The organism is Collimonas antrihumi (assembly GCF_018304965.1).
Taxonomy (GTDB): domain Bacteria; phylum Pseudomonadota; class Gammaproteobacteria; order Burkholderiales; family Burkholderiaceae_D; genus Collimonas; species Collimonas antrihumi.
In genome coordinates this window covers 1-57,671 of record NZ_JAGQED010000014.1, presented here as the reverse complement: position 1 = coordinate 57,671, position 57,671 = coordinate 1, and the positions used below count along the sequence as shown (strand labels likewise).

General features: G+C 55.8%; 54 protein-coding genes, 1 tRNA gene and 1 pseudogene (1 of these 56 running past the window's edge). 40 read left to right on the top strand and 16 right to left on the bottom strand.

The window, feature by feature from the left end; translation table 11 throughout:
• From KHU29_RS22375 to KHU29_RS13340, 10 genes are all read left to right on the top strand, one after another.
• Nucleotides 1-895, top strand: partial view of a hypothetical protein gene (locus KHU29_RS22375; RefSeq protein ID WP_211453291.1) — the 3' portion only. Its footprint begins 227 nt before the window's first position; the window shows 895 of its 1,122 coding nt (coding positions 228-1,122); its start codon lies beyond the left edge, outside the window; the stop codon is at nucleotides 893-895.
• Between the two features lie 223 nt (nucleotides 896-1,118).
• Nucleotides 1,119-1,643, top strand: a complete 525-nt coding sequence (locus KHU29_RS13380) for a cytochrome b (protein ID WP_211453290.1) — start codon at nucleotides 1,119-1,121, stop codon at nucleotides 1,641-1,643.
• Between the two features lie 28 nt (nucleotides 1,644-1,671).
• The gene (locus KHU29_RS13375; RefSeq protein WP_211453289.1) at nucleotides 1,672-2,259 is read left to right on the top strand and encodes a YceI family protein; all 588 of its coding nucleotides are present in this window, start codon (nucleotides 1,672-1,674) and stop codon (nucleotides 2,257-2,259) included.
• 36 nt (nucleotides 2,260-2,295) lie between these two features.
• Nucleotides 2,296-2,868, top strand: a complete 573-nt coding sequence (locus KHU29_RS13370) for a YceI family protein (RefSeq protein WP_211453288.1) — start codon at nucleotides 2,296-2,298, stop codon at nucleotides 2,866-2,868.
• 266 nt (nucleotides 2,869-3,134) lie between these two features.
• The gene (locus KHU29_RS13365) at nucleotides 3,135-3,503 is read left to right on the top strand and encodes a DUF2946 family protein (protein WP_211453287.1); all 369 of its coding nucleotides are present in this window, start codon (nucleotides 3,135-3,137) and stop codon (nucleotides 3,501-3,503) included.
• 72 nt (nucleotides 3,504-3,575) lie between these two features.
• On the top strand, nucleotides 3,576-4,622 hold the full coding sequence (locus KHU29_RS13360) for a TonB-dependent receptor (RefSeq protein ID WP_211453286.1): 1,047 nt from the start codon (nucleotides 3,576-3,578) through the stop codon (nucleotides 4,620-4,622).
• A 371-nt stretch (nucleotides 4,623-4,993) separates the two neighbouring features.
• Nucleotides 4,994-5,485: a DUF3761 domain-containing protein gene (locus tag KHU29_RS13355; protein WP_211453285.1), complete on the top strand. Its 492-nt coding sequence runs from the start codon at nucleotides 4,994-4,996 to the stop codon at nucleotides 5,483-5,485.
• Nucleotides 5,486-5,739: 254 nt separating this feature from the next.
• Complete coding sequence (locus tag KHU29_RS13350) at nucleotides 5,740-5,985, top strand: GlsB/YeaQ/YmgE family stress response membrane protein (RefSeq protein WP_092417019.1); 246 nt, start codon at nucleotides 5,740-5,742, stop codon at nucleotides 5,983-5,985.
• 292 nt (nucleotides 5,986-6,277) lie between these two features.
• Nucleotides 6,278-8,980: a M1 family metallopeptidase gene (locus KHU29_RS13345; RefSeq protein ID WP_246541978.1), complete on the top strand. Its 2,703-nt coding sequence runs from the start codon at nucleotides 6,278-6,280 to the stop codon at nucleotides 8,978-8,980.
• A gap of 236 nt (nucleotides 8,981-9,216) precedes the next feature.
• Nucleotides 9,217-11,292, top strand: a complete 2,076-nt coding sequence (locus KHU29_RS13340) for a M13 family metallopeptidase (RefSeq protein WP_211453283.1) — start codon at nucleotides 9,217-9,219, stop codon at nucleotides 11,290-11,292.
• A gap of 133 nt (nucleotides 11,293-11,425) precedes the next feature.
• On the opposite strand, the gene KHU29_RS13335 is transcribed toward KHU29_RS13340, so the two are convergent.
• Entirely contained in the window at nucleotides 11,426-11,599 is a 174-nt protein-coding gene (locus KHU29_RS13335) for a hypothetical protein (protein WP_211453282.1), read from the bottom strand.
• Nucleotides 11,600-11,769: 170 nt separating this feature from the next.
• Here KHU29_RS13335 and KHU29_RS13330 point away from each other — a divergent pair, with 170 nt between their 5' ends.
• Both KHU29_RS13330 and KHU29_RS13325 read left to right on the top strand, forming a co-directional pair.
• Nucleotides 11,770-12,378 (top strand): isochorismatase family protein, encoded by a 609-nt coding sequence (locus KHU29_RS13330; RefSeq protein ID WP_211453281.1) that lies wholly within the window; start codon nucleotides 11,770-11,772, stop codon nucleotides 12,376-12,378.
• A gap of 158 nt (nucleotides 12,379-12,536) precedes the next feature.
• On the top strand, nucleotides 12,537-13,715 hold the full coding sequence (locus KHU29_RS13325) for an ABC transporter substrate-binding protein (protein ID WP_211453280.1): 1,179 nt from the start codon (nucleotides 12,537-12,539) through the stop codon (nucleotides 13,713-13,715).
• Between the two features lie 286 nt (nucleotides 13,716-14,001).
• Here KHU29_RS13325 and KHU29_RS13320 read toward each other — a convergent pair whose 3' ends face one another.
• Nucleotides 14,002-14,934: a 2-hydroxyacid dehydrogenase gene (locus tag KHU29_RS13320; protein ID WP_211453279.1), complete on the bottom strand. Its 933-nt coding sequence runs from the start codon at nucleotides 14,932-14,934 to the stop codon at nucleotides 14,002-14,004.
• Between the two features lie 237 nt (nucleotides 14,935-15,171).
• On the opposite strand from KHU29_RS13320, the gene KHU29_RS13315 reads away from it, so the two are divergent.
• Nucleotides 15,172-15,438 (top strand): hypothetical protein, encoded by a 267-nt coding sequence (locus tag KHU29_RS13315; protein WP_211453278.1) that lies wholly within the window; start codon nucleotides 15,172-15,174, stop codon nucleotides 15,436-15,438.
• Nucleotides 15,439-15,603: 165 nt separating this feature from the next.
• Entirely contained in the window at nucleotides 15,604-16,671 is a 1,068-nt protein-coding gene (locus KHU29_RS13310) for a M29 family metallopeptidase (RefSeq protein WP_211453277.1), read from the top strand.
• A 43-nt stretch (nucleotides 16,672-16,714) separates the two neighbouring features.
• Here the strand turns inward: KHU29_RS13310 and KHU29_RS13305 are convergent, their stop codons facing one another.
• Entirely contained in the window at nucleotides 16,715-17,305 is a 591-nt protein-coding gene (locus KHU29_RS13305; RefSeq protein ID WP_211453276.1) for a hemerythrin domain-containing protein, read from the bottom strand.
• A gap of 448 nt (nucleotides 17,306-17,753) precedes the next feature.
• On the opposite strand from KHU29_RS13305, the gene KHU29_RS13300 reads away from it, so the two are divergent.
• A complete protein-coding gene (locus tag KHU29_RS13300) occupies nucleotides 17,754-19,142 on the top strand; it encodes an NCS2 family permease (protein WP_281416123.1) in 1,389 nt (462 codons plus the stop codon).
• 148 nt (nucleotides 19,143-19,290) lie between these two features.
• Here KHU29_RS13300 and KHU29_RS13295 read toward each other — a convergent pair whose 3' ends face one another.
• Nucleotides 19,291-19,788 carry a GNAT family N-acetyltransferase gene (locus tag KHU29_RS13295; RefSeq protein WP_211453275.1) on the bottom strand — a complete coding sequence of 166 codons (498 nt, stop codon included), beginning with the start codon at nucleotides 19,786-19,788 and terminating at the stop codon, nucleotides 19,291-19,293.
• A gap of 92 nt (nucleotides 19,789-19,880) precedes the next feature.
• The gene (locus tag KHU29_RS13290) at nucleotides 19,881-20,519 is read right to left on the bottom strand and encodes a LysE family translocator (RefSeq protein WP_211453274.1); all 639 of its coding nucleotides are present in this window, start codon (nucleotides 20,517-20,519) and stop codon (nucleotides 19,881-19,883) included.
• Nucleotides 20,520-20,758: 239 nt separating this feature from the next.
• Between KHU29_RS13290 and KHU29_RS13285 the strand changes: the two genes are divergently transcribed.
• A complete protein-coding gene (locus KHU29_RS13285; RefSeq protein WP_211453273.1) occupies nucleotides 20,759-21,184 on the top strand; it encodes a styrene oxide isomerase in 426 nt (141 codons plus the stop codon).
• Nucleotides 21,185-21,501: 317 nt separating this feature from the next.
• Here the strand turns inward: KHU29_RS13285 and KHU29_RS13280 are convergent, their stop codons facing one another.
• Nucleotides 21,502-22,392, bottom strand: coding sequence for a LysR family transcriptional regulator (locus KHU29_RS13280; protein ID WP_211453272.1), 891 nt, complete (start codon nucleotides 22,390-22,392; stop codon nucleotides 21,502-21,504).
• 146 nt (nucleotides 22,393-22,538) lie between these two features.
• Here KHU29_RS13280 and scpC point away from each other — a divergent pair, with 146 nt between their 5' ends.
• From scpC to KHU29_RS13225, 10 genes are all read left to right on the top strand, one after another.
• Complete coding sequence (gene scpC / locus KHU29_RS13275) at nucleotides 22,539-24,029, top strand: succinyl-CoA:acetate CoA-transferase ScpC (protein ID WP_211453271.1); 1,491 nt, start codon at nucleotides 22,539-22,541, stop codon at nucleotides 24,027-24,029.
• A gap of 86 nt (nucleotides 24,030-24,115) precedes the next feature.
• Nucleotides 24,116-26,158, top strand: a complete 2,043-nt coding sequence (locus KHU29_RS13270) for an FUSC family protein (protein WP_211453270.1) — start codon at nucleotides 24,116-24,118, stop codon at nucleotides 26,156-26,158.
• 314 nt (nucleotides 26,159-26,472) lie between these two features.
• Nucleotides 26,473-27,240 carry an IclR family transcriptional regulator gene (locus KHU29_RS13265; RefSeq protein ID WP_211453269.1) on the top strand — a complete coding sequence of 256 codons (768 nt, stop codon included), beginning with the start codon at nucleotides 26,473-26,475 and terminating at the stop codon, nucleotides 27,238-27,240.
• A 24-nt stretch (nucleotides 27,241-27,264) separates the two neighbouring features.
• A complete protein-coding gene (locus KHU29_RS13260) occupies nucleotides 27,265-28,014 on the top strand; it encodes a transporter substrate-binding domain-containing protein (RefSeq protein ID WP_211453268.1) in 750 nt (249 codons plus the stop codon).
• 47 nt (nucleotides 28,015-28,061) lie between these two features.
• Complete coding sequence (locus KHU29_RS13255; protein WP_211453267.1) at nucleotides 28,062-28,730, top strand: amino acid ABC transporter permease; 669 nt, start codon at nucleotides 28,062-28,064, stop codon at nucleotides 28,728-28,730.
• Nucleotides 28,727-29,500, top strand: a complete 774-nt coding sequence (locus KHU29_RS13250) for an amino acid ABC transporter ATP-binding protein (RefSeq protein WP_246541974.1) — start codon at nucleotides 28,727-28,729, stop codon at nucleotides 29,498-29,500. The genes KHU29_RS13255 and KHU29_RS13250 overlap by 4 nt, the downstream gene beginning before the upstream one ends.
• The gene (gene hutG, locus KHU29_RS13245) at nucleotides 29,497-30,432 is read left to right on the top strand and encodes a formimidoylglutamase (protein ID WP_211453266.1); all 936 of its coding nucleotides are present in this window, start codon (nucleotides 29,497-29,499) and stop codon (nucleotides 30,430-30,432) included. Before KHU29_RS13250 ends, hutG begins: the two co-directional genes overlap by 4 nt.
• 110 nt (nucleotides 30,433-30,542) lie before the next feature.
• Entirely contained in the window at nucleotides 30,543-31,091 is a 549-nt protein-coding gene (locus tag KHU29_RS13240) for a HutD/Ves family protein (RefSeq protein WP_211453265.1), read from the top strand.
• A 196-nt stretch (nucleotides 31,092-31,287) separates the two neighbouring features.
• Nucleotides 31,288-31,665, top strand: coding sequence for a hypothetical protein (locus KHU29_RS13230; protein WP_343216056.1), 378 nt, complete (start codon nucleotides 31,288-31,290; stop codon nucleotides 31,663-31,665).
• Nucleotides 31,666-31,993: 328 nt separating this feature from the next.
• Nucleotides 31,994-32,950, top strand: a complete 957-nt coding sequence (locus KHU29_RS13225; RefSeq protein WP_211453264.1) for a polysaccharide deacetylase family protein — start codon at nucleotides 31,994-31,996, stop codon at nucleotides 32,948-32,950.
• A gap of 57 nt (nucleotides 32,951-33,007) precedes the next feature.
• Here the strand turns inward: KHU29_RS13225 and KHU29_RS13220 are convergent, their stop codons facing one another.
• From KHU29_RS13220 to KHU29_RS13205, 3 genes and pseudogenes are all read right to left on the bottom strand, one after another.
• Entirely contained in the window at nucleotides 33,008-33,409 is a 402-nt protein-coding gene (locus KHU29_RS13220; protein WP_246541973.1) for a DUF3422 family protein, read from the bottom strand.
• A gap of 53 nt (nucleotides 33,410-33,462) precedes the next feature.
• A pseudogene (locus KHU29_RS22540) lies at nucleotides 33,463-33,755 on the bottom strand (IS66 family transposase); the annotation flags it as partial.
• Between the two features lie 73 nt (nucleotides 33,756-33,828).
• Complete coding sequence (locus KHU29_RS13205) at nucleotides 33,829-34,008, bottom strand: hypothetical protein (RefSeq protein WP_211453262.1); 180 nt, start codon at nucleotides 34,006-34,008, stop codon at nucleotides 33,829-33,831.
• Nucleotides 34,009-34,309: 301 nt separating this feature from the next.
• Between KHU29_RS13205 and KHU29_RS13200 the strand changes: the two genes are divergently transcribed.
• The 8 genes from KHU29_RS13200 to KHU29_RS13165 all read left to right on the top strand — a co-directional run bounded on the left by KHU29_RS13200 (nucleotide 34,310) and on the right by KHU29_RS13165 (nucleotide 39,722).
• On the top strand, nucleotides 34,310-35,251 hold the full coding sequence (locus tag KHU29_RS13200) for a nuclease-related domain-containing protein (protein ID WP_211453261.1): 942 nt from the start codon (nucleotides 34,310-34,312) through the stop codon (nucleotides 35,249-35,251).
• 13 nt (nucleotides 35,252-35,264) lie between these two features.
• Nucleotides 35,265-35,879 (top strand): hypothetical protein, encoded by a 615-nt coding sequence (locus tag KHU29_RS13195; protein WP_211453260.1) that lies wholly within the window; start codon nucleotides 35,265-35,267, stop codon nucleotides 35,877-35,879.
• 143 nt (nucleotides 35,880-36,022) lie between these two features.
• Nucleotides 36,023-36,096 (top strand) — tRNA-Gly (locus tag KHU29_RS13190).
• Between the two features lie 128 nt (nucleotides 36,097-36,224).
• Nucleotides 36,225-36,932 carry a tRNA (guanosine(46)-N7)-methyltransferase TrmB gene (gene trmB / locus KHU29_RS13185; RefSeq protein WP_211453259.1) on the top strand — a complete coding sequence of 236 codons (708 nt, stop codon included), beginning with the start codon at nucleotides 36,225-36,227 and terminating at the stop codon, nucleotides 36,930-36,932.
• Nucleotides 36,933-37,063: 131 nt separating this feature from the next.
• Nucleotides 37,064-37,492: a hypothetical protein gene (locus KHU29_RS13180; RefSeq protein ID WP_211453258.1), complete on the top strand. Its 429-nt coding sequence runs from the start codon at nucleotides 37,064-37,066 to the stop codon at nucleotides 37,490-37,492.
• 83 nt (nucleotides 37,493-37,575) lie between these two features.
• The gene (gene thiL, locus KHU29_RS13175) at nucleotides 37,576-38,559 is read left to right on the top strand and encodes a thiamine-phosphate kinase (RefSeq protein WP_211453257.1); all 984 of its coding nucleotides are present in this window, start codon (nucleotides 37,576-37,578) and stop codon (nucleotides 38,557-38,559) included.
• A gap of 52 nt (nucleotides 38,560-38,611) precedes the next feature.
• Nucleotides 38,612-39,130, top strand: a complete 519-nt coding sequence (locus KHU29_RS13170; protein WP_211453256.1) for a phosphatidylglycerophosphatase A family protein — start codon at nucleotides 38,612-38,614, stop codon at nucleotides 39,128-39,130.
• An 88-nt stretch (nucleotides 39,131-39,218) separates the two neighbouring features.
• The gene (locus tag KHU29_RS13165; protein WP_211453255.1) at nucleotides 39,219-39,722 is read left to right on the top strand and encodes a CinA family protein; all 504 of its coding nucleotides are present in this window, start codon (nucleotides 39,219-39,221) and stop codon (nucleotides 39,720-39,722) included.
• 2 nt (nucleotides 39,723-39,724) lie between these two features.
• Here KHU29_RS13165 and pyrF read toward each other — a convergent pair whose 3' ends face one another.
• Complete coding sequence (pyrF, locus tag KHU29_RS13160) at nucleotides 39,725-40,552, bottom strand: orotidine-5'-phosphate decarboxylase (protein ID WP_211453254.1); 828 nt, start codon at nucleotides 40,550-40,552, stop codon at nucleotides 39,725-39,727.
• 140 nt (nucleotides 40,553-40,692) lie between these two features.
• Between pyrF and KHU29_RS13155 the strand changes: the two genes are divergently transcribed.
• Genes KHU29_RS13155 through KHU29_RS13145 form a run of 3 tightly spaced genes read left to right on the top strand, consistent with a single transcriptional unit; the run spans nucleotide 40,693 to nucleotide 42,682 of the window.
• Complete coding sequence (locus tag KHU29_RS13155) at nucleotides 40,693-41,292, top strand: LemA family protein (RefSeq protein WP_211453253.1); 600 nt, start codon at nucleotides 40,693-40,695, stop codon at nucleotides 41,290-41,292.
• Nucleotides 41,292-42,179 (top strand): TPM domain-containing protein, encoded by an 888-nt coding sequence (locus tag KHU29_RS13150; protein ID WP_211453252.1) that lies wholly within the window; start codon nucleotides 41,292-41,294, stop codon nucleotides 42,177-42,179. Before KHU29_RS13155 ends, KHU29_RS13150 begins: the two co-directional genes overlap by 1 nt.
• Nucleotides 42,179-42,682, top strand: coding sequence for a TPM domain-containing protein (locus tag KHU29_RS13145; protein WP_211453251.1), 504 nt, complete (start codon nucleotides 42,179-42,181; stop codon nucleotides 42,680-42,682). The genes KHU29_RS13150 and KHU29_RS13145 overlap by 1 nt, the downstream gene beginning before the upstream one ends.
• Nucleotides 42,683-42,728: 46 nt before the next feature.
• Here KHU29_RS13145 and dacB read toward each other — a convergent pair whose 3' ends face one another.
• Both dacB and KHU29_RS13135 read right to left on the bottom strand, forming a co-directional pair.
• Entirely contained in the window at nucleotides 42,729-44,156 is a 1,428-nt protein-coding gene (gene dacB, locus KHU29_RS13140) for a D-alanyl-D-alanine carboxypeptidase/D-alanyl-D-alanine endopeptidase (protein ID WP_425514474.1), read from the bottom strand.
• 166 nt (nucleotides 44,157-44,322) lie between these two features.
• Nucleotides 44,323-44,505 carry a hypothetical protein gene (locus tag KHU29_RS13135; protein ID WP_211453250.1) on the bottom strand — a complete coding sequence of 61 codons (183 nt, stop codon included), beginning with the start codon at nucleotides 44,503-44,505 and terminating at the stop codon, nucleotides 44,323-44,325.
• Nucleotides 44,506-45,239: 734 nt separating this feature from the next.
• Here KHU29_RS13135 and mgtA point away from each other — a divergent pair.
• Nucleotides 45,240-48,002, top strand: a complete 2,763-nt coding sequence (mgtA, locus tag KHU29_RS13130; RefSeq protein ID WP_211453249.1) for a magnesium-translocating P-type ATPase — start codon at nucleotides 45,240-45,242, stop codon at nucleotides 48,000-48,002.
• Between the two features lie 126 nt (nucleotides 48,003-48,128).
• Here the strand turns inward: mgtA and KHU29_RS13125 are convergent, their stop codons facing one another.
• The 4 genes from KHU29_RS13125 to KHU29_RS13110 form a co-directional block, all read right to left on the bottom strand.
• A complete protein-coding gene (locus KHU29_RS13125) occupies nucleotides 48,129-48,779 on the bottom strand; it encodes a DUF1345 domain-containing protein (protein ID WP_211453248.1) in 651 nt (216 codons plus the stop codon).
• Between the two features lie 155 nt (nucleotides 48,780-48,934).
• Nucleotides 48,935-52,003, bottom strand: a complete 3,069-nt coding sequence (locus KHU29_RS13120) for an efflux RND transporter permease subunit (RefSeq protein ID WP_211453247.1) — start codon at nucleotides 52,001-52,003, stop codon at nucleotides 48,935-48,937.
• A gap of 13 nt (nucleotides 52,004-52,016) precedes the next feature.
• On the bottom strand, nucleotides 52,017-53,201 hold the full coding sequence (locus KHU29_RS13115; protein WP_211453246.1) for an efflux RND transporter periplasmic adaptor subunit: 1,185 nt from the start codon (nucleotides 53,199-53,201) through the stop codon (nucleotides 52,017-52,019).
• A gap of 23 nt (nucleotides 53,202-53,224) precedes the next feature.
• A complete protein-coding gene (locus KHU29_RS13110; RefSeq protein WP_211453245.1) occupies nucleotides 53,225-54,703 on the bottom strand; it encodes an efflux transporter outer membrane subunit in 1,479 nt (492 codons plus the stop codon).
• A 598-nt stretch (nucleotides 54,704-55,301) separates the two neighbouring features.
• Here KHU29_RS13110 and groES point away from each other — a divergent pair.
• Both groES and groL read left to right on the top strand, forming a co-directional pair.
• Nucleotides 55,302-55,595: a co-chaperone GroES gene (gene groES / locus KHU29_RS13105; protein WP_092360168.1), complete on the top strand. Its 294-nt coding sequence runs from the start codon at nucleotides 55,302-55,304 to the stop codon at nucleotides 55,593-55,595.
• Nucleotides 55,596-55,713: 118 nt separating this feature from the next.
• Nucleotides 55,714-57,366 carry a chaperonin GroEL gene (gene groL, locus KHU29_RS13100; protein ID WP_211453244.1) on the top strand — a complete coding sequence of 551 codons (1,653 nt, stop codon included), beginning with the start codon at nucleotides 55,714-55,716 and terminating at the stop codon, nucleotides 57,364-57,366.
• Nucleotides 57,367-57,671 lie beyond the last annotated feature (305 nt).

Below are 57,671 nucleotides of genomic sequence, written 5' to 3'. Positions count from 1 at the left end.
GGATCTGACGGTGATCATCAATGGCAAGGCGGTCAGTACGTCGCGCGTCAAAAGTGTCCTCGATAATCCGCAATTGGAGATTTCCATGTCGAGGCAAGCCGCCACGGAACTGTTGCCGGTCTTGCTTGGCGTGAATCCCGCTGCAAACTCGTCAACGGCCTCGCAAGCTGCGCCTGTTGTGGCGGCAGTACCGGTTGCCATGGCAGCATCAACGGCGCCAGCAGCGGCCGGCAATCAGCTAGCCTTGCTTGCCGCTGCGCCAGTCGCGGTCGAAACGCGGCAAGTAACGCCGCCCTCGGTGGCGGCATCAATTGTAGAGCCCCCGGTGATGCCGGCACCGGTGGCACAAGTGCCTACCCCGGTGCCTACCCCGGTGCCTACCCCGGTGCCTACCCCGGAACCTGCCTCGGTGCCAGCCCAGTCAGCCGAAGCCGAACTAGCCGCGATGCTTGCAACGGGTAAGATGCCACTGGCAGCGACGGCAGAAACGGCTATTGCGTCGACGGATGTGGCGCCGCCTGTCCCTCCGGCACCTCCTGCACCTCCCGCCCCACCGCCGGCAGTACCCGGCTGGGCGATGGGCGCATGGCTGCCGACCAGCGCCACGCCATCGCCTTATGCCGAAATCAATGCGGGTGACCCGGTGACTATATTTGCCAATGCAGCTGATGCCATCGCCTGCAATAAAGCCAGGTTCTCAGTATTGGAGAGTCGTGATACAAGGGTGCGGCTGCAACTCGCCTCTAACAGCCAGTGCGTGATTTCCGGCGTGCAAATCGACCGTCTGCAAATTTCTTCCACACAAATGCCCGGCAGGATAGCGATCTCGCTCTATACGCGACAGGACGATTTTGATGGCCCGCCTTCCAAAAAGGGCATTTATCGCCGCAAGTAAGCCGGCAAGTAGGCCGGCAAGCAAGCACGAAAGTACGCGGGCATGGCAGACCGGCGCGAGCAACTGATTGCCCGTTGCAAACAGTGTTTAAGAATTTCCGATACTATAGTATATCAGCCGATAAGTTGACAAAAAAATATCGATCATATGAAACTCGCACAAGTTTCATGTGTCTCAACCTCTCTGACCAACCCACTTACGTCCATCTTTCACACCCATATTTATGCAACGCTATACAACTCCTGCCATTGTGCTGCACTGGCTGGTCGCCATTCTTATCGTCGCGACCTTTGCCCTGGGCCTGACCATGGTCGATATTCCGGGCTTGACGCCAACCAAGCTGAAATATTTTTCCTGGCATAAATGGCTTGGCGTGACGGTGCTGGGTTTGGCCTGCCTGCGCTTGATCTGGCGTAAAACACAGGGGGCGCCGCCCTACCCGGACAGCATGCAACCATGGCAGCAGCGCGCCGCGCATGCCTTGCATATTCTTTTGTATGTCCTGATTTTTGCGGTGCCGGTCTCCGGCTATTTTTACAGCCTGGCGGCGGGCGTACCGGTAAGTTATCTCGGCATCATTCCGTTACCGGTGCTGATAGCGCCGAATCCTGACCTGAAACCAATATTGAAACTGGTTCATTACACGCTCAACATGATCATGCTGGGCGCGGTTTCGGTGCACGTACTGGCGGCACTCAAGCATCACTTCATCGATCGCGACGGCGTGCTGAAACGCATGCTGCCCTAAATACACTTTTCCGCAAAAGGAACATTTCATGACATCTACGCATTTCCTGTCGCATACATTACGTACTACCGCATTCGGCCTGATCACCCTCGGCGCCAGCTGGTCGGCCATCGCTGCTCCCCTGAAACCCGATCTGGCCAAGAGCAATGTCACCATCGTGTTCAAGCAGATGAACGTGCCGGTGGAAGCCAAGTTCAAGCAATTCACGCCGCTGATCGATTTCAACAGTGCGCAGCCGGAAACCTCGAAAGCCAGCGTCGACATCGCCATCCCGAGTTTCGACCTGGGCGACCCTGAATACAATAAAGAAGTGCTGAAGAAAGAATGGTTCAACGCCCAGCAATTTCCCAAGGCCAGTTTTGTCACCAGCTCGATCAAGGCCAGCGCTGGCGCACCTGCCGGCAGCAAATACGACGTTGCCGGCAAGCTGACCATCAAAGGCAAAACCACCGATGTGAGTTTCCCCCTGACCGTCAAGAAAGAAGGCGGCGCCCAGGTCTTCAACGGCAGTTTGCCGATCAAGCGCCTGACCTACAATATCGGTGAAGGCGATTGGAAAGACACCAGCATGGTGGCGGACGAAATCATCATCAAGTTTCACCTTGTAGCGAATTAAGTAAGAACACCACCTCCACTGAAAGGATTATCTCCAATGAAATTCAAGCTCATCGTCGCCTCCCTGCTGGCTGCCAGCGCAGTTAGCGCTTTCGCAGCGGTAGACACTTACACCATCGACCCGACTCATACCTATCCAAGCTTTGCAGCTGATCATTTGGGTATTTCCGTCTGGCGCGGAAAATTCGAAAAAACCAGCGGTTCGGTAACCCTGGACCGCACTGCCAAGACCGGTTCCATCGATATCCATATCGATCCAAGCACCATCGACTTCGGCATGTCCAAGTTGAACGAACATGCCACCGGCCCGGACATGTTCGACGTCAAGAAATTCCCTGACGTTACCTACAAAAGCACTGCGATAAAATTCGACGGCGACAAGCCGGTTTCGGTGGATGGCGAATTGACCATCCGCGGCATCACCAAGCCGGTGAAGCTGACCATCAATTCCTTCAAATGCATCCAGCATCCGATGCTCAAACGTGAAGTCTGCGGCGCCGATGCGACCGCTGAATTCAATCGCACCGATTTCGGCATCAGTTATGGCGTACCGAAATTTGCACCGGACGTGAAGCTGGCGATCCAGGTCGAAGCGCTCAAGACCAATTAAATCTGGCTCTGGCAGCGACAAAGCCGGTCAGCCTAGCGCTGGCCGGCTTTTTTTTTTGACGCCAAGAGCAAGGTAATGATCATCTCCTTGCACAATATCGACGACAAGGATTGGTGCAAGGTCGATCTGCACCCAGAGGCTTGGCAACTCACCCGATTACCCAAGGCGTCAATAGGGTTTACCCAACTTGCTCGCGTCCTGGCGACGCGCTACCATACGGCTGAATTTGCCATATCGGCGAACAGTTAACCAGTAACGCTACGCCCATGCTCCACTTGCCCCGCTCATTGCGTCAGCTTGCCGTCTGCCTGGCCATGTTTGCAGCATTGTTGCCAAGCGTGGTGCAGTTGCTGCCTGTCGCCCATGGGCAACCGCTGGGACTAGGCGAACTGTGCAGCACTGCCGGACATGTAAAAGCACCTGACTCCGGCAACCCCGGGGCGCCGGACCAGGATCACCAAGGCCACTGCCTGCTGTGCTTCATCCATGCAGCAGATATCGGCTTACCACCCAGCTTGAATCAATGGCAGGTTCCTGCCAGCGAAGGCGTCGACCTGGCGCCAGCCGTATCAACCCTCCACACCAGCGTAGCCTGGCTCAAACCGCAATCGCGCGGCCCACCGGTCTTTTCTTGATTTTGTCAGCTAGCGCCAACTCTCATGCATGAGAGTTGGCCTTCACGCCTTACAATTTAACCAAGGAACATCATGGCCACGCCATCACACCTCCGCATCCGGCCGGCAGTACCGCCGCGTTCTGCGTTTTCTGCGCTTTCAGCTGCACTCGCTCTTAGCGCACTATTTCCTCATGCGGCACTGGCTTGCGCCAGTTGCGGCTGCACCCTCAGTTCCGACTGGGACAACCTCGGCATCAGCAGTTCTTCCGGGCTGAAGATGGACATCCGCTACGATTACCTGAACCAGGATCAACTGCGTAGCGGCACCGGCAAGATTTCGCCTGGCGCCGCCAGCCGGATTTCCAATAACGGCAATCCGCAAGAAGTCGAAAAGTACACCCGCAACAATTATTTGACGCTAGGGCTCGATTACAATTTCAATCCTGACTGGGGCATCAATCTGCAACTGCCCTACATCATGCGCCGCCATAGCACGTTGGGTACGGCGTCGGACGGCGTCACGCCTGGAGATGGCGGCGGCCAGTACGATTCGCGCACTTCCAGCATCGGCGACATCAAACTTGTCGGCCGCTACCAGGGCTTCACGCCCGAACATAATTTCGGTGTCTTGTTCGGTCTGAAACTGCCCACCGGCAGCCATACCGGTACCGGCACCTCGACCGATCCCACCGCGCCCGGCCCGGTGCCTATCGATCGCGGCCTGCAACCCGGCACCGGCACCACCGATGCCATTCTCGGCGTCTACTATATGGATACGCTCAACAAGGATTGGGATTACTTCGTCCAGGGGATAGTGCAGAAGGCGCTGAATTCCAGCGATCAATATCGCCCTGGCGACGGCGCCAATCTGAATCTCGGCCTGCGCTATATGGGCAGCGCCGATTTCATCCCGCAAATCCAGCTGAACGTGCGGCGCGTATTGCATGATGTCGGCGCCAATGCCGACACGGTCAGCACCGGTGGCACCCTGGCCTATCTCAGCCCTGGCATAACGGTGCCGGTCAGCCCCCAGATCTCGCTGTACGGCTTTGTGCAATTACCGGTTTACCAAAAAGTCAATGGTGTGCAGCTCGCCCCACGCTACACGGCAACCATAGGCGCGCGCTACGCGTTTTAACCATGAATGTGCAAGCCGGTGCAAATTGACGCCTGGTATCGGCTTGCGTCACTTTCTCAAAATAAGTAACTTTTTAACAATATCGGCCGATGCATACCTTGCAAGCAAAATGTTTCCCGATATACATCAAAAAGTCATAAATCAAGGGCTTACAGCAGAAATATCACAATTGTTTTCAATTGTATCGATAGTTATGTCAGCCATATTCAATCCGGCCGCGTTGATTACCTACCTCGGTCATATTGCCAGGTACGGCTCACAACACATTGCTTATTGGTGCTGCGGGTAGACAGATTGAAGTAGACATATCGAAACAAAGAGTGCGCCAGCTCAACGGCCACACAAGCATCACTTACTCCATGGAGAAAAAAATGAAAGCATTGTTTATTTCAGCAGCAATTGCAGCAGCCTTACTGACTTCCGTCGCCAGCTATGCCCAGGCACCCGCTGCGGCGCCAGCCGGCACCACCGGCCTGTGCAAGGACGGCAGCTACTCCTCCAACGCTACCAAGAAAGGCGCTTGCGCTGGTCACAAAGGCGTAAAAGACTGGTATGCCACTGCTGCCGCTGCACCAGCAGCAGCTGCTGCCGCTCCTGCAGCCGCAGCACCGGCCGCGGCTCCTGCCGCCATGGCTAAAACCGCTCCGGCAGCAACCCCTGCTGCTCCCGCCAAACCAGCTGCTGCAGCAACTGCTCCGGCAGCCGGCGGCGGCCCTGGCCAAGTCTGGGTCAACACCAGCAGCAAGGTATACCACTGCCAAGGCAGCAAATACTATGGCAAAACCAAGGTCGGCTCCTATATGACAGAAGCCGCTGCCAAAGCAGCAGGCGCACATGCCGACCATGGCAAAGCTTGTAGCTAATAGCTGGCAACATAGCTAACGGCAACGGGGCTCAGGGTCACTAATGATCCTGAGCCCCGTTGCCGTTTCTGGTTGACGATTGTGACGGCCGGCAGCGTGGGATCCGATAAAACGCACTCCAACTCACTTTCCAACCCACTTTCAAATTTTATCTATCTTTAACAATTGGACGATTATCTTTGATGCTGTTTCAAGGCTGTTTACGCTACTCTTGGCTGGTAGTCTAAAGATAATCAACTCTGAAAGGAAATATCATGGGCTTTATCGCTTGGTTGATAATTGGCGCGATTGCTGGATGGCTAGCCGGTGTTCTGGTCAAAGGCGGCGGCTTCGGCGTGTTGGTTGACATCATCGTTGGTATCGTCGGCGCCTTCATCGGCGGCTGGCTGGCCGGCGTCCTGGGCATCCATGTTGGCGGCGGCTGGATTGCATCAATTGTGACAGCCACCGTGGGCGCTGTGATCTTGCTGTTCATTCTGCGGCTTATTAAGCGTGCCTGAATACACGCACCCGAATAAACTTAAAACTCCGCGTAAATCAGACTGCATAGTAGTTTGAATAGAAGCCGCCTCAATTTTCGAGGCGGCTTTTTGTTTTCCCTCTATCACCTTTACTTATTCCAGATAAGACAAGCTGACAGCCGCGCCGGCATTGGCGCGCACTAAACAAGCGCAATCACGGTGCACGCATCGCGAAAAACATTTTTGCTTTTTATATTCATACTATTTCCTAGCGAATCGGCGTAGTGCAGGCTAGAATCCCAAGACCAAATTTGGGAGGATTTCATCTGTGATGTGTACTACCCGTCGTTTCACATTAGCCGCTCTCGCTATCAGCATCGCATCATTCAACGCCGCAGCGGCGACCCCGGATGATGCTGCACCACTGGGAAAATTACCGCGCTGGGTTCAACCGCTGGCTTATCAGCTCGACTTTCGGGTCGATCCGCATCAGCTTGAATACACCGGCAACGCCACCATAGACATCGAACTGAAACAAGCTGCCGATCACCTGTGGCTGCACGGCCATGATTTGAGCGTCAGCAAAGTCACGCTCACCGATAGCAGTAAGAAAATTCACACAGCCGAATACAAGGTAGCGGCGAAAAAGGAAGGCGTCGCAACACTCGAATTTGGCCAGACGCTGCCAGCCGGACGTTATAGCGTGATGCTGGAGTACAGCGCGCCGTTCAATCAGCAGCTGGAAGGTGTGTACAAGGTCAACAGTCAAGGCGAGCCGTATGTCATCACGCAGATGGAGGCGATCAGCGCACGCTATGCCTTCCCCGGTTTCGACGAACCGGCATTCAAGACGCCCTTCACGCTCAGCCTGACCGTACCTGAAAACCAGGTTGCCGTCGCCAACACCCGGCAAGTCTCAGAACGGAAACTGGGCGACGGTTGGCGCAAGCTCAGCTTTGCCACTACCAAGCCGCTGCCGACTTATCTGGTGGCGTTTGCCGTCGGTCCATGGGATGTCGTGAATGGCCCGAAAATCCCGGCGACGCAATGGCGTTCTCACGCAATACCGCTGCGCGGCATCACACCCAAAGGTGAAGGCCAGCGCATCAAGCCGGCGTTGGCGGAGACGCCAGCCATCATCACTGCGCTGGAAGATTATTTCGGTTTCGGCTACCCGTTCGACAAGCTGGATTTGCTGGCAGCGCCTGACTTTGCCGCCGGCGCCATGGAGAATCCGGGACTGGTGACTTTCCGCGATTACCTGATGCTGCTCGATGCCAATTCGCCGGCGCACAATGTGCGCAGCTCGTTCAATGTCAATGCCCACGAACTGGCGCATCAATGGTTCGGCGATACGGTCACCATGCCATGGTGGGACGATCTGTGGCTGAACGAAGCCTTTGCCACCTGGATGCAAAGCAAGATCACGCGGCAGCTGCATCCGGAATACCGTGCCGACCTGGAGCTGATCGGCGGCGCCAACTACGCCATGCAAAACGATAGCCTGGTCAGCGTGCGCCGCATCCGCCAGCCGATCACCGGCAACGGCGATATCGAAACAGCGTTCGATGGCATCACCTACCAAAAGGGCGCGGCCGTACTGAATATGTTCGAGCGCTACCTGGGCGCGGATACTTTCCGCAAGGGCGTGCGGGCGTATATCAAGCAACATCAGTTTTCCAGCGCCACCGCAGACGACCTGATCGCCGCGCTGACCAAGGCGTCCGGGAAAGACCAGCGTCTTGCCAAAGCAATGCAAAGTTTCCTCGATCAAGCCGGCGTGCCGCTGGTAGACACCACCCTCAGCTGGGAAAACGGCAAGGCGGTACTGCATCTGAAACAGCAGCGTTACCTGCCGCTGGGTTCGACCGGCGAAGCCAAGCGGCTGTGGGGCATTCCAGTGTGCGTACGCTATAGCATCACCAACGGCGCTGCCGCCGGCGAGACAAAAACACAATGTGAATTGCTGGACCAGAAACAAGGCCAGATGGTGCTGCAAGGTGCGTCTGCCAGCAGCTGGTATATGCCCAATGCCGACGCTGCAGGCTACTATCGCTTTAACATGGCGCACGACGATCTGGCACGTCTGACCGGCAATCTCGAAAAGCTGCCCGACACCGAACAGCTGGCATACGCTGACGCCATCAACGCCGGCTTTGGCCGCGGCGATCTGGATGCAGCGGCAGTATTGGCAGCGGCGCCGCGCCTGGCCAAATCGGACACGCGCGAAGTGGCGACAGCGCTGATTCCGACACTCCAGTGGTTATCCAGGTACGAAGCGCGCAGCGATGCTCAACGCACCCGTCTGACTGAGCTGGCACGCAAGCTGTATCTGCCGCGGCTGCAGCAACTCGGCTATCAGCGGCGCGCCAATGAAAGCCAGGACGATGCCTTGTTACGCGCTTCTCTGGCAGACTTTCTTGCGCTCGACATGAAATTGCCAGAAGTGCGGCAGGCTCTGCTGGCACAAGGCAAACAGGCGTTGCAACCGAATGCCGATGGTCAGCTCAATCTGGAAGCAGCCAACCCCGACCTGTTGCGTTCGGTGCTGGCAGTCAGCACGCAAGATAGCGGCAGCACCGCCATCGACGCGTTAATCAAGGCGCTTGGCACCGCCAGCGAACCGGCGCAACGCATGGCGATGCTGGCCGGCCTGGGCTCTGCCACTACCGCCGGCAGCGCTGAACGTGCCCGCAACCTGGCGCTGGATCCACGCGTCAAAATCGGCGAGATGAGTACCTTGTTGCGTGCCAGCCGGGAAGATGGCGAAGGCCGCGAAGCAATGTGGAAGTGGTTTACCGCCAACCATGTGCAACTGATCAAGCGCAGCGGTGAAATGTCCGGCAGCAGATTGCCCGGGCTGGTTGCCGGCGACAGCTGCTCGCAACGCGAAGCAGATCGCCTGGCAGCTTTTTTCCAGCCTTTGCTCGAACATTTGCCTGGCGCCGAACGCGGCCTGGCGCAAACCCGTGAACAGACTTTGTTATGCACTGCGTTGCGCGATAAGCAAGATCCGGAGGCCATTCTGCGCTGATGGCAGAACAATGGAACAATGGGGCTATGTTCGTCTTGGCGTATCAGCGGGCTTAAGTCCAGGGCTTAAGTGGCTTCAAGTAGTTTCAGATAGTTTGAAACTGATTTCAAACTGATTTCAAACTGATTTCAAACTGATTTCAAACTGATTTCAAACTGATTTCAAATTTCAATAGTTTTATAGAATGCCTTACAAGGCTGTTTTTTCCGATGACTTCTCATAAGGATTATTTACTCGTGAAACGCTCTCTAATTTGTGCAGCAGTGCTGACCCTGGTTGCCGGCTACACCGTCTCCACCGCCAGCTTCGCTCAAACTCCCCGCACCGCCGCCGCTGCTGTCGTCGCCTCGAAGCAGGTCAGCGGTATCGACATGCAGAATGCCGACCTGACGGTACGCCCTCAGGATGACTTCTATAGCTACGTCAACGGTAGCTGGCTCAAGAAAACCGAAATCCCTGCCGACAAATCGTCATGGGGCGCGTTCTATGAGTTGCGTGAAAACTCGTTGAACCAGCTGCATACGATCGTCGACGCCGTCAGCGCCGAAAAGAACATCACGCCCGGCTCCAACCAGCAAAAAATCGCCGATCTGTATGCCAGCTACATGGATGAGCCGGCGTTGGAAGCACTGGGCGTCAAGCCGTTGAGCGAAGAATTCGCCCGCGTCGATGCATTGAAAGACAAGAAACAGATCCCGAGCCTGATCGCCCATCTGAACAGCATCGGCGTCAGCGCGCCTTACGATCTGGGCATTCATCAAGACGCTAAAGACTCAAGCAAAGTCATTGCCGATCTCGGCCAAAGCGGCCTCGGCCTGCCGGACCGCGATTATTACCTGAAAGCCGACGACGCCAAGCTGAAAGACACGCTGGCCAAATACCGGGCACATGTGGAAGCCATGCTGACTTTGTCCGGCGACAAGGCGGCCCGCAAAAACGCCGCCAGCATCGTCGCTCTGGAAACCGAGCTGGCCAAGGTGCAATGGACCAAAGTTCAGAATCGCGACCCGGTCAAGACCTACAATCGGGTTGAACTGGCGCAGTTGCACACGCTGGCTCCGCATTTCGAATGGGACGGCTATCTGGCCGGCGCCGGTTTGAAGGACAAGGTGTCGTATCTGGTGATCAGCCAGCCTAGCTATATCAAAGGTCTCGACAAGATTCTGGAAAAGACTCCGCTGCCGGTCTGGAAAGCGTATTTCAAATGGCATGTGCTGAGCAGCTATGCCTCTGACCTGTCCAAGGAATACGTCGATCAGAATTTTGCATTCAAAGGCACCGTGCTGCGTGGCGTACCGCAAAACGAACCACGCTGGAAGCGCGGCATCAATGTGGTCGAAGCCAGCATCGGCGAAGGTTTGGGCCAACTCTATGTGGAGCAATTTTTCCCGCCTGAAAACAAAGCCCGCATGGAAAAATTGGTGGCCAACCTGATCGCCGCCTACCACCAAAGCATCGACGGCCTGGACTGGATGGGCGCCGATACCAAGAAGCAGGCGCAAAAGAAATTGTCTACGCTGATGCTGAAGATCGGTTATCCGGACAAATGGCGCGACTACTCCAGCCTGGTCATCAAACGCGACGACCTGGTCGGCAATGTGATGCGCGCCAACCAGTTTGAATTCAAGCGCAATATCGATAAGCTCGGCAAGCCGGTCGACCGCACCGAATGGGGCATGACGCCGCAAACCGTGAACGCTTATTACAACCCTGAGTTCAACGAAATCGTGTTCCCGGCTGCGATTCTGCAACCGCCGTTCTTCAACGCCAACGCTGACGACGCCGTCAATTACGGCGGCATCGGCGCAGTGATCGGCCATGAAATCAGCCATGGCTTCGACGACCAGGGCAGCCAGTACGATGAGATCGGCAATTTGCGCGACTGGTGGACCAAGGAAGATCACGAGAAGTTCGCGGTCAAGACCAAGGCCCTGGTAGCGCAATACGGCGCTTACAGCCCGGTTCCCGGCTACAAGGTTAACGGTGAACTTACCTTGGGTGAAAACATTGCGGACAACTCCGGCCTGACCATCGCCTACAAGGCTTATCACCTGTCCCTGGCTGGCAAGACGCCGGCGGTAATCGACGGCCTCACCGGCGATCAGCGCTTGTACCTGGGCTGGGCTCAGGTATGGCGCGGCAAGGTGCGCGATGCACAGGCTATCGTTTATGTGAAGACCGATCCGCACTCGCCGCCACGCTTCCGCGGCAACGGCACGCTGAGCAACCAGCCTGGTTTCTACAGTGCATTTGACGTCAAGCCGGGCGACAAGATGTATCTGTCGCCGGAGCAACGCGTCCTGATGTGGTAACGGCAGCCATCGCTATAACCAAAAAGCCACCGACATTGTCGGTGGCTTTTTTATTTGATCGTAGGGAGGGCGGGTTTTATTGCCCATACTGTGCCGATCCGAACACCGCGTGGGCACAAGTACGTGCCCACCCCTACACCAGATAATTTTGCTGGATTCGTTCGACATCGATATCGAGTACCTGACGCAAATAGCAATCCATGCCTTCATACTCTTCTTCGATCATTGCCATATTCTGGATTGCCTCAAAGCTGATATGGCTGTCGTCTCGCGCACCATTCGCTTGCTCATCTGAAGAGTTCAGCATGAGCCTGATTTTTCGCTAGTGGGCACTGAGATATTCAACATTCCTGTTCCTTATGTAAATTTAACGATGCATGTTCATGCTTGATTTTATGCCAGATTCAGCCCCAAATTCCGATAGGCGGCCACAAGGGTAAAATAACGCAAAGACAACCTCACATAGGAACATTGCACATGGTTACCCCGCTCAACAACCTCAACGTTCCGCTTGCGATTGACCCCAAAACCACGGCGCTGGTGCAGATTGATCTGCAGCACAGCAATCTTGGCCGCCCGCTGGCGCCGCATTCCGGCTCTCAGGTTGTGGAGAATTCAGTGAGGCTGGCAAGTGCATTCCGTCAACTCGGCGGCACGGTCATATTCGTGCGGGTGGATGTCACGCAGTTACTGCGGCTTAGCGCCGATGCGCCGCTGATGCGCCCGCTGGATGCGCCACCGCTACCTCCAAATGCTTGCGACCTGGTGCCGGAAGCGATGGTTCAGGATGGCGATCTGACCGTCACCAAGAAACAATGGGGCGCGTTTCACGGCACCGACCTGGAGCAACAATTGCGCCGTCGACATATCCGCACCATTGTGCTCACCGGGATCGCCACCAATATCGGCGTTGAATCCACCGCCAGAGCCGCCTACGACCTGGGCTATGAATTGCTCTTTGTGGAAGATGCAATGAGCGGCATCAGCGCCGAGGAACATCGCTTCGCCATCGAGCATATGTTCGTCCGCATGGGACATGTGCGCCGTACCGCTACGGTATTGCACAGTTTGGGTTCGCTTGAATAGGTATGAATACTGATAAAAACGCCAATTCCCGTCAAAACCACTTCTTCTTTTGTTTTCCTACGGCAATAAATCTATAATATGCAAGGTTGCAGTGCGGTAACGCTGATTTGATGCCCAATCCGGTATTGCAACGCCTGATCAACATGAGAAAGTGGCACATGCGACTCCGACGTCATCTTTTGTCTTCCGTACGATCCTTCGTATTTTCCTTCGCACTACCGCTGGCAATTGGCGTCTGCAGCCCGCTATCCGCCAGTTTTGCGGAATCCGGCGTCACCGACCAGAAAATCGTGCTGGGACAATCGGCCGCATTCTCCGGCCCCGCTGCACAGTTGGGGATTCAGATGAATGCCGGCGCCAAAGCCTATTTCGACTCTGTCAATGAGCAAGGCGGCGTCTACGGACGGCGTATTGAAATCATCAAGGCCGACGACAAATACGAAGCCGACCTGGCAGCAGCCAATACCAAGCGCCTGATTGAAAAGGACGATGTGTTTGCCTTGTTCGGCTATGTCGGCACACCGACCAGCAATGCCGCATTGCCGATTTTCACACAAGCCGGCGTACCGTTCTTTGCACCCGTGACCGGCGCCCAATCGCTGCGCGAACCGCTGAACCACCAGGTCTTCAATATCCGCGCCGGCTACTTCGATGAAACCGAGCACCTGGTGGAAAAACTGGTTAACGTCGGCATCAGGAATATTGCCGTGTTCTACCAGAACGACGCCTATGGCCGCGCCGGACTGGAAGGCGTGCAGCGTGCCTTGAAGAAGATGAATGTGGAACTGGTCGAGTCCGCCACGGTGGAACGTAACAGCAGCGACGTCAAGCTGGCCGTCAGCAAGATCTTGCCGAAACGCCCTGCCGCGATCATCCAGATCAGCGCCTACACCTCGTGCGCCGCTTACATTAAGGAAATGCGCAAAGCCGGCTATACCGGCCAGTTCTACAACGTATCGTTCGTCGGTAGCCAGGCATTGTCGGATGCGCTCGGCAAGGAGGGTGAAGGCGTCGTCATTTCCCAGGTGGTGCCATTCCCCTGGAGCTCGTCAATCCCGGTGGTTGCTGAATATAACAAGCTGATGGAAAAAAACGGTGTCAAAGAACCTAACTTCTCCAGCCTGGAGGGTTTCATTGCGGCCAAGGTATTCGTCGAAGGCTTGAAACGCGCGGGCAAGGATCTGACACGGGCAAAACTGCTCAAGGCGCTGGAAACGATCAATGTGAAAAATTATAACGGCGGCGGCTTCGATGTCACTTTCACGGGCAGCAACCACAGCGGCTCGAAATTCGTCGAGATGACCATGATTACCAAGGATAAGAAATTCTTGAATTGACCGGTTGAATTGACCGTTTGAATCGGACATGCATCCGACTAAAAAAAATCCGGCTCGATGCCCAATGCCGTTCAGTTAAGACGCCAGAGATATCTCCGTCATGCGTCGTTCCCGCGAACGCGGGAATCCATTTTCATTGTTTCACTCGGTAATTTGGATCCCCGCGTTCGCGGGGATGACGGAGCCGCCGCGGCGGCTGGCCACGTCATATCACTTAACTGAACGGCATTGGGCATCGAGCCGGATTTTTTTCGCGCATCATTCGATGACAATACCAGTCATCGTCTCAAATCGGCGTCAGTACCGCCTGCCCCGAAAAATGCAGCTTGGCATTCTGCAGAAACAATCGGACCGTCTCCGCCACCGATTCGGGCGACCATCCTGCCACATGCGGCGTCAGAACCGCATTCGGCAAATTCAGCAATTCAGCCGGCGGCAACGGTTCGCTCTCGTAGACATCGAGGCCGGCGCCGGCCACCCGACCATCCCGCAAGGCTTGCGCCAATGCCGCAGTATCAATCACGCTGCCACGTGCAATATTGACGACAAACCCCTGCGGCCCCAAAGCATCCAGCACCGGGCGATTGATCATGTGGCGGGTGGTGGCGCCGCCCGGCGTGGCGACCACCAGGAAATCGGCCCATTGCGCCAACTCCAGCGGCGAAGCGAAATACGCGAACGGCACATCATCGCGCGCCGAACGGTTGTGATAGCCGATCGTCATGTCGAAACCTGCGGCGCGGCGTGCAATCTGCTTGCCGATCGTGCCGAGTCCGATAATCCCGAGACGCTTGCCGGATACGCTCGGCGGCAAAGGCAAGGCGTCGCGCCAGATGCCTTGATGCAGCGCCACGCCCAGTTGCGGAATGCCGCGTACCGTCGCCAGCAACAAACCCATGGCGTGATCGGCGACACAAGCGTCGTTGGTGCCGGCGCCGTTGGACACCGTAATGCCACGCTCACGCGCAGCGGCAACATCGATGTTTTCAAAACCGGCGCCCAGCGCGCAAATCAGTTCCAGCTTCGGCAAGACGGCGATTTCCTCGGCGCGCAATCCGATTGAGCCAATCGTCAGTACTGCCCGTATCGCGTCAGCGTGGCTGGCGATAGCGGCGCTGCGTTGTTCAGCTGTGGGGGCATAGACGATCTGAAAGTCTTGCGCGATGCGTTGCAGACTTTGATCGGACATAGGATTGAGAATCAGGAGAGTAGAAAGCATCGGTCGTGGGTGCTAGAAGGGTTGAATGCAGGACGATTTGGGTCAGTCTGCGCCGGAGGCGCAATGCCGCAATGCTCATTATGATAATCTCGAAAGCACATGTTCTGCTTGGCCTTGGCGATTTGGATCAATACCAGTCGCTTCCTGATTTGACCGATCCGCCCAATCCCCGTTACTTTGGCTGGAGTGAGCCTATACTGCGTCCAACAATACCGTTTATCAACAAGGACATGCATAGTGAAAAAGACAGGAATGGCAAAGAGCGACGCCAAGAAGCTCATGGGAAAAATGACTGCACCCGGCGCAGGTGGTTTTGGCAACAGCGACACCGCTGTGGTCGACAGGCGCGAGCAGCGCAAGCGCGATCAGGCGCTGGGGCTGGTGCCGTTTGCAGTCAAACTGAACGGCGACCTGGTGCAACAGCTGCAAACCCTGGCGAAAGAGCGCGAACTGGATCTCAATCAATTGGTGGCCGAGCTGTTGACCAAGGGCCTCTCGGCCTGATGGTCGGTAGTCAACCCAAATCCGCCCAAAATCACCCCGTAATCCGCCAAAAACCAGCCCCGACGCCGGTTGTCGATTAAAATACCGATCCGGCAGGAGTTGCCTGACCACTAAGACTTGCTCTTATGGCACGGCATTTCTCCTGCTTCCCGATACGGTAAATTGATGAACACTCCAACAGCAAACGAAGAAGACGTCGGCACGGTAAGCGAAGAAACGATAGCCGAGGAAGCGATTGACGCAGCGGAAAAGCATCTGCGCGACATCCTTTCCATGGCAATCCAGCACGCGCCGTCGCGTGCCGCCGTGGTCGTATCGGACACGCGCTGCGAGCTCGCCACCACGCTTACCGAAGCCTACCGGCGCTGCCTGCCGAATGCGACATTCATCGACTTCGATGCAGTCACGCCGGATGCCGTACTCGCCGCTTTTGCGGGACTTGAGGCGAACGACCTGGTAGTCCTGATTCAATCGACCAACTTCCGCCTGGAGGCGTTTCGCATCCGGGTCGAACTGTTCAAGCGTGCGCTCAAGGTGATAGAGCATCCGCATCTGTCGCGCATGCCAGGAGCGCAAGCGCTCTGTTATATCGACTCGCTGGCATATGACCCCGGCTACTACCGCGGCGTCGGCTATGCACTGAAAGCACGGATTGACAGCGCCCGCATGGGTGTCGTCGACAGCGGCGGTGAACGCCTGGTGTTTGCGTCGCCGTTCGAGCCGGCCAAACTGAACATCGGCGACTACCGCGAGATGAACAACGTCGGTGGCCAATTTCCCATCGGCGAAGTGTTCACCGAAGCGCAAGACCTGGAAGCGGTGAACGGACGCGTGCGTATCTTTGTTTTTGGCGATACCTCGTTCCGGGTCAACCGGCCGGCACACCCCATCACTTTGGTGATCACCAAAGGCCGCGTCAGCGACGTGTTGAACTCCACACCGGATTTCGACCAGGTACTAGCCAATATCCGCGCCGACGAAGGCGAGGTCTGGCTGCGGGAGCTGGGTTTCGGCATGAATCGCGCGTTTTCGCGGGACCGGATGGTGAGCGATATCGGTACCTACGAACGCATGTGCGGCATCCACCTGTCGCTCGGCGCCAAACACGGCGTCTACAACAAGGCCAATATCAAGCGCGCAAGCGCCAGGTATCACATCGATGTTTTTGCGGTAACCGAAGCGGTCTACCTTGATGACGAACTGGTCTATCGCAACGGCGCCTGGCAGATCTGAACCAAGACCAGGCGCGGCGGCCTGGCCAACGGGTCAGCTAAGCCTACGACGGCATGTACAAAGGATAGAGAATATTTTCTTCGCGCGTGATGCGGTCTACCAGCACCTTGCCGAGGTTATCGAATTCAGCCTTGAACGACGAGCGTGAATCCGCCGATGCCAGCCAATCCTTGCCTTGATATTTATCGAAAAAATCAAAGGCGACGCGGCCAATGCCATCCATTTCTTTTTTATACGAACGATAGACTTCGAGCAGGTTCTGCTCTTCCGCCAGACTGCGCCGCATATACGAATACAACTTGACGCCCTCGGTCAGCAGGTGGCCGTACATCGCCATGCGCATCTCGCGCAATGAGGCTGGCACCCCATCCCAGGTGCCGGCGCTCATCTTGTTCGCCACCGAGGAATACATCAACAGCAAGGCCGCATGATCGCCCTTGAGCTGGGGAATCAATTTTTCGTCGTACTGAATCTGGTTGTTGACGCTTTTCGCCGGCTGCAGTTCTGCAAGCTCCTCTATCGTCGCTACTCGTCTGACCGGCTGCTGCGGGATGGCTGAATTTTTAACAACTTCGCGCGCCCCCTCATCTTGATTACTGGTTGCGGGTTTGTTGAAAATTGATTTCAGCCACATTTTTATTCTCCCCAGTTGCCAACCAAAAAGTGCACCCGCTTGTTTTTATATATTGCCCACCCGCAACAATAGTACATTAAATACCCAATGGAAATAAATTTCTTAAATGTAATTTTTCAGCTATTTTTCGCTGCTTGACCGTCCAAACCAGACAGCCGCATCTGGCCTGGAACGGTCGGCTAGAAGCCCGTACCCGCTATAAGGAAAACCGCTGGAAGACTGCTTTCCGCATATGGAAATGCAAATGGCGGCTATTAAGCCTCCATGATGGGTTGGCTACATCAATACCCTAAGCTGTATTCACCGAACTCATCATCCTTTCAAATGACGAGCAGTCCAGCTACCAGGGTTCGGCATTCGGTCGCTGACTATTCAAACATAACACGAGACAACCCTGATGACGGTCGAGTGACGGCCGCTTCAAGGACATATAAGGAGCAGCTCGATCATGATGGAACAACAACTCCAGTCCCAGCCTGTCGTGGGCCTGGGAGATCCTATCGCCGTCAGCGAAGGTAAACTCGATCAATACTTTCAGATTACCGCCCGCGGCAGTACTACGCGCCGTGAGGTTGTGGCCGGCATCACCACTTTCCTGGCGATGGTTTATTCCGTTTTCGTCGTGCCAGGCATGCTGGGCAGGGCCGGCTTCGATGTCAGCGCCGTGTTCGTTGCAGTTTGCCTGACGACCGCTTTCGGCTCGCTGCTGATGGGCTTGTGGGCACGTTTGCCGATCGCAGTCGGATGCGCGATTTCGCTGACCGCGTTCACCGCCTTCGGCCTGGTGCTGGGCAAAGGTTTGTCGCCCTCCGTCGCCCTCGGCGCGGTATTCCTGATGGGCCTGGTGTTCACTGCTATTTCCGTGACTGGCATCCGTTCCTGGATTCTGCAAAACTTGCCGTCCGGCGTTGCGCACGGCACCGGCGTCGGTATCGGTTTGTTCCTGCTGCTGATCGCCTCCAATGAAGTCGGGATGGTGGTCAAGAATGCCGGTCCAGGATTGCCGGTAGCGCTCGGTCACATTACTGCATTCCCAGTGGTGATGAGCATCCTCGGCCTGGCAGCCATCTTCGGTCTTGAGCGGCGCCGCGTACCGGGCGGCATCCTGCTGGTAGTCGTCACCCTGTCCATCATCGGTTTGATCTTCGATCCTGCCGTCAAATTTACCGGTGTGTTTTCGATGCCGGCACTGAGTTCCCCCGGCCACGCTTCATTGATCGGTTCGATGGATATCAAGGGCGCGCTGAGCATGACGGTGTTGCCAAGCGTGCTGGCGCTGGTGATGACAGCAGTGTTCGATGCCACCGGCACGATTCGCGCTGTTGCCGGTCAAGCTGGCCAGGTCAATGAAAAAGGCTACATCCACAACGGCGGCAAAGCACTGACAGCCGACTCGCTCAGTTCCATTTTTGCCGGCCTGGTCGGTGGCGCACCTGCTGCTGCTTATATTGAATCGACGGTAGGTACCGCCGCCGGCGCCCGTACCGGCCTGACGGCAGTCGTAGTCGGCCTGCTGTTTCTCGCGGTCATCTTCTTTTCGCCGCTGGCTGGCCTGGTGCCTTCCTATGCGACAGCTCCTGCGCTGATGTATGTCGGTTTGCTGATGCTGGGCAGCGTGAGCCGCATGCATATGGATGATACGGTCGATGCCCTGTCTGGTCTGCTGTGCGCAGTGTTCATTGTGCTGACATGCAATATCGTAACGGGCATCATGCTTGGTTTCTGCACGCTGGTAATCGGTCGTATCGTATCCGGCGAGTTCCGCAAACTGAACGTCGGCACTGTCGCCATTGCTATCGCGCTGGCAGCCTTCTACGCTGGCGGCTGGGCGATCTAGGAACTTACAATTTTTCGGGTAACTTCGACTTTTTGGGTCTCCTTGAATTGTCGATTTATGGCAGCGCCTCCGGGCGCTGCTTTTTTTTTGGGGTTATTGACTCCCTTTCGGCCACCAGCAAAGACTAGCCATGCGCTCGCTGCGTTGTCTACAGCGCTTTTGTGTACAGCCCGCATGGCACTCCGAACAAAAGAGGAAGCTCTTTTATTTGTTGGAACCCTAACTCGAAATACAAACGCTGGGCAGCTTTCATGACCGCGGTAGTATGCAGGGCCAGTACTGGAGCATCATCGCGCCGTGCCCTTGCGATGCATTCTTCCAGCAATTTTTTGCCCAAACCAAGCCCGCGATGTCCCGGCGCGACGGACAGCATACGAACCATTGGCCAATCAGCTTGGAAAAAATCGGGTTTGGGTTGATGCGCGCCGACATAACCGACTGTCCCGACGATCTGGCCGTTCAACTCGGCTACGATAACTTCGCTTTGATCGGCGTGTTCCGTCAGCGCCCCGAGCCTGGCGGCAAGCTGATCTCCTTGCGGCATCAGATCGATCAACTCTGCCCAGGCCCTGCGGACCACCGAGTCAACGACATCTCTCTCGATCGGATCAAAATTCCTGATTTTTATCTGTATTTCTGATGTCACATTCACTCCACAAAACATCTGATCGTATTTCGATGCGCCTGCATTAAATTCCAGCTTTAAATGCCAACTTCAATGCCAACTGAAATGCCAACCTAAATTCCCACCTTATGCGCCGTGAATATCAGGCGCAGTCCCAGAGCCGCGATTGCGCCGGCAGCAACGCGATCAACCCATACCTTGATTTTCAAATAATATTCGCGCGGACGTCTGCTGGAAAAACACAGCGCGACAATCGTGTACCACCCTGCTTCAATGGCAAAAACCATTGGCGGAAGCACCAGGTAACACCACAGCGGCGGATGCTGCGGGAGCAATGCTGCAAAGATACTGCCGTAGAAGATGGCTGTCTTCGGATTGCTCAGCTGTGTACTGAGTCCCATCAAGAAAGATTTCCGTACGTTTGCCCGTTCTTCAGATGCGCCATTATCGACCGTGAGTCGAGCAGATGCACCGCGCCAGATTTTGGCGGCGATATAAACCAGGTACACCCCACCGGCAACTTTCAGGCTTACATAAAGCCAGGTGACAGATGCCAGCAATGAATACAGTCCAATCAATGCAATCCCGCTAAAGAATACACCGCCCACGCCCATGCCGAGAGCAGTGGCAAGGCCGTCACGACGCGACAGGCCGATGGAATTTCTGGCAACCATGACAAAGCTTGGTCCCGGGCTCATCGCGCCAATCAATAACGCGGCAAGGATGGCGGTAATTGCGGCTAGCGGGCTCATGGGCGCTCCATGTGAGGATGAGGGAATTGTCGTTCACAAGAATAGCATGTTCATCAGGAACGCCTTGATCCTGTCCATGTTTGGCAGACATGCAAACATTGGACTATGCTGTCGCGGACCAGGGAGAAAATCATCTTATCCAATTGCAAACGCAATTGACCGGCCGGGTGGACCCTGGGCAGGCGAAACTCGTTAACCGTCCGCGCTAGTCCAGCGCAAATAACGCAGAGGTCACAAGTATGGAAGCTACCAAGCGGCGATTACTATGGCATGGCATGTTTTTGTTCCTGATCGGCCTTCTAACGGGACTCGTTGAGCAAAAGTTCAACAATCCGCGCATGGGCCTCGCCGCACATCTGGAAGGCGTCATGAACGGTATATTCCTCGTGGCGTCGGGCGCCATCTGGATGGAAATCCGTCTATCCCCACGACTGAAGGCTGCGGCGTTTTGGAGTGCGTTATATGGCACCTACATAAATTGGGGTATAACCACCTTGGCGGCGATATTGGGCACGGCAGCCATGTCCCCGATTACAGCATCAGGTCACAGCGCACAACCCTGGCAGGAGAGCTTTGTGACGCTTGGCTTCGTAAGCGTCGGAGTAGCAATCATTGCCTCTTCCATCCTCATTCTTTGGGGACTGCGACGAGGGGCCACTATTTAGTATTTATGGATATCGGCCTCTGAAACACCAACTCGCGTAGTTAATGCGGCCCCACCCCATGCACCAGTAAAGCAATCGCATGGCGTGCGATTGCCGCGGCGTCAATTGGACTGTCCTCCGGGCCGATCTGCCGCGTCATGATTGTAGCGAACGTTTGGCGGAGCACTGAGTACGGTCTATATCGTCGCCGGATGCCTGATCGCGCTGGCATTCGCGCTGGCATGGCTGTTCGAGGATATCCCGTTGCTGAAAAAAGCTAAATCGTAACGTCTCGTTTTCTTTACACCTGGCATTGTCAATCCAGCCTGCGACGCTCACTACACCAGCGGTGTCCCTAGCACATCCTGACAAACCTCCAGCCACGCGCGCGCTGCGTGCGACAAATAGCGGCCGCTCCAGATATGGGCGACTTGCCATGACATTTCCGGCTCGACGATGCGCACCGCTTCCAGGTTTCCGGTCACCAGCCTGTGGATGAAAGGTTCCGGCAGCAGCGCCACGCCCAAGCCAGCCGACGCCATCGTCACCAGCCAGTCCCACTGCCCGCTTTGCGCGGCTATCGTCGGTTCGAAGCCGGCATCCCGGAATTCCTGGCGCAGGCTGCGAGTCAGCGCAAAATCGTCCTTGAGCAGCACCATCGGCATTTTGCTGAGGGCATTGAATTTCAGTGTCTTGCGGTTCTTCTGGAATGTGCCGGCCTCGGCCAGAGCCCAGATCGGGTAGCTGGCGACAGGCACTGAAATCAGTTCCAGATCCGGATCCGCCGGCAGCACCGTCATGCCGATTTCGAGATCGCCGGCGGCGACCTGACGTTCAATGGCCTGACCGGTGTCCTCGCTCAAGGTCAACGCTATATCCGGATAGCGTTCGCGGAAGGTCTTCAGCACCGGCGTAAACAGCAGGTTGATCATCGGCGGGATGCCGACGGCAAGCTGGCCGCGTTGCAGCGCCTGCGTGTCGCGCACTTCCAATGTCAGTTGCCGCATGGTCGCCAGCATTTCCTGGCCGCGCTCGAAGACGACGCGGCCGGTGTCAGTCAGCGTCAGCTTGCGGCCGTTGCGGATCAGCAGCGGCGCGCCCATCTCATCTTCCAGCTGGCGCACCATTTTGCTAATGGTCGATTGTGTGACGTGCAGGGTCTCGGCAGCCTGGGTAAAGCTGCTGAACCGGACAGTTTCGACGAAATAGCGCAGGGAGCGGATATCCAAGGGGCGAGCGTGATGGTTATGATGAACAAGCTATATATGAATAAAGCGACTGAATTCGGCGCATTTTATTCATACAGTACATGATTTTCCGATTTTATACTGGAATTCAATAACAACATTCCATTCATGATATTCAGGAGCACACCATGTACCAGGACCGCATTCGCCGCCCGGCGTTGATGGATAAAGTGATGTCCGCGCAGCAGGCGGCACTGCTGTTCAAGGATGGCATGACCGTCGGCATGAGCGGGTTTACCCGCGCCGGCGACGCCAAGGCCATGCCGCTAGCGCTGGTGGAGCGCGCCAGGCACGAGCCATTGAGGCTGACCTTGATTACCGGTGCTTCGCTAGGCAACGACAGCGACGGCTTGATGGCCGAAGCCGGCTTGCTGGCGCGCCGCCTGCCGTTCCAGGCCGATGCGGCACTGCGCCGCAAGATCAACGCCGGCGAAGTGATGTTCATCGACCAGCATTTATCGGAAACCGCCGAACAATTACGATCGCACAGCCTGGCGCCGATTGATATCGCGGTGATCGAAGCGACCGCGATTACCGAAGATGGCTTTCTTGTACCGACCATGTCCGTCGGCAATTCCGCAAATTTCGCTCAGCAGGCGCGGCAGATCATTATTGAAATCAATCTCAGCGCACCGCTGGCGCTTGAAGGCTTGCACGATATTTTCATCCCCGGTGAACGGCCTGGGCGCGCACCGATTCCCTTGGTCAGTCCTGAGCAACGGATCGGCACGACGGCTATCGCTATCGATCCGGCGCGCATCGCCGCGATTGTGATTACCGACAGCCCGGACAGTCCTTCCAACGTCTTGCCGCCGGATAGCGAAACCGAGGCGATCGCGTCCCATGTGATTGCCTTTCTCGAAAGCGAAGTGAGCGCCGGGCGGATGACGCCGGCACTGCTGCCTTTGCAGGCAGGCATCGGCACGATTGCCAATGCGGTACTGCATGGGCTGATCGGTTCGCCGTTCAGCAATATGACAATGTTTTCGGAGGTATTGCAGGACAGCGCCATCGAGCTGCTGGATTCCGGGCAGCTGATCCAGGCTTCGGCGTCGTCGATCACCTTATCGCCAACCATGCATGAGAAATTCATGCGCGATATCGACAGCTACCGCGCGAAGATCGTGCTGCGTCCGCAAGAGATCAGCAACCATCCCGAGATCGTGCGCCGGCTTGGCGTCATCGCGCTCAACACGGCTCTGGAATGCGATATCTACGGCAATGTCAATTCGACCCACGTCGGCGGCACGCACATGATGAATGGCATCGGCGGCTCCGGCGATTTTGCGCGCAATGGCCAGCTGTCACTGTTTGTCAGTAAATCGGTGGCCAAGGCCGGCGGCATTTCGAGCGTGGTGCCGATGGTCGCGCATGTCGACCATACCGAGCATGACGTCGACGTCCTGGTCACCGAATGGGGCTTGGCCGATTTGCGCGGCCTGGCGCCGCGTGAACGGGCGCCGTTGATTATCGAGCGTTGCGCGCATCCGGACTATCGGACGCAGTTGCGCGCCTATTTCGAGCAGGCCTGCCTGCGCGGCGGCCAGACGCCGCACGTACTGGAAGCAGCCTTGTCCTGGCACGTGCGCTATCGCGACGGACAATCGATGCTGTCCTGACGCCGTCGCTGCGCCGGTGACGGCATGCATATTTGCTGTTTTCTTCTTAACCGACGCATCTCGCCGTCTTTTTTTCAACCCCTTCGATGTTCACCCAGAGTACTTTGTTCAGCTCGGCAGCCAGCAGCTACCGGAAATGGATCATCGAATTCCCGCTGCGCAAAGCCAGCCTGTCCGAGGGGTTGCGCGCGGCATGCGCTGCCAGCACCATGCTGCTGCTGTGCTACCTGCTACATGAGCCGCATTTCTCCTGGGCGGCTATCGGCGCCTTCCTGACTTGCCTGGCCGATGCCGCCGGTTCGAACCGGGCGCGGCTTTACTCGATGGGCGGTTTCGGCCTGCTTTCCACCATCGGCGGCGGCTTGACGGCTTTTGCCGCGGGACTGGGCGTGGGCTATGGCGCGCTGTCGCTGATGCTGTGCGCCGGACTTGCCGGGTTTTCCAGGATCTATGGCAACCCCACCGGGTTGGTGATGATACTGGCGGCCGGCGTGTGTTCGATCATGGCGGATTCACCGATGAGTCTGGCGGCCGGCCATCACTCCTATCCGGCGTTTTATTTTCTCGGCTGTGCATGGGCGACCGTACTAGGTTTGACAGCCTGGCGTATTCATCCGTTTTCACCAGCCCGAGCGGCGGTCAACCATGTCTATGAGAGCCTGGCAGAACTGGCGCACATCACCGTTGGCGCCGAAACGCGCAAGCCGGGTGACGATCTGCGGCATTTGACCGCGATCTGCCGCAAGCATGTGCGGGACGACATCGCGCTGGCACAAAAGCGGCTGATCGCGTTGCCGCTGGAACGCACCGGCAGCCGTCGCTTGTATGAAAACCTTCTGCTGAAGCTGGCGCGCGCCGAGCTGATCCAAGGCTATCTGACCGTTGTCACCGATCTGCGCAAGTCGCCGCTGCGCCAACCTGTCGAAATTATCCGCATCGACCGCGTCCTGAGAGGGTTAGCGGGGATTCTGCTGCGAATGAGCCGGCGCATCATCTCCGATCAGGCTCCGGACGCCGACGTCGATCTGGCGGCACAGTTGCATCGCCTCAGTGCGCGCCTGAGCCCGCAACTTGGCGGTGCGCTGGCGCTAACCGTGAGTTCGACCGACGCTGGAAGGCAAACTGCCGCGCCGGCGCCATCGACATTCAGGTCCGATATCCGCGCGGCTTTCAAGCAGAACTGGCAGATTGCGCAGTTGCATTGCAGCGGTCGCTCGATCGAGTACCGGCACGGACTACGCTGCGCGACGGCCACCGGCCTGGCATACATGATCGTGCACTTGCTGCATTTGCCGTTTGGCTATTGGGCGACAATGGCAACCATCCTCATCATTCAGCCGTCAATTGCCGACACCCGTGCCCGCAGCCTGGAGCGCGCGGGGGGAAGTGTCTGCGGCGGCCTGATCGCGGCTGTGCTGGGCCTGTGCGTGCACTCATCGCTGACGGCGGCACTGCTGCTGTTCCCGATGGTGCTGGCAACCATGGCGTTGCGCCCGGTGAGCTACGGTTTGTATTCACTATTCCTGACACCTTCTTTCGTGCTGGTCGCCGACTTTGCGGCGCCGGGCAGCGATGAATTGATCAATGCCTTCGCCCGTGCCGGCAACAATGTCATCGGCGGCGCCATTGCACTGCTCGCTGTCTATTATTTCTGGCCGAAACGCGAGGCAAGCAATCTGTCGTTGAAACTGTCGGAAATGATCCTGGCGAACCTGGCCTATCTGCATGCCGCTCTGGGCAACGCTGCCGCCTCCAGCGCAGCAATGCATGCTTGTCGAGGGCATGCCTGCATCCTCAATCTGGAAACCGACGTGCTGCTGCAGCGCCTGGGTCATGAAGGCAAATTAACCGATTCCCGGGCGCAGCAGGTCAGAACCGTCCTCGCATTATCGAGAAGACTGGCCGCTGACGCCACACACATCTGGCATGATCCGGCTGATGCAGGCCTATCACCGGAACTGGTCGCATGGCTGGACGACATCGCCCGGCTTTTCATGCAAACCGCCGACGCTGACGCCGCACGCGAAGTCGTCGCGCTATGCCCGACCGCAGAGCTGTCGCCGGTCAAGGCACATGTCGTTGAGAACCTCAAACTGCTGGTCGCCACGGTCTATCCGGTTAAGAGGTGATTTTAGAATGTCGCCCGCTCGTCTTCGGCAGCTGCGGCTACATTCGTCAGGCGCTTCAACGGCTCCATGTTCGTCACCATCGGTTGTTTGACACTGCGGGGCACAACGGCGATAAGGCAACACTACTCATGCGCGTCTCTGGCGCATGAACATGTCCGCACACCAAAAGCCCCCCACAGTAGCCGGCCATCACGGCCGCCGGTTTAACGTGCTTTATCGTCCATTTCCGGGGGCGCTCAATCAACCCAAAATAGCAATCCCATAATTTGGGAATTAAATTTGTAATTATGGGAATTGTGGCCGATGATAAGTTCATGAGTAAGATCAATTCATCAGATTTGGAGAGCCCTCTTTCAGCTACTCCCACCAGCGAACGGTCACTAATGGTGCTTTCCGTTATCGCCCGGCATGGCAAGCCGATCACGGTGAAGCAGCTTAAGGATGCAACAAAATTGCCGCAAAGCACTTTATACAGGCATTTGCTTCCCCTTAAGAAATGGGGTTTGATACAAGAACAAGATAATCTCTACGCACCAGGCCCATTCAGCGTACAACTCGCCTGGGGCTTTGATCACACCTCATATCTGGTCGCCCATGCGCGCCCGGAAATGGAAAAATTGATGATGCGGTGCGGGGAAAGCGTCGGGCTTATGGTCGCCGTCAACAATCAGGTGATGTGTCTCGACATGGTGGAAAGCCAGCACTCTTTGCGTTGTTCGTTTTCGAAGGGGCGTTCGCAGCCATTGCTGCGCGGAGCTTCCGCTAAAGCGTTGCTGGCGCATTTGCCTGCACCAATGGCTGATGAAGTAATTGCAGGATCACTGCCGGGGCAACCAAAAGAGCAGCATCTCCTGCGCGAAGAATTGGCGAAGATACGCGCTCAAGGATATGCGGTGAGCGAGGGAGAAGTAGACATGGGAGTCTGGGGTATCAGCGCCCCTGTTTTTAGCAAGGCGGATCACATGGTAGGTGTCATTACCTTGATGTCGCCAGCTATCAGAGCCGAAGACAGGCAGCAAGAATTGATTGGATTGACGGTCAAGACCGCACTCGTCATCAGTGAGTGCTTAAAACTATATTAGCAAGTATTTTTTCAGGAGACAAAAATGAATCATCGCCGCTTTCTCATTGCGCTGGCCGTCGCAGTCAGCTTCATCGTGCCGACATTGGCTAACGCCCAGTCCGCAGGAGTCATCCGGGTCGTAACCGATTCGACTTTCCCGCCATTCGAATTTTTCAAAGACGGGAAAAGAACCGGATTCGATATCGAATTGATGGAGACCCTAGCCAAATCGATGGGCAAGAAAGTCGAATGGACTGACATCGACTTCAAAGGCCTGATCCCGGGACTGATTTCGAAACGGTTCGACGTCGCCGCCTCGGCAATCTATGTCACCGAAGATCGGCGCAAAGTGGTGGATTTTACCGATCCGTATTACCCCGGTGGCCTGGTGATCGTCGTGAAGAGCGGTAACAACGCAATACTTAAACCAGCCGATCTGAACGGTAAGCATGTCGCGGTTCAGGTAGGCACGAAATCAGTGAACTATCTCAAGGAATATTTCCCGCAGGTCGACCGTGTAGAAGTCGAAAAAAACCAGGAAATGTTTAATCTGGTTGAAATTGGACGCGCCGATGCAGCGGTAACCGGAAAACCGGCCGCCTTGGAATATGTGAAAGCGCGGCCCGGCTTGAAAGTAATCGAGAAGCCCGTCAGCGTCGAACTGTACGGCTTCGCAGTCAGGAAGGATTTACCGGAACTGACCCAGGCGTTGAACGCTGCCCTGAAAAAATCAAAACTCGATGGCAGCTACGACAGACTAATCAAAAAATGGCTTGATACGTCTGCGAAATAATCGCGGCCGGTCATCACAATATCGATGTTGAACGAGGAGAAATACAATTGAGCCTTGATTTTTTACCAGTCCTCGGCGGCTGGGCTGATTTGGCACATGGCGCGTTAGTCACGGTAGAAATTACCTCGGCGTCGCTGCTGATGGGGTGCGTGCTTGGGCTGCTGGTCGGGATGGGCCGGCTTGATCCAAGCAAACGGGTACGCTACGGGCTTTGCACCACCTACGTTACCTTTATCCGGGGAACGCCGCTGCTGGTGCAATTGTTCCTTCTGTTTTTTGGCCTGCCCGAACTGAACATCCTGCTGCCAGCATTTGTATGCGGCATTTTAGGACTGGGAATTTATTCCGGCGCCTACGTTTCGGAAATTGTCCGGGGTGCGATTCAATCGATTGAGAAGGGACAGATGGAAGCTGCGCGTTCGCTCGGCATGTCCGCCGGAACAGCCATGCGTACCATCATCCTGCCGCAGGCAGTGGTGCGGATGATTCCTCCTTTGGGTAATGAATTCATTGCATTGATCAAGAATTCTGCACTGGTTTCCTTGTTGACCATCGCTGACCTGATGCACGAAGGTCAAAAAATCATCAGTGTGTCGTATCGGTCACTCGAAGTGTATTTAGCTATCGCTCTGGTGTACCTGGTACTGACCAGTCTTACCAGCATGGCGTTGCAAAGAATAGAGCGTCACTTGAGAGCCGGAGGAGCAGTGCAATGAAATCCATCATCAAATTAAATGGACTGGGCAAATCGTTTTCGGGTAACCGCATCCTGCACGGTATCGACCTGGAAGTCCATCCGTCTCAGGTGATCGTCATCATCGGTCCCAGCGGCTCGGGGAAAAGCACGTTGTTACGTTGCTGTAATGGCTTGGAAGTCGCCGAAGAAGGTGATATCGAAATATGTGAAAAAAAATTGCTGACCGATGGACGCATGCTGTCCGATCACGATTTGAACCATCTGAGAGAACAAGTCGGCATGGTGTTTCAATCGTTTAATCTGTTCCCGCATTTATCGGTGCTGGGGAACGTCACCGTCGGACCGCGCAAGATCCAGGGTATGGATAAGCACAGCGCCGAAACCCTGGCCCGTGAACTGCTGGCTAAAGTCGGGCTGGCGCACAAGGCGGACGCGATGCCTGCCACCCTGTCCGGTGGCCAAAAACAGCGGGTCGCCATCGCGCGTGCATTAGCGATGAAGCCGCAAGTGATGCTGTTCGACGAGCCGACTTCCGCACTAGACCCGGAACTTGTCGGCGAAGTGCTGCAAGTGATGAAGGCCCTTGCCAACGAAGGCATGACAATGTTGGTCGTCACGCATGAAATGGGATTTGCGAGAGAAGTTGCGGATATTGTCGTAGTGATGGATCACGGTCGCATCGTGGAATCGGGGCCGCCTGACCAGATTTTCGTCAACCCGCGTGAAGACCGCACCCGCAGCTTCCTGCAAGCGGTGTTATCCCGGAACCAGCAAAGCAACGCCGCATGATAGATCAATCCATTTGGGCCGGCCGGCAAGATACTGACAGCGCAGGCGACACACGTCGCCTGCATCAGGTTGTCATGCCATTCAACAAGGCATCCGAAAACAGCGCTACCCTGATCGGCTTTTCCTGCGATGAAGGAGTGCGTCGCAATCATGGGCGCATCGGTGCTGCCCAAGGCCCGGATGCGATCCGGCGCATGCTGGCTAATCTTCCAGCGCATGACATCGAATGTTTATTCGATGCCGGCAACATCGGTTGTATCGATGGCGAACTGGATCAAGCGCAGCTGCGACTGGCTGATCGCGTCAAGCAAGCGCTTTCACAGCGCGTATTCCCTCTGGTATTGGGTGGCGGGCACGAGGTCGCGTACGGAACCTTCCGTGGCATCGCAAGCCATCTGGATCAAGCGTTGCGCACCGAACGGCTGCTTGTCATTAATTTTGATGCACATTTCGATTTGCGAGAAGCCGGCCAAGCTAGTTCGGGTACCCCGTTCAAGCAGATTGCTGAATGGTGTCATCAGGCTGGCGTTGAATTCAACTATCTCTGCTATGGAATCAGCCAGCTGGGTAACACGCCGGCACTATTTGCCCGCGCCCGTGAACTGGGTGTGCGTTTCAAGCTGGATAGCGAAATCGCTTTTGGCGACCTCGCCGATTTCGGCCGAGAACTGCAGGAGCAACTCGCCACGGCGACTCATGTGTACCTGACGATTGACCTGGATGTGTTACCTGCCGAGAAGGCGCCAGGGGTTTCCGCGCCGGCGGCCTTGGGCATGCAACTCGAAAAAGTGGAATACCTGATACGGATAGCCAAAGATTCCGGCAAGCTTATCGCTGCCGACATTGCGGAATGCAATCCCACCTACGATCGCGACGGACTTACTGCGAAAGTGGCCGCACGCCTGGCACATGCCTTACTTCAACCTGATTGAACTTCACATTTTTGCCCAAAACGTATACACAACCCTTACAGCCATTGGCAATCGGCAACCTGAGCAGATCAGACTTGCCGATTGTGATACCGAAAGCAGCGCAAGCCGTTATGCCTTGGAAGAATGGCGGCGGCATTACGCGGGAGATAATGCGTTGCCCGGCGAATAGCAGTCTCGATGATTTTGAATGGCGCATTAGCGTGGCAACGGTCAGTACCGCCGGTCAGTTTTCTATTTTCCCGGGAATCGACCGGTCGCTGGCCCTCACCGAGGGCGGGAAATTATTGATCAGCCAAGGCGCCAGGCGTGTTACGTTGACGCCGGCAACACCCGTCTTTGAATTTGCCGGCGAAGAACAGATAGGCTCATCCCTGCTTGCCGGGCCTGTCACCGATTTCAACGTGATGACCCGGCGGCAACTGCACACGCACAAGCTGAACCGTTTCGCGTTTACCGGTACCTTGTGCACTCCTCGTCTTGGCCATACCAGTTTGGTATATATCGTTAAAGGCTCACCGCACATCCTGCTCCCGACATCACGTGTTGTGCAACTGGCTCCGGGCGACGCAGTGCTGCTAACGGCATCCGATCAGCAACTTACGCTTCATGCCATGGAGGCAGAAATCATGGTGACTAATATATTTGGAGTCTCGGCCTGACGATATCCGTTGTTTTTTTAATTCGCTCAACACGCCGCTAACGTTGTTATTTGGCACTAATCGAAGCCATTACAAGTAATAGCGCAGATTCCGCAGTGCCACGACGCAATCTATCCAGACGGACAGATTGGGTATGTTACCCTGCCTGATTCGGGCATTCTTTCGATTCCCGCCTTTTGTCTCGCTGCACTACGTCTTGGAAAACGGCGGCTCTTCCGAAATTGCCGGGGTCGGCAACGAGGGAATATCAGGAATTTCTCTTTTCATGGGCGGCGATACCACACCCGGTGCGGCCGGTATCCTGGCGACGGGGCGATGGAATGAGACAGAGCGTGCGCAACTGGACGACAACATTGCAAACCGACGCCCATTCCTCGATTTTGTCTACAGCCGCACCAATGCCGATGGCACCATCCAATATCTTCAAGTCAGCGGGGAACCGATGTTCGATTCAACCAGCCTGTTTATCGGCTATCGGGGAATCGGCATGGATGTCACCGACCGCATGCATCGCGACCGGGAAGAAAAACATCTGCGCAGTGATACGGATAAAATCGATGGCAGCGCCGATTAAGGCGATTCATATCTTACCGGTGCGGTCACCGTAACTGTAGTTATTTGTAACAGCTAGGGAACCGCGCAGGTCGAGGGCGTAACATTGGCACTTTGTCTAATGCCGTTAAGTTAAGGTTACCGGTTATAGCGCTTGGCACGTCATTCCCGCGAACGCGGGAATCCATTTTAACCACCATGCTCTGCAACATGGATCCCCGCGTTCGCGGGGATGACGGAGTGACCGCATTGGCCCATCTAAAGAATACCGTTCGTGGCTTAACTTAACGGCATTAGGCACTGTGTCATCTTCCTGAAAAATCAACTACTACTCTACTGCCTGTCACCGTATGTCTTCGCTTCCCGTCTCATTAGCGCCATTGCGCAACATAATTTCCACCTCCTCACGACATATCAAAAAGATCATTTCCGGCCTGATCGTGATTTTCGTGACGATCGGCGTTACCGGCTGTGCTATTGAACCGGTTGCCATGTCGCCTCAAACGGCCGAGCGATTGAAATCTCAACCGCCGATCCGGTTCCTGCTGACTTTCGACGATGGTCCGGCCCGACCAAGAACTGACAATCCGACACTATCCATACTGAACACGCTCGCGAACAATCCGCTACAACGTGGCATCAAAGCCCTCTTTTTTGTGCAAACCCGCTCGTCTGGTGCTGGTGAGACGGATTTCGGGCGAAACATAATGCTGCGTGAAATTGATGAAGGCCATTTACTTGGATTTCATACTGCCACGCCACATCATGCAAACCATCGCTTCCTCAACCCCGAAATATTCGCGCAATCGTTAAGCGATGGCATTGCCGATATTGTTTCGATTCAGGGAAGTCCGCCGAAACTGGTTCGCCCGCCGTTCTGGAACTATGACAAGCGTACTTTTGACGCTTACCAACAGCATGGCATGCACATTTTGCTGACGGATTTGAGCGCGAACGACGGCAAGATATATGGCTTCAAGGCCAGCCTTAGAAGACGCTCCAACATGCTGCATCTATTGACTGACGTGCGTGAGCGGATTGCCGCAGGCGAGTTACCGACGGTTGATGGAAGTATCCCGGTGGTGGTGACTTTTCACGATATAAATAGCTATACCGCCGATCACATGGCGGAATATTTGCAAATACTGATGGATTGCGCGCGTGCGGTCCAATTGCCGACTGCAACCAAGCCGTTTTACGACGACAAGGGCGCGCTAGAGCGTGCGGCCCTGGCACGAAGCGTACGTGACGGCGCCCAAGCTGAGCGCCTGCCCGGGTTCTGGAACTGGCTATGGGAGAAAATTTAGGTAATCGATGATGCGCTTCCATGCATTGAAAATTACAATTCGACCACGCTAATCTATTCAAGGCATGTCTTCAGTCATTGTGGCAGCAAGACGACGACGCATCTGACACAGACTTAGCGCCACCGCAACGGCGATCACAGGGATCGAAAATGCAGTGGCAAGCCCCGGCGAAATTACCGGCCAGAATTTTCTGACGCCCTCAGTCAAATAATGCACCAGTTGCGAGCCGTAGTAGGTAATGGCGACCACCGACAGGCCCTCGACCGTTTCCTGCAGACGCAGTTGCATCCGGGCACGCTGATTCATTTGCACCAGTACCAGTTGGTTCTGACGTTTCAACGCGAGATCGACACGGGTACGCAAGAGTTGCGAATTTCGCGCCACACGACCAGATAGATCGTCCTGGCGGCGCGACATTGCGGCACAGGTATTCATCGGTGGCATCAAGCGCCGATCCATGATTTCGCGAATTGTGGGAAAACCCTCTACGCGCTCTTCGCGCAACTCCCCTAAGCAAACCACACCGCCGGCGGCGTAGTGTCACCAGCCGGCCGGTCATCACGTATATAGATCCACAGACGTGCCGTCTCGGTCTTGCCGTTGCCGGGCGCGAGCACCGGGATCGGCGTGTCGTCGGCTTGCAGCTTGGATGCCGCCAGCACATGACGCCGGATCGCATCGACAGTTGCGCTTGCGTCAGCGAGGCGGTGCCACCGACAACTTGCGGCCAGACGAAGCGATCGCGCTCAAGCCGTTTGGCCAGCAGGCACAGACCATCGCCGGTCCACCAGAGCAGTTTGATGATATCGCCGCGCCGACCGCCAGCCAGATGTGCGGACCCGCCGGCAGGCCGATCATGGCAGCAGGCGGGCCAGCACTTAGGCCAGCGTCGCTGGATCGACGCAGCCCTCCACGCGCAGTTGCGCCGAACCGACCATCAGTACGATCGCGTTCGACGCCGGTACCGTGCATGCTGCGCTGGTGCTCATCGAGGCGACAGGTATATCGAGCGTACTGAGCAACGGCGCATACGAAAAGCGCGAAAAAATATTTATCATTCGACAGCAAGATCGACCGAATACGTGAAGGAGGTCAACACGCCGTCATTGCCGATTGACGACACAACCTTGCATTGGGTTGGCTTGGTTTCCGATTAGCACAACGCTTTTGATTAACATGCACGAAGCTTGTGGTCTACCGTCCAGCCGATCTTGCATCAAAATCAACGAACATCCGAAATATTGGCGTTTTACCACCACATCAGTGGCATTTTGTGAAAGAATTGGTTGAACAGTAGCAACAAGACGGGGAACCACCTTGGACTCAATCGCGCCGTAACTCACAAACCTAGCCATCTATATGCTGCTCAAAAGTGCTGACGATAAAGAAAATCAGATAACGGTTCTAAAAAACTTGTTGAGCCATGAAAAAATTTCTCCCGAAAAAAAGCAGTGGATCGACAAAGAATTACGTAATCTCAAAACCGGCATCGACACGGAAAAGCAAGCCGCCTTCGAGTTAGATTTTTACTTCGGTCCGTCGAAGAAACACATTATCTTGCATGATCTCAGGCTCGAAATTGATGGCAGAGTCGCTCAGATAGACCATTTGATTTTCAATCGCATGGCCGAAGTCTATGTGATCGAGACCAAAACGTTCAACAGTGGCCTGACGATCAACGCGGCAGGTGAATTCTCGACTGTCTACGAAGGGAAAGCCTTAGGAATTTCATCCCCTATCGAACAAAATGCGCGGCACATTGCGGTGTTGCGAGATGCGTTTAAATTGATCGGACTTCCCACCAGACTTGGAGTCCCATTAATGCCATCGTTCATACCGGTTGTGCTGGTGTCACCGAAGGCACTTATAACTCGTCCTGATTCGAAGAAAAATGATTTCAGTAGTGTCATGAAACTGGATCAATTTAGCTCTTGGTATTTGAAAAGACTCGACGACCCGATACGCCCACAAGACTTTATCGATATCTTCAAGGCATCCTCTCTGGACACCATAAAGGGACTCGCTGAAAAAATTGTCGAGCTACACAAACCAGGTCGCGTCGACTACGTCCGCAAATTTGATCTTGCGGAAACGCTCTTGAGAAAAGCACCGTCGCCTGCTGCAGCGACTCTGCTGCAGCAGGCGTCGACGGAAAATCCCGCTATCGATAATGACATCGGTAAACGGTTGTGTGCTGGATGCAATACGGTAATCCACGAAGTTGTTGCTAAATTCTGTCTGAACAATTTCCGGCGATTTAAAGGAAAGACGTACTGCCGTCCGTGCCAAGCAAAATTTTAATGTGGTAATCCACTTGAACAAACACTTACTCTCTATTTTTCGTGGGCAGGATGAACCTCCGGCGCGAGGCAAATTTTTGTCCCGTGTCTTTGGTATATTTTCAGAAGAAATTGTTCGCCTTTGGGCTAACGACCCACGGTCGCCGTATGAAGATATTGGTCGTCCAACCCTTCGGAAACTTGGGGAGTCAACAGGCTCTACCCTCGATTTTACGTTGCGTCACAAAAAAACTGGCACATCGTATGTCACTGAATTGAAATGCGAGATTGAGTATGAAAACTATAAATATTTCGTTCTGACTGATGTGAAGCAGCTTGATCATCATCGAAAAGGTGCATTTAAAGCTCTACTCGAAGTAGCCGCCAAAACCCCAAGTCATCGAGTGTTCGTCAACAAAAAAGAAATTGCGGTCGACGGTGCAATACTAATTTGGGGCGCTGCGACACCGGAAGGTCGACGTGCGGTTATCGATGCAAAAGGCTTTTTTGACGTACTATCCATAGAGGAAATCATCAGTGATCTGATAACTTGGAACCACGCAGGTTACCTAGCTCTAATGGAGCAGCGACGTTCATGGACAAACGCGATGTTTGACGGCCTAATCCATTCAAACCCTGAAACGGATTAAGCAAGTGATCTGGCCACACTTGGAAAAATTAGCGAATTGCAATGCGATCACACTCCGGAAAATACGGCCATCACATTCCCCATCCCCTCAAACATCTTTCAAGTTTGCAAACCCCGTCAAATCCCGCGTAAAATGCGGGTATCGCGGGTGTAGTTCAATGGTAGAACGAAAGCTTCCCAAGCTTTAGACGAGGGTTCGATCCCCTCTACCCGCTCCAGATCAGCGCTGGCACCTGTTACTTAGGTGCCATTTGTATTTTTGAGGCGATCAATTGTCTGGCGTTACAATGACGCTACCGCTTCCGGCAATCCAGCACTGCCCTTTCACTCTAATACCCTATTAAGCATGTCAGAAAACAAATCCGGCAAACCCCTCTTTTACGATCCTACCGAGCACAGGATCCGCAGCTTCGTCACGCGCGCCGGGCGCTTGTCGACGGCGCAGGCTCGTGCAATCGAGGAATTGGGGCCGCGTTTTTGCGTTCCTTATGACAAGGCTGTAGCCGATCTTGACCAGGTTTTCGAACGCAGCGCGCCGACGATCCTGGAAATCGGTTTCGGCATGGGTGAAACTTCGGCGAAAATTGCCGCTGGCATGCCGGAAAAGAATTTCCTTGGCGTCGAGGTCCATACGCCTGGCGTCGGCAGCTTGCTGAAACTGATCGGCGAGCAGCAGTTGAGCAATTTGCGCTTGATCCAGCATGATGCGGTGGAAGTACTGACGAATATGATTGCACCCGGCTCACTGGCCGGCGCTCATGTGTTCTTCCCTGATCCGTGGCACAAGGCGCGGCACAATAAACGCCGCCTGATTCAGGGGCCGCTGGTCAATTTGCTGGCGTCGCGTATTGCGCCGGGCGGTTATCTGCATTGCGCAACCGACTGGCAGGAGTATGCTGAACAGATGCTGGAAGTGTTGAGCGCTGAGCCGTTGCTAAAGAATACCGCAGAGACTTACGCGGAGCGGCCGGATTATCGGCCGGTAACCAAGTTCGAGAATCGCGGCTTGCGTCTTGGACATGGAGTCTGGGATCTGGTGTTTACACGCGTTTGATGCGCGAGGTTGATGCGCGAGGTTGATGCGCGAGGTTGACGCACGAGGTTGTTGCAAGCGTTTGAACTGACCGTTGGCGCCGCATAAAGCGCGGCGCCAGGCAAATGCAATTGACATAGGAAGTCTGCAGCATGTTGATGATCCATTTTTTTCCCCGTATTGACAAACGGTTTGCCAGATTGGCTGCCTCGGTGTTGCTGCTTGCGCTCTCTCAACTTCCGCTCGCGCAGGCGGGAGAGCGTGTACCGCCGCTGCCCCCTGGAACGATAACGGTTGAGGATACGCATTATCAGCCTGTCGCTCCCGGCAGTACGGCGCCAACCAGACAGCAAATACTCGAAAAAGCCCTTGCAGGGCCAGTGACGCCGAAAGAGACGCCCAAGCCAGGCGAAACTACCATGGAAGAAATTACCCGGCCGGACGGCCAACGGGTGACCAAGGTGACCGGGCCGAACGGCACATATTGCGTGACACAGATTTCGGTCGGCAATACCAAGGGCGAAGATATCATGCAGAAAGGCGCCGTTTCGCGTACCACCAGCTGCGGGGCGCCGTTTTGAGTACATTTGCCGCTGTGCAATCATTTAATTCAAAAAACTAAGCAAAACCGCTGCAGTTGGCCGCCATTCGGTACAATCTACGCATGTTGTCTGAATTCGACCTAATTTCCCGCTATTTCACTCGCACGGCGCGCAGCAATATTGATCATATTGCCCTTGGCATCGGCGACGACTGCGCATTGCTGACGCCAACGGCCGGTATGCAAATGGCCATTTCCACTGACATGCTGGTGGAAGGGCGGCATTTTTTCCCCGACGCCGATCCATTCACGCTGGGCCATAAATGCTTGGCGGTCAACTTGTCCGACCTGGCGGCGATGGGCGCCCGGCCGCTGGCGTTTACGCTGGCATTGGCGCTTCCCGCTGCACGTGAAGAATGGCTGGCGCCGTTTTCAGCCGGCTTGCTGGCGTTGGCCGACGAGCATCATTGCGAGTTGATCGGTGGCGATACTACCAAGGGCCCGTTGAATATCTGCATCACGGTATTCGGCGAAATCCCGCCGGGGCAGGCTCTGCGCCGTGATGCCGCACAAGCCGGCGATGAAATCTGGGTTTCCGGCACACTCGGCGATGCGCGGCTGGCGCTGGCGGGCTATCGGCATGAACTGGCGGATCAGCTAGCAATGGATGCCGAGCTTCATGCGCTGGCAGCGACGCGCATGCACCAGCCAACGCCGCGCGTAACCCTCGGCCTGGCCTTGCGCGGCATCGCGCGTGCGGCGATCGACATTTCGGATGGCCTGGTTGGCGATCTCGGCCATATCCTGAAGCGCTCCGGCGTCGGCGCTACGCTGGCTGTCGATAACCTGCCTGCCGGCCCGGTGCTGTCGCAGCAAACCCAGGCGATCCGCCGCCATTTCACCCTGGCCGGCGGTGACGATTATGAATTGTGCTTTACCGCCCCTGCCGATCGGCGCGATGCAGTGTTGGCTGCAGGCCAGGCGGCAGCTACCGCAGTGACCCGCATCGGCAGCATTGACGCCAGCCACGGCCTGCGCCTGCGCGATACCGACGATGCCCCGCTTAAGCTGGAACTTGCTTCTTTCGATCACTTTCTCTCAACCTGACTCACGCAACCTGACTAACGCAACCTGACTAACGCAACCTGAATCGCACTACATGACCCAAGCCAACCCCACTCCTCAACCGATCAAAGCCAGCGCCCGCTTCATGCTGTCGCACCCGGCGCACTTCATTGCACAAGGATTTGGCAGCGGACTCTCGCCCGTCATGCCGGGCACCTTCGGCACCTTGTTCGGCTGGTTATCGTATGTGGTGCTGACTACCCGCTGGCCGGAAATTTTCACTCCGCTGAACTGGCTGGTGATCATCGCCGCCGGTTTTGTGGTCGGTATCTGGACTTGCCAAAGCACCGGCCGCCATCTTGGCGCACCGGATCACGGCAGCATGGTATGGGATGAAATCATCGCGTTCTGGCTGGTGCTGGTGCTGGTCACGCCGGCCAGCTTGCCGGCACAGTTCGGCGCGTTTGTCGTGTTCCGTTTTTTCGACATGGTCAAACCGCCGCCGATTGCCTATTTCGACCGTCATCTCAAGGGTGGCTTCGGTGTCATGTGGGATGACATTGTGGCAGCGTTTTATACGCTGTTGGTGTTGGCCTTGTGGCGGTTGTTTTAAGTTAACTGGCTACCTTTGACGGATTGCATCTGGCCGCAACAAGTGGCAGTATGTAACCACCGACTAGGCAGAAAACAGGAGCTTCGACATGAACACCGTGCTTGACGATACCACTGAACAAATCACTGATCTGGCAGCACAAGTCGGGCACGCCCTGCAGGCCAGGAACTGGTTCCTGTCTACCGCTGAATCCTGCACCGGCGGCGGGGTGTCGCAAGCAATCACTGAAATCGCCGGTTCGTCGGAATGGTTCGATTGCGGTTTCGTCACCTATTCCAATGCATCCAAGACCGAATTGCTGGACATCCCGGAAGCCGAGATTGCTCAATATGGAACAGTCAGCGAAGAAATCGCTGGCGCCATGGCGGAAGGTGCGCTGGCCAACAGCAATGCCGACGTCACCGTTTCCACCACCGGCATTGCCGGCCCGGGCGGTGCGGTGCCAGGCAAACCGGTCGGCACCGTATGTTTCGGCTGGTCGGTCGGCCATCACACCCATACCGAGCGCCTGGTGTTCTCAGGCGACCGGCGCGCCGTGCGCGAACAAACCGTGATTCATGCGCTGCAAGGTTTGTTGCGCTTCTTGAAATAATTTCAGGCCCGAAAACGATTGATCGCATCGCGGGTTTCCTCGGCCACGCGGCGCGCGGCCTGGGCGAAGTCCTCACCGGTAGCCTGATCGGGCTTGGCATACAAGATGGCGCGTGATGAGTTGATCATCATGCCCATGCCGTTTGCCGTTTTGCCGGCATTCACGGTCGCCTGAATGTCCCCGCCTTGAGCGCCAACCCCCGGCACCAGCAACGGCATGTCGCCGATGATGCTGCGCACTTGCGCCAACTCCTGCGGGAAAGTTGCTCCTACCACCAGGCCGCACTGGCCGTTGGTGTTCCATTTTTCAGCCACCAGGCGCGCCACATGTTGGTACAGCGGTACGCCATCCACCTTCAGGAATTGCAGATCGGAACCGCCGGCATTGGAGGTGCGGCATAACACGATGGCGCCGCGATCCTTCCATTCCAGGTACGGTGCGACCGAATCGAAGCCCATGTACGGGCTCACGGTCACGGCGTCGGCGCCGTAGCGCTCGAATGCTTCGCGTGCATATTGCTCGGCGGTAGCGCCAATGTCACCACGCTTGGCGTCCATCACAATCGGTATCTGCGGGTAATTTGTGCGCAGGTAGTCGCAAATCGCTTCCAGCTGGTCTTCTGCCCGTATCGCGGAAAAATAGGCAATCTGCGGCTTGAAAGCGCACGCAGTGGCCGCGGTAGCGTCTATAATTTCCTTGCAGAAAGTAAAGATGGCATCCGGTTGTTGCTGCAAATGTGATGGGAATTTGGCAATATCTGGGTCCAGCCCTACGCACAGCAAAGAATTGTTGGCGCTCCAGGCGGCGGATAGTTTTTCGATAAAAGTCACGATCAAGCCTCAATAATACGAACCCCGCATTGTAAGTCCAATTTAGCCGGGAATGACCGGAGTAGCGGCTATTTAACACTTGAGCAGGTATCGATAGTTTGCTAACGTGCATTACATTGCTTCTTTTATCAGGGATATCCATGAAAACTTTCTTCAAATGGCTGGCTACTATTGCTTTCCTCTCATCACTCAGCGCTTGCGGCTACAACGATTTCCAAACCAAGGATGAGGCTGTAAAAGCCGCCTGGGGCGAAGTCGTCAATCAATATCAGGGACGCGCCGACCTGGTGCCGAAAATCGCCCAGATCGTGAAAGCCTATGCCGTCCATGAAGAAGCTACTTTTGAAGCCGTGACCAAAGCCCGCTCCGCAGCGACCAGCTTCCAGATCACGCCGGAAGTGCTGAACGATCCCGCGGCGTTCGAGAAATTCCAGCAAGTGCAGGGGCAACTGTCGTCGGCCTTGTCGCGCTTGATGGCTGTGTCAGAGAACTACCCGCAACTGAAAGCAGACGGCTTATACCGCGATGCCCAGTCGCAACTGGAAGGCATAGAAAACCGCATCAAGGTAGCGCGTAACCGCTACATCGTCGCAGTCCAGGATTACAACGTGCTGGCACGCAGCTTCCCGACCAATCTGACTGCGATGGCGATGAGCTACAAGGTCAAGCCTTCGTTCACGGTGGATAATGAAAAAGCCATCTCGACTTCGCCCGACGTTGATTTCGGCGGCAAAAAATAATGTCGCTTAAGGTGATACGTGCAATCCCCGCAATCCGCGCGCTGCTATTGGCGCCGGCGCTGGCTTGCTGCCTGGCGCTGCTGAGCATATCGGCAACGCCCGTCATGGCGCAGACCATGGCGACGCAGGTTGCTGTGCCGCCCCTGCAAGCGCATGTCACCGACCTGGTCGGCATGCTTCAGCCGGCCCAGCGCGATACGCTCGACAATACCTTGAGCGAGTACGAAGCACGCACCGGCAGCCAGATCGCAATCCTGTTGCTCAGCAAGACCGAGCCGGAAGGCATCGAGGACTATGCCGTACGGGTGGCTGATGCATGGAAATTGGGCCGCAAAGGGATCGACGATGGCGTCATCCTGCTAGTGGCGAAAGACAATCCGAAAGCCTTGCGGCGCATGATGATCTTGACCGGGCGCGGCGTCCAGGGCACGTTGACCGATGCGCAGTCCAAACGCGTATTGCAGGAAATCATCGCTCCGTATTTTTCTAAAAACGACTATTACGGCGGCCTGACTGCCGGCATCTCAGCCATCATGCCATTGCTGGACCAGGAGAATTTCGCGCCGCCCAGCCGTAAGTCCGGGCCCGCGCAAGAGCCGTCTTCCGACTGGCTTGGCGCTTTGGCGCCGCTGCTGTTCTTCGGCTTCTTCATCTTGATCACCATCATTTCGCGCGCACGCGGCGGCAGCGCCGGTTCTGGCCGCGCCCTTAACAGCAACGTCTGGGGCAACGCCGCCGGTGTCATCATCGGCAGCATCTTGAGCCAGAGCGGACGTGGCGGCGGTGGTTTTGGGGGTGGCGGCGGAGGCGGAGGTTTTGGCGGCGGTGGCGGCTTTTCCGGCGGCGGCGGTGGATTCGATGGCGGCGGCGCGTCGGGAGATTGGTAATGGGAAAAACTTTGCAACGCCTCTGGCGCCATCTGCTAACCACGCGACGCAGCGCGCAACGCGCATTTACGGCAGCCACGCTCAAGGCTATCCAGCAAAAGATTGCTGAAGGCGAAATCACGCATCGGGCCGAAGTCAAAATGATTGTGGAAGGGTCGCTGAGCTTGCCGGCAGTACTCAATGGCGTAACCTCACGCAATCGCGCCCATGAACTGTTCTCGCATTATCGGATCTGGGACACCGAAGAAAACGTTGGCGTCTTACTCTACGTGAACCTGGCCGATCACAAGGTCGAGATCATTGTCGACCGCGCCATCGGCCGCGCCACCAAGTCTGCCGAATGGCAAGCCGTGTGCAAAACCATGACCAAGGAGTTCGCCAACGGCGCATTTCACGACAGCACGCTGGCAGCACTAGAGCAAATGAACGCCCTGCTGACACAGCACTTCCCGGATCAAGACCGGAAAAAGAACGAGCTGTCAGACAAGCCGCTGGTCTTGTGATCGCCCGATTAAATTGACTCTGAGTCAATTTAACTCCCTGCTTATTTCAACCGTTCTCGTATACCCACTGCAGCAAGCCGTCTTGGGCGGCTTGGCCTCTGGGGGCGTTAGGGTGGTTGATCAGGCATACCACTGCGTAGTATTTGCCGGAGGCGGCCAGGACGTAGCCGGCAATTGCTCTTACATCGTTCAGGGTGCCGGTCTTGACGTGGGCCTGGCCTGCAACGGTTTGGTTTTTGAGGCGCTTGCGCATGGTGCCGTCGTAGCCTACCAGCGGCATCGAGGAGACGAACTCGGGCATGACCGGCGACTGGAATGCGGCGGTCATCATGCGGCCCATGGTCTTGGCGGAAATCCTTTCGTTGCGTGACAGTCCGGAGCCATTTTCGATCACCAGGCCGCTGGCATCTATGCCCTTGTTGGTCAACCAGCTTTGGATGGCGCGCGCGCCGCGTTCCGGGGTGGCGGGGACTTTCAAAATATCGGAAGCAATGGTCAGCAACACCTGCCGCGCCATCACGTTGTTGCTGTATTTATTGATGTCGCGGATCACTTCCGGCAACGTCACCGAACTCCATTCGCTGATCAGGCTGCTGCCGGCCGGCGTCACGCCGTTTCTCACCACGCCGCTGAAAGTACCGCCGAGATCGGCCCACATTTGCCGGAATACCGCGCCAAAGTATTGGGTGGAGCTCATCTTGTAGGGATTGATATACCAGGTCTTTTCACCGCAAGAGGCCGGCATCGCGCCGTTGAAACTGGCGCCGTCGGCATCCACCGTGGCTTGCAGTTTGCCCTGCCAGTCATCGCAATTGCCGCTACCCAGGCGCGGCGGCGTAACCGGGTAACCGCTCATCGGCGGATCGGTCAGCACATTGACCTGGCGTGTTTCCAGGTTCGGCACGAACTGGAAGGTCAGCGTCTTGTAGTTCAGCAGCAAGGCGTCGGGGCCGACGTTATAAGGCTTCAGCGGATCACCGTCGAATTCGGAGGGATCGTAGGCATTCTCATCAAACGTACTGCGGTCGAGGACGATATTGCCGCGGATGTCGCGAATGCCCTTGGCGCGGATCTGGCGCAGGAACAGCCAGAAATTTTCCAGCACCAGCTTGGGATCGCCGTTGCCTTTGAAGATCAGATCTCCTTGCAATACATTGCCGGCCTGGCTGCCGTTGGTGTACGCCTGGGTTTTCCAGCGATAGGTCGGCCCCAGCAATTCCAGCGCGGCGTCGGTCGTCACCAGTTTCATGGTCGACGCCGGATTGAACGGCACGCCGGCGTTGGCCGATGCCAGCACTGTTCCCGTGCCGTCGACCTCTTGCACATACACGCCAACGCTTTGGGCCGGAATCCCGGCAACCTGCAAGGCTTTGCTAAACGTCGCCGGCAGCCCGGCGGAAGACTCTTGTGCCTGAACACCGCTCAACAAGGCGGAAGATAAAACGAGGAGACTGATCGCGCGGATTTTATTCAAGTGAGCACCGGTGAAAAAGAGAATTTGCGTGGGATTATCCCACGCGTTCACGCGATGCAAAGGATGGGGTTGTCGCCGGCTTGGAATAAGGCGACCAATTGCGCAGCAAACAGAGCGGCTGCGGGATGTTGTCAGCTATCCCGATGTGGTTCCACGGACTGCGGCTTCAGAGCAAAACCGGTATGGCTTCCAAAATAAACAACGCCAGCAAAGCGCCGCAAATAGCGCCGATGGCGCGCAAGCTGCCTTTGGCAAACTTGGATGCTACCGGTACTTCGCCGCACAGTATCAACCCGGCCAAGGTTGCCGGCACAAAGAAAATCAGATTGTGCATTATCAGGTTGACCATCATCGTCTCCTTGGCTTACTTGTAATTTCAGTATAGGTTTCCGGTTCTCAAAGGCAAGGCCGAATAATGGAATGACAACAATATGAATATCAAAAAAACACTATGAAATCAAAGCCGAAAAAACTAGTGCTGTCCTGCACAATTTTCTTGACCGCCACCCACGGCGCGACTACTATCCACCAGTCTAAATTTTATGGAGCCCCTTTTAATGGGCACTTGTTCGAGTGACAGTTGTAGCCAGACCCGTTCTGGCGCCGCCTCGGCAAGATAACGCAGGATTTCCCCTGCCGTCATCTCGCCACCGGCGGATGATGGTATCCCAGTGTCCGGAATTCGTTTCCGGCCATACAGTATTCCACCACCTGATCTTGTTTCATGCAAAGCTGTGTTGCCGTTCCGGTAGCGCGCTAGGCTGAATCTGGCTCTGACCACGGCTTTTGCCGATGTCCGGAGCCATCGAACATCTGTGTATCTGCGCTTGATACCAGCTCTTGAAATTGACGCGAGATTGTCATCAAGATGTCACCGATCGAATTTACAGTCTGGTGCCGTCCTAAAGCTTTTACTTTTTTCGCTAACTAGTTGTCATCCGGATGGATTGCCAGTCGTTAACATAAAGTTAAATCGATAAAGTTAAATCGATAAAGTTAAATCGAAAAAATTAAAAAACCGGCAGGAAGCAACACTCTGATCGACGACAGCCGACCGTATTGCATGAAAAAAAGAAGAACTCCATGAATCTGAATATTCTTAAAGAAACATTCGTCAGCTTTGTCCGCACGCATGGCATGGATCGCCACTTTCGCCGTCTTGGCGCGGACATGTTTCGCAGCACGCCGGTTACCAAGGAAGTGCCACCTTCACTGGCAGAAACCTTGTCAACCGCGGCAAGTATCGACATCAGCGAACTGTTCACGAAACTGCACAGCCGTGCGGACGGCCTGACCGAAGCTGAGGCCGACGATATCCGCGTCAGCGCGGGCCCCAATGAAGTCGAGCATCAAAAGCCGATTTCAAAATGGACGCATCTGTGGCAATGCTACAAAAACCCGTTTAACCTGCTGCTGACCGTACTGGCCGGCGTATCGTATCTGACCGAAGATATGAAAGCCACCATCGTCATCGGCTCGATGGTGCTGCTGTCGACCTTGCTGCGCTTCGTCCAGGAGTCACGCTCCAACAATGCCGCCGACAAACTCAAGGCCATGGTCAGCAATACGGCCACCGTGCTGCGTCACGATCTGGCCCAGGACATCGCTGAGGAGGCATTGCGCTACTTTGACGTGACCTTGCATCCGAAGGGTGCGCGCCGGATCGAGCTGCCGATCAAGAAACTGGTGCCGGGCGATATCGTCCAGCTCTCCGCCGGCGACATGATTCCAGCCGATCTGCGCTTGCTGACCGCCAAGGATCTGTTTATCAGCCAGGCGGCAATGACCGGCGAATCGTTGCCGGTGGAAAAATTCCTTACCCATCGCGGCATCGTCACCGGCAATCCGCTGGAACTCGACAACCTGTGCTTCATGGGCACCAACGTGGTCAGCGGATCGGCTACCGCGATCGTCGTCACCACGGGCAATCAGACTTATTTCGGGGCGCTGGCTGAACGCGTCACGGCCACCGACCGCACGCCGACTGCGTTCCAGTCGGGCGTCAACAAGGTAAGCTGGCTGTTGATCCGCTTCATGATGGTGATGACGCCGGTGGTGTTCTTGTTGAACGGTTTTACCAAAGGCGACTGGGTCGAGGCCTTCCTGTTTGCGATGTCGATTGCCGTCGGCCTGACGCCGGAAATGTTGCCGATGATCGTCACCTCGACGCTGGCCAAGGGCGCCGTCGCCCTGTCGCGCAAGAAGGTGATCGTCAAGCGCCTCGATGCGATCCAGAACTTCGGCGCCATGGACGTGCTGTGTACCGACAAGACCGGGACCCTGACCCAGGACAAGATTTTCCTGGAGCGCCATACCGACATCCTCGGCGAGCAGGATGACCTGGTATTGGAATACGCCTACCTCAACAGCCACTATCAAACCGGCCTGAAAAACCTGCTCGACGTCGCCGTCCTCGAACATGCCGAGCTGCAGCGCGAAATGGCGCTGGCTTCGGCCTATCGCAAGGTCGACGAAATTCCGTTCGACTTCCAGCGCCGCCGCATGTCGGTGGTGGTCAGCGAACGGGACGACCATCACGAACTGATCTGCAAAGGTGCGGTTGAAGAAATCGTCTCAGTCTGTACCCACGCACGCCACAACGGCGAGGTGGTGCCGTTCACCAAAGAATTGCTGCAAGAAATCTACGACACCACATCCAGCCTGAACGCCGAAGGCTTGCGTGTAGTAGCGGTGGCTGCCAAGGATCTGCCGCCAACCAAGGAAGTGTATGGCGTTGCCGATGAATCCGATCTGGTGCTGATTGGCTATATCGCCTTTCTCGATCCGCCAAAAGAATCCACCAGACCAGCACTGGAAGCGCTCAAGGCGCACGGCGTCACTGTCAAGATCCTGACCGGCGACAATGAACTGGTGACCGCCAAGATCTGCCGTCAAGTCGGCCTTGCAGTAGATGGCATGCTGCTGGGCTCACACGTTGAAAAAATGAGCGATGCCGAACTGGCAGTAGCAGTTGACACTACTACCGTCTTTGCCAAACTCAGCCCGACCCACAAGGAGCGCATCGTACGCGTCTTGCATGACAAGGGCCACGTGGTTGGTTTCATGGGCGATGGCATTAACGATGCACCGGCACTGCGGGCCGCCGACATCGGCATTTCCGTCGATACCGCAGTCGACATCGCCAAGGAAGCCGCCGATATCATCTTGCTGGAAAAGAGCCTGATGGTGCTGGAGGAAGGCGTGCTGGAAGGCCGCAAGACCTTCGCCAACATGTTGAAATACATCAAGATGACGGCCAGCTCGAATTTCGGCAATGTGTTCTCGGTGCTTCTCGCCAGCGCGTTTCTGCCGTTCCTGCCGATGCTGCCGTTGCAACTGCTAGTGCAAAATCTGCTCTACGATATTTCGCAAATCACGATTCCTTTCGACAATGTCGACAAGGAATTCCTGGAAAAGCCGCAGCGCTGGAACGCTGGCGAAATTGGCCGCTTCATGATCTACTTCGGCCCGATCAGCTCGATCTTCGACATCACCACTTTCGCCTTGCTGTGGTACGTCTTCGGCGCGAATGCACCGGAACATCAAACATTGTTCCACACAGGCTGGTTCGTCGAAGGCTTGCTGTCGCAAACACTGATCGTGCACATGATCCGTACCCGCAAGATTCCGTTCTTCCAAAGCCGCGCGTCCTGGCCGTTGCTGAGCATGACCATCGTCATCATGGCGGTCGGCATCCTGTTACCGATGTCGCCAATGGCGGGCTATTTCAAATTCCAGGCCCTGCCGCTGATGTATTTCCCCTGGCTGGTCCTGATCTTGATTGCCTATGCGGTGCTGACACAGGCGATGAAAGGCTGGTATGCCCGCCGCTTCGGCTGGCAATAAGAGGGAATGCCGGCAGGTAGAACGAGAATGGTCATTTAGTCGATCATTCTTCGCTCCATAAGAAAAAGGCCAATCCGCAAGGATTGGCCTTTTTTACGTCGCAACCGATACGCCCATGCCGTAGATTTATCCGATCAGGCCGGCTGCAATATTGATCGACAACCCCAGGATGGCCGAATTGAACAGGAACGTCAGTATCGATTGCATCAGGACGATCTTACGCATTGGCCGCGTCATGATGCTGACGTCGGAAGTCTGTACCGCTACCGCCATGGTGAAAGAAAAATAAAGGAAATCCCAGTAATCGGGATTCTTTTCATCGTCAGGGAAGCGCAGCGGCAGTTTGTCGACACTGCAGGCATAGAACAGGCGTGCATAGTGCAAGGCAAAGACGGTGCCGACCATAAACCACGAACCCAGCACGGTCATCCCGGTAAACAGATACCGGATTTCTTTCGGCCCCGGCAAGAAGTCCTTGGTCTGCGTCAATCCCAGCACCACCGCACCAATGCTGGAAACTGCTGCGATGCAAATGATGACCAGGATCATGGTATCGTTTTCATCCTCAATGGCGGCGCGTCTTTTCACCTGTTTCGCGGTCGCCCTGGTCATCATCCACCAAATTGTCGCCAGATACGTCCAGACGCCGGCATTCCAGCCTATCAGCAGCTGTGTGAGGCGCGAGCCCTGTGGCAGGATCGCCCAGACCGCAACACCGACCAGCAACGCAATCACCAGGCGCGGGTGTGTATGAAAAACCAAGCGGCGCACATTCATGTTTATCCTCAGCTGAATCCGATATCGAGATGTGGCGAGACGGCAATCGAGCCGCCTCGCCATTTTTTATCGATAGCATATGGCAACCGGGGACTTTCGTGTATTTTCGTTGGATGCACTCGTAGGGTGGGCACGCCTTTGTGCCCACCCTACGGCTATTTTTCAGCAGCGTGCAATTTGCCCCCTGCCACACCGGCAGCTGCCTCACTGTGCTTGCGCCGGAATTTACGTCCAGACCAAACCAGGAAGTCATCGACATACGTAAATACGACAGGTATCACCAGCAGGCTCAGGAATGTCGACGTCACCAACCCGCCGATTACGGCAATCGCCATCGGCCCTCGGAAACTGGAGTCGGCTCCCAATCCCAGGGCGATCGGCAACATGCCAGCGCCCATGGCGATGGTGGTCATGACGATCGGCTGGGCCCGCTTGTGGCACGCATCCATCAAGGCGTCGAAGCGGCTCAGCCCGTGATCGCGTCTGGCGACGATAGCGTATTCAACCAGCAGAATCGAATTCTTGACCGCAATCCCCATCAACATCAGCAAACCGATCAGCGATGGCATCGAGAACGAATTATGCGTGATCAACAGCGCCGCAAATGCACCGCCGATAGACAGAGGTAATGCCGCCAGAATCGTCACCGGTTGCAAGAACCCTTTGAACAACAGCACCAGCACCATATAGACGCACAAGACACCGGTTAGCATGGCCAGGGCGAAGCCGGAGAACAGCTCCTTCATGACTTCCGCATCGCCCAACTCGCCGCGCTTGACATTAGGCGGCAGGTTTTTCAGGTTCGGCAATTCATTGATCTTGTCCATCACTTCCCCCAGTTCATGGCCGTTCAGTTCGACATGGATGATCACGCGGCGGTTACGGTCGATGCGGTCGATACGCGCCGGCCCGCTGTCAAAACGAATGTCGGCGACCGAGCTGAGCGGTACGTTACCGTTTTTCCCTTGCACCGACAGACGTTCCAGCACGCTCATGTCGTGCCGCGCAGCTTCCGGCAAGCGTACGCGAATCGGCACCTGGCGTTCCGGCAGATTCAGCTTGGCTACCGATTGATCGTAATCGCCCGAAGTCGCTATACGCAAGGTATCGCCAATCGCCGAAGCGGTGACGCCAAGGTCGGCGGCTTTGGCAAAATCAGGCGTGACGATGATTTCAGGACGCACCAGGCTGATGCTGGAAGTCACGTTGCCAAGATCCGGAATGCCACGGATTTCGCGCTCTACCGCTTGCGTCACCGCACTGAGTGCCTGCGGATCGTCGCCGGATAACAATAGTTGCAGTTCCTCGCCATTGCCGCCGGCGCCAACGGTAAACCGCAAGCCGGGTAACTGCGTCAGCAGCTTGCGCAGCTCTATATCGACCTCGCTCTGTTTCTTCTTCCGCTCAGGCAGATCCTTGAGCAGTACGGTCAGGGTGGCACGCCGTGCATCGTCGCCGCCAATCGCGCTGTACACCTGGGACACATCCTTGTTGGTCATCAACAAGCTGCGTGCGTGTTCCGCGCTGGCGCGCGTGTCCGCCAGGATGCTGCCAGGCGGCAGTTCCAGCGTGACTTGCGTCTGTCCTCTGTCGCTAGCCGGAATGAAACCGGTCGGCAGGAAAGGAATCATCGCCAGGGATGCAGCAAAAAATACCGCAGCCATGACCGTGGTCTTGATCCGGTGATGCATGCACCAGGATGCAACCGCCAGATACCTGGTCATCAGGCGGCTTTCCTTTTTCTCATGCACGATAGGCTTTAACAAATACGCCGCCATCATCGGTGTCAGCAGCCGTGCCACGATCAATGAGGTAGTCACCGCGATGGCGGCAGTCCAGCCGAACTGCTTGAAGAATTTACCGACGATGCCGCTCATGAATGCTGTCGGCAGAAACACCGCTACCAAGGTAAACGTAGTCGCCACCACCGCCAGGCCGATTTCATCGGCGGCTTCCATCGCCGCCTGATACGGTGTTTTTCCCATGCGCAGGTGGCGCACGATGTTTTCGATTTCAACAATCGCGTCATCGACCAGGATCCCGATCACCAGCGCCAGCGACAACAAGGTGATGCCGTTGAGGGTAAAGCCGAGAAAATTCATCGCCATGAACGTCGGAATGATGGACAGCGGCAACGCGGCAGCGGCTACCAGCGTAGCACGCCAGTCGCGCAAGAAGAACCAGACCACCAGCACCGCCAGGATCGCGCCCTCATACAACAGCGACATGGAACCGTCGTAGTTTTCCTGGACTGCGTCGACGTTGTTGAAAGCTTCTTCGATTTTTATGTGCGAGGCTTTCTCGCTCAGCTTGGCGACTGCTTTCTTGACCGCCTTGGCTACCGTGATTTCACTGGCGCCTTTGCTCCGTGTAATCGCAAATCCGACTACCGGTTTGCCGTCGAGCAGCGTGATCGCAGTGCGTTCGCCGACACCGTCGGTCACCTTGGCAACCTGATCCAGCCGGATAACATGGCCGTCCGGCAGAGCCATCTGCAAGGCAGCGATCTCAGCCACATTACCGACAGTGCCGATAGTGCGCACCGATTGCCGCGCTCCGCTGATGTCGGCTTTACCACCCGGCGCCTCTTGTTGCACACGCTGCAGTTGACGTGAGATCTGGGCCGCAGACACATTCAGTGCCGCCATGCGTTCAGGATCGAGTTCAACCAGAACTTCCCGGTTGACGCCGCCGACCCTGGCTATCTTCCCCACACCCTGAACCGATAACAAGGCTTTGGAAACATCATTATCAACAAACCAGGACAAGGCCTCTTCATCCAGTTGATCGGATTTTACGGTGTAGGTGATGATCGGCTGGCCGGAAGTGCTGGCCTTGCCATAAACAGGATCGCGGACGTCGGAAGGCATGTCGCTACGCACGCGATTAACCGCATCGCGTACGTCATTCATCGCTTCTGCGATGTCCTTTTCCAGGCGAAATTCGATCTCGGTATTCACCACGCCATCGCTGATAGTCGTGTAGATATGGCGAATATCGGTGACGGTAGCCACCGAGTTTTCAATCTTCCGCGCGACTTCCGTTTCCAGCTGCGACGGCGACGCGCCCGGCAAGCTGGTCGTCACTGAAACGAATGGAAATTCGATGTCGGGAGAATCCTGCACAATCATGCTTTTGAAACTCATCAATCCCATGATAGTGAGCAAGATGAACAGCAGAATGGCGGGCACCGGGTGCTTAATCGAGAGAGAGGAAAAATTCATGGCGGATCCTCGCTTACTTCAATGCCAGCGGTGCGTTGCTGGCAGCAGCCGGCTTGACGGCCGGCTTGCGGATTTGCGTAACTTCTGCCGGATTCGACACACGTACCGTGTCGCCGTCGGCCAGGAATCCCGCCCCCTTTTCGATCAGGATCATCGCCGGCGTGATGCCATCGGCGCCACTGGCAACTTCAATCCGTTCGCCGACACGACGCCCCAAAGTCACCTTGGTTTGTATGACCTTATCGTCCTTACCCAATTGGTAGACATAACTAAAGCCATCGCGCATCACCACCGAGCTTTGCGGCAAGGTGAGTGCTTCTGCATGACCCAGCAAAAACTGGCCGGTGCCGAACATGCCGGCGTGCGCATTGCCTGGCGCCGGCAGATCGACATACACCAGCGCGTTACGGGTTAGCGGATCTACCGTAGGTGCAATCATGCGCACCTTGCCATCCACCATGACGCCGTTGGTCACGCGTAATTTCACTGCCTGCCCGACCTTGATCTGCAGCAGGTCGGTGGCGTTAACTTCGGCGCGCCATTCAAGACGATTCTGGCGAATCAGCTTGAATAGTTCTTGTCCTTGGGATGCCACCGCGCCAACCGTTGCGGTGCGTGAAGAAATGACGCCGTCGTCGGGCGCAATCACCTGGGTTTGGCGCAACCGGATCTGTTGCATTTCCAGGCTCGCCTGTGCCGACAGCAAACGTGCTTTGGCACTGCGCTCAGCCACCTCATATTGGGTGGTTTGCTGGCCGCTCAAGGCGCCGCTGTTGACCAGGGTGCGTGCTCGTTCAGCATTCGCATCGGCCTCAGACAAAGCGGCGCGCGCTTCTTCCACCGCGGCTTTTTGCTGCGCTACCTGGGCTGCCACGCTTTCATTGGTAAACCGGGCCAGAACCTGGCCGCGCTTGACGATGTCGCCGACGTTGACCCGCACTTCCGCCAGCAACAAACCGCCAAGTTCGCTGCCAACCACGGCTTCTTGCCAGGCGGCGATGCTGCCGTTGGCAGACAGCGACAATGGCCAGTCGACGCTTTGCGCTTTGGTGGTGGTGACGGTGAGCGATGCCTTCGGCTTGGCCGGCTCTTTGTCGACGGATTTGGCGTGGTTGCCGGTAATGCCCCAGAATGCGCCGCTACCGATGACAACAATAACGGCGACGATTGCTATTTGCTTGAAAGATGGCTTTTTCATGACAGTATTCTTTACTTGTTTTGTTAAGAACGATCGGTGTTTGGCGCAGTAGCAGGCTGGGCCGGTATTGCCGCCTGCTCCTTGTCGTTGCGCCAGCCGCCGCCCAGGGCTTTGTATAGTGCGATCCAGGCGGTTACGTGTTCGCGTTGTACGCTGATTTGAGTTTGCTGTGCGGCCAGGAAAGTACGGCGTGCGTCTTCCAGTTCAAACAGGCTGCCGCTCCCGGCTTTGAATTTATCGTCGTTGGCGCGGTAGTAACGTTCATATTCCTGCGCCGCCAGTGCTGCATCGTTTTCGCGCCGCGCAGCCGCATCCAGCCGCACCAATGCTTCTTCGATTTCTCGCGCCGCAGTTCGTACCTGCAATTGGTAGCCGGCATAGGCCTCGTCGTAACGGGCGCGGGCCAGGTCGACTTCGGCCTTTCGGCGGCCGGCGTCAAACAAGAGCAGGTTGAGCGAAGGACCGAACGACCAGGTTTTGGAATGTCCGCTTTGGCCGTCAAAACGCAAGCCCCCGATACCGATGCTGCCTAACAGCGAAATGCTCGGATAACGATTCGCCTGGGCGACGTTGATCTCTGCGCTGGCAGCCGCCAGTTCCCGCTCAGCCACCGCGATATCAGGTCGTTGCGACAAGGCTTGCGCCGGCACGCTGTCGACTGCGATATCGCGCGGTTGCGGCAAGTGCTGGTTGAGGGCGAGCCTGGTGCGCAAAGCCGGTTCAGGAATATCTGTCAGCGCCACCAGCGCCTTGATATCCAGATCGCATTCGGCGCGCTGCACGATCAGCTTTTGCCGCGCATCGGCGGTCGAGCCGTTAATCAAGGCGCCATCGGCGGGTGCAGTGAAACCAGCCTTCACCTTAAGTGCGGTAAGTTGCCCGGTTTGCTCACGCGATTTCAGATCTTGCGCCAGCATCTCGGTAGTCGCCACGCAAGCCCGGTAATTGACCAGAGTGCTGCCGACTTCGGCCGCCAGCGACACCCGGGCGCCATACCAATCGGCATTGCGGGCGAATACGCGCGCATTGGCGGCATCGGCCGCTTTGCGTTTGCCGCCGAACAGGTCAAGCTCCCAACTGGCGTCGAAAGTAGCGCTGTTGCTGGTGGAGATGAAGGCCGTGTCGCCGGTGCCGCCGGAGAGTGACCGGCTGCGCACGCTGCTGGCATTGGCTGCTAGTGAGGGATATAGCGCGCTGCCGGAAGAAACCGCGGTAGCGCGCGCCTGCGCAATACGCGCCAGAGCCTGCGCCAGGCTAGGATTATTTGCCTCGGCGGTGGCAACCAGCTCGCCCACCAGCGGATCGTCGAATTGCGACCACCAGCGTGTCAGATCGGTTGTACCGCTAGCTGCAGCTGCCGGCTGCGGCAGAGTGGCTTGAAATTGTGGCAGCACTGCTTGTGATGATGTGGCTGGCGCGGGTACCTGGTAGGTAGGCCCGACAACACAGCCGGCGATCACGGACAGCAGGGGTACGCTGCCGAGCATCTTGTATAAACGCATTTTTTCCCTTACTTAATTTTTTGAGGGCTCCCAAATCGGGGTTTTTAGTTGTTTTATGCTTTTTACGGGGTGGTGCGTGGTCTCAGAATATTTGCTGCAACTCTCCAATTTACAGTGTGTATCGACACTGTAAAGAGGAAAATTGCTACTGAGTATGTGATTGCGACAATCTGCAGAATCGTTGGGATCAATCGACTGAAACACGGGTTGAAATGCAATCAAGCCGAGTCGCAGGAAATATGCCTGAAACATTATCAAAATGTTATTTTCGATTTTTATCGGATATCTTGCCAAATTTCTGCGCAGCAATAATAGCGCGCTTTGCACCTGTTTAGTAACCCCCATACCACTTTCACCTGACTTGATCGTGTATTCGACAGACTGCAAAGAAATCGATAATTCTCCGGCGAATCCGAATGCGGGCTTGAAAAATCGACAGAGCGTCCCTATACTTAGCACTCGTTAGGAGAGAGTGCTAACAATCTCCCCGACCTAGTCACTGTGCGGCGCATCTTTATAGCAAAGCAGAGCGGTCAGTTCACTTTGCTGCGATGTTGCTGCAAATACAAATAACCTGTTGAATCTTAAGGAGTCACATATGAATCTTCGTCCTTTGCACGATCGCGTAATCGTCAAGCGTCTCGACCAGGAAACTAAAACTGCATCGGGTATCGTGCTGCCAGAAGCTGCTGCTGAAAAGCCGGATCAAGGTGAAGTCCTGGCCGTCGGTAACGGCAAGATTCTGGACGACGGCAAAGTCCGTCCGCTGGCAGTCAAGGTTGGCGATCGCGTTTTGTTCGGCAAATACTCCGGTCAAACTGTCAAGATCGACGGCGAAGAACTGCTGGTAATGCGTGAAGAAGACCTGTTTGCCGTAGTTGAAGGCAAGTAATTCCGGATAAACCGGAATTATCTGATGAATATCTGATTAATCGGCGCTCAGCGCTTCCAATCAGAATCAGGTCCGCGCACTACACAATCGAATTCAACCCTCTTCAGGAGAATCAAACATGGCAGCAAAGCAAGTAATTTTCGGCGATGATGCACGCGCCAAGATCGTCAACGGCGTCAACATTCTGGCTAACGCAGTTAAGGTAACTCTGGGTCCTAAGGGCCGTAACGTGGTTCTGGAGCGTAGCTTCGGCGCCCCTACCGTAACCAAGGACGGTGTTTCGGTTGCTAAAGAAATCGAACTGAAAGACAAGCTGGAAAACATGGGCGCGCAGCTCGTGAAAGAAGTCGCTTCCAAGACTTCCGACAACGCTGGTGACGGTACCACTACCGCTACCGTGCTGGCACAAGCTATCGTTCGCGAAGGCTTCAAGTACGTTGCCGCCGGTTTCAACCCGACTGACCTGAAGCGCGGTATCGACAAAGCTGTTGTCGCCATCGTTGCAGAAATCAAGACACTGTCGAAGCCAACTACAACCAGCAAGGAAATCGCTCAAGTTGGTTCGATTTCGGCTAACTCCGACGCTGACATCGGCGAAATCATTGCCAAGGCAATGGATAAAGTCGGCAAAGAAGGCGTGATCACAGTTGAAGATGGCAAGTCGTTGGAAAACGAACTGGACATCGTCGAAGGTATGCAATTCGACCGTGGCTACCTGTCGCCATACTTCATCAACAACCCGGAAAAGCAAGTTGTTGCCCTGGAAAACCCGTTCGTCCTGCTGTTCGACAAAAAAGTATCGAACATCCGTGACCTGCTGCCGATCCTGGAACAAGTCGCCAAGTCGGGCCGTCCTCTGCTGATCATCGCAGAAGATGTCGAAGGCGAAGCGCTGGCAACTCTGGTTGTGAACAACATCCGCGGCATCCTGAAGACTGCTGCTGTCAAGGCTCCTGGCTTTGGCGATCGTCGTAAAGCCATGCTGGAAGACATCGCTATCCTGACCGGTGGCCAGGTTATCGCTGAAGAAGTCGGCCTGACACTGGAAAAAGCCACTCTGGCTGAACTGGGCCAAGCCAAGCGTATCGAAATCAGCAAAGAAAACACCACCATCATCGACGGTGCAGGCGAAGCCATCACTATCGAAGCTCGCGTCAAGCAAATCCGTGCGCAAATCGAAGAAGCATCTTCGGATTACGACCGTGAAAAACTGCAAGAACGCGTTGCCAAGCTGGCCGGCGGCGTTGCGCTGATCCGCGTTGGTGCTGCAACCGAAGTTGAAATGAAAGAAAAGAAAGCACGCGTTGAAGATGCTCTGCACGCTACCCGTGCAGCAGTTGAAGAAGGCGTGGTTCCAGGCGGCGGCGTTGCATTCCTGCGCGCACGTGCTAACGTCAAGGACCTGAAAGGCGACAACGCCGACCAGGAAGCCGGCATCAAGATCGTGCTGCGCGCGATCGAAGAGCCACTGCGTCAAATCGTATTCAACGCTGGCGACGAGCCATCGGTTGTGGTTAATGCAGTCCTGGCAGGTAGCGGCAACTATGGTTACAACGCTGCCGACGGCACTTATGGCGACATGATTGCACTGGGCATCCTGGACCCAACCAAGGTTACCCGTTCGGCATTGCAAAACGCCGCTTCGGTTGCTTCCCTGATCCTGACTACCGAAGCGATGATCGCTGAAGTACCAGAAGACAAGTCGGCTGGCGGCATGCCAGGCGGCATGGGTGGTATGGGCGGCATGGGTGGTATGGACGGCATGATGTAATTTTGACGGGCCGGAGTATTCCGGCTCTGAGAAAGCATCGGTTGTTATGCTTTGAAAAGCCTGCGATAGTTTTCTATCGTGGGCTTTTTCTTTTGGAGCGGGAGTCCGTAAGAGTCAAATGGGGACAGAGTCTGACCCCATTTAGCTGCAGATGCATATACATCATGGTAATAACGCCATACCCCCCCGTGCCAGAATAGATGTCGCCTCGATAGGAAATTAATCAACGGGGGCGCAAAGGAAATGAAGTGGCAAGATACAGTGAAGCATTTAAGAACAGAGCAGTAGCCAGATTGTTACCACCT

Excerpts from the sequence above, each read along its gene's own strand:
- KHU29_RS13270 (WP_211453270.1), top strand. The coding sequence starts at position 24,116 with ATGTTCACCCAGAGTACTTTGTTCAGCTCGGCAGCCAGCAGCTACCGG.
- KHU29_RS13115 (WP_211453246.1), bottom strand. The coding sequence starts at position 53,201 with ATGAAAAAGCCATCTTTCAAGCAAATAGCAATCGTCGCCGTTATTGTT.
- KHU29_RS13290 (WP_211453274.1), bottom strand. The coding sequence starts at position 20,519 with ATGAGCCCGCTAGCCGCAATTACCGCCATCCTTGCCGCGTTATTGATT.
- KHU29_RS13355 (WP_211453285.1), top strand. The coding sequence starts at position 4,994 with ATGAAAGCATTGTTTATTTCAGCAGCAATTGCAGCAGCCTTACTGACT.
- KHU29_RS13225 (WP_211453264.1), top strand. The coding sequence starts at position 31,994 with ATGTCTTCGCTTCCCGTCTCATTAGCGCCATTGCGCAACATAATTTCC.
- scpC (WP_211453271.1), top strand. The coding sequence starts at position 22,539 with ATGTACCAGGACCGCATTCGCCGCCCGGCGTTGATGGATAAAGTGATG.
- KHU29_RS13375 (WP_211453289.1), top strand. The coding sequence starts at position 1,672 with ATGACATCTACGCATTTCCTGTCGCATACATTACGTACTACCGCATTC.
- KHU29_RS13220 (WP_246541973.1), bottom strand. The coding sequence starts at position 33,409 with ATGGATCGGCGCTTGATGCCACCGATGAATACCTGTGCCGCAATGTCG.
- KHU29_RS13200 (WP_211453261.1), top strand. The coding sequence starts at position 34,310 with ATGCTGCTCAAAAGTGCTGACGATAAAGAAAATCAGATAACGGTTCTA.
- KHU29_RS13110 (WP_211453245.1), bottom strand. The coding sequence starts at position 54,703 with ATGCGTTTATACAAGATGCTCGGCAGCGTACCCCTGCTGTCCGTGATC.
- KHU29_RS13145 (WP_211453251.1), top strand. The coding sequence starts at position 42,179 with ATGGGAAAAACTTTGCAACGCCTCTGGCGCCATCTGCTAACCACGCGA.
- KHU29_RS13170 (WP_211453256.1), top strand. The coding sequence starts at position 38,612 with ATGACCCAAGCCAACCCCACTCCTCAACCGATCAAAGCCAGCGCCCGC.
- KHU29_RS13335 (WP_211453282.1), bottom strand. The coding sequence starts at position 11,599 with ATGCTGAACTCTTCAGATGAGCAAGCGAATGGTGCGCGAGACGACAGC.
- KHU29_RS13125 (WP_211453248.1), bottom strand. The coding sequence starts at position 48,779 with ATGAATGTGCGCCGCTTGGTTTTTCATACACACCCGCGCCTGGTGATT.
- KHU29_RS13135 (WP_211453250.1), bottom strand. The coding sequence starts at position 44,505 with ATGGTCAACCTGATAATGCACAATCTGATTTTCTTTGTGCCGGCAACC.
- trmB (WP_211453259.1), top strand. The coding sequence starts at position 36,225 with ATGTCAGAAAACAAATCCGGCAAACCCCTCTTTTACGATCCTACCGAG.
- KHU29_RS13300 (WP_281416123.1), top strand. The coding sequence starts at position 17,754 with ATGATGGAACAACAACTCCAGTCCCAGCCTGTCGTGGGCCTGGGAGAT.
- KHU29_RS13305 (WP_211453276.1), bottom strand. The coding sequence starts at position 17,305 with ATGTGGCTGAAATCAATTTTCAACAAACCCGCAACCAGTAATCAAGAT.
- thiL (WP_211453257.1), top strand. The coding sequence starts at position 37,576 with ATGTTGTCTGAATTCGACCTAATTTCCCGCTATTTCACTCGCACGGCG.
- KHU29_RS13325 (WP_211453280.1), top strand. The coding sequence starts at position 12,537 with ATGCGACTCCGACGTCATCTTTTGTCTTCCGTACGATCCTTCGTATTT.
- mgtA (WP_211453249.1), top strand. The coding sequence starts at position 45,240 with ATGAATCTGAATATTCTTAAAGAAACATTCGTCAGCTTTGTCCGCACG.
- KHU29_RS13285 (WP_211453273.1), top strand. The coding sequence starts at position 20,759 with ATGGAAGCTACCAAGCGGCGATTACTATGGCATGGCATGTTTTTGTTC.
- KHU29_RS13365 (WP_211453287.1), top strand. The coding sequence starts at position 3,135 with ATGCTCCACTTGCCCCGCTCATTGCGTCAGCTTGCCGTCTGCCTGGCC.
- KHU29_RS13370 (WP_211453288.1), top strand. The coding sequence starts at position 2,296 with ATGAAATTCAAGCTCATCGTCGCCTCCCTGCTGGCTGCCAGCGCAGTT.
- KHU29_RS13310 (WP_211453277.1), top strand. The coding sequence starts at position 15,604 with ATGAACACTCCAACAGCAAACGAAGAAGACGTCGGCACGGTAAGCGAA.
- KHU29_RS13165 (WP_211453255.1), top strand. The coding sequence starts at position 39,219 with ATGAACACCGTGCTTGACGATACCACTGAACAAATCACTGATCTGGCA.
- KHU29_RS13350 (WP_092417019.1), top strand. The coding sequence starts at position 5,740 with ATGGGCTTTATCGCTTGGTTGATAATTGGCGCGATTGCTGGATGGCTA.
- KHU29_RS13150 (WP_211453252.1), top strand. The coding sequence starts at position 41,292 with ATGTCGCTTAAGGTGATACGTGCAATCCCCGCAATCCGCGCGCTGCTA.
- hutG (WP_211453266.1), top strand. The coding sequence starts at position 29,497 with ATGATAGATCAATCCATTTGGGCCGGCCGGCAAGATACTGACAGCGCA.
- KHU29_RS13120 (WP_211453247.1), bottom strand. The coding sequence starts at position 52,003 with ATGAATTTTTCCTCTCTCTCGATTAAGCACCCGGTGCCCGCCATTCTG.
- groL (WP_211453244.1), top strand. The coding sequence starts at position 55,714 with ATGGCAGCAAAGCAAGTAATTTTCGGCGATGATGCACGCGCCAAGATC.
- KHU29_RS13240 (WP_211453265.1), top strand. The coding sequence starts at position 30,543 with ATGCCTTGGAAGAATGGCGGCGGCATTACGCGGGAGATAATGCGTTGC.
- groES (WP_092360168.1), top strand. The coding sequence starts at position 55,302 with ATGAATCTTCGTCCTTTGCACGATCGCGTAATCGTCAAGCGTCTCGAC.
- KHU29_RS13205 (WP_211453262.1), bottom strand. The coding sequence starts at position 34,008 with ATGATAAATATTTTTTCGCGCTTTTCGTATGCGCCGTTGCTCAGTACG.
- KHU29_RS13380 (WP_211453290.1), top strand. The coding sequence starts at position 1,119 with ATGCAACGCTATACAACTCCTGCCATTGTGCTGCACTGGCTGGTCGCC.
- KHU29_RS13250 (WP_246541974.1), top strand. The coding sequence starts at position 28,727 with ATGAAATCCATCATCAAATTAAATGGACTGGGCAAATCGTTTTCGGGT.
- KHU29_RS13360 (WP_211453286.1), top strand. The coding sequence starts at position 3,576 with ATGGCCACGCCATCACACCTCCGCATCCGGCCGGCAGTACCGCCGCGT.
- KHU29_RS13330 (WP_211453281.1), top strand. The coding sequence starts at position 11,770 with ATGGTTACCCCGCTCAACAACCTCAACGTTCCGCTTGCGATTGACCCC.
- KHU29_RS13320 (WP_211453279.1), bottom strand. The coding sequence starts at position 14,934 with ATGCTTTCTACTCTCCTGATTCTCAATCCTATGTCCGATCAAAGTCTG.
- KHU29_RS13260 (WP_211453268.1), top strand. The coding sequence starts at position 27,265 with ATGAATCATCGCCGCTTTCTCATTGCGCTGGCCGTCGCAGTCAGCTTC.
- KHU29_RS13180 (WP_211453258.1), top strand. The coding sequence starts at position 37,064 with ATGTTGATGATCCATTTTTTTCCCCGTATTGACAAACGGTTTGCCAGA.
- KHU29_RS13155 (WP_211453253.1), top strand. The coding sequence starts at position 40,693 with ATGAAAACTTTCTTCAAATGGCTGGCTACTATTGCTTTCCTCTCATCA.
- KHU29_RS13265 (WP_211453269.1), top strand. The coding sequence starts at position 26,473 with ATGAGTAAGATCAATTCATCAGATTTGGAGAGCCCTCTTTCAGCTACT.
- KHU29_RS13345 (WP_246541978.1), top strand. The coding sequence starts at position 6,278 with ATGTGTACTACCCGTCGTTTCACATTAGCCGCTCTCGCTATCAGCATC.